Consider the following 56585-nt stretch of genomic DNA (forward strand, 5'->3'; position numbering starts at 1 on the left):
TCCCGCGATGACCGCGGCAGCGTTCTCACGAACGCCCCCAACGTTCCTGGGACATCAAGCCCTGGCAAGCCTCAGACAGCGACGGTCATAACACCGGGCCACGAATGCAGCGGAGCACAGGTCTGACTGGACAGCGAGGTCGGCGACAAGCGCTCTTGCCCGAGCCCCCTGTGATCCAGAGAGCTTCGCCAACGACTGCCCGTCGTGCAGCCCCACCTTCGAAGCCACCCATCGACCTCATCAACCCGTGCCAGCAGCGTGACAAGCTGCCCCGTCTGCAAGGCCACGCGATCTGCTGCTGCCGCGCCGCGGCACTGCATAGGGAAGCTCAGCTGGCCTGTCAGAACTGCGCGTGCGGGCAACTAGCCGTCTACTTGTCCCAAGAAGTCGCCTACAAGCCGCGCAAACGCCGCGGCATGCTCGATCTGAGTCCAGTGCCCGCAGAGTCCGAACAGATGCAAGCGGGCCTGCGGGATGAGTTCAAACAGCTTCTGGCTGGTGGCGACGGGAATTACCCGATCTTCTCGGCCATGGATCAGCAGCGTCGGATGAGGCAGCCGCCGGATGTCCTCCTCACGGCTGGCCATGGCATCCACCCATCGCTGCCTGGGCGCGGGAAACATGCTTGAGAACGCCTCCTGGAAACCGGGGCGGACGCTCGCCTGAAAGCGCAGTCGCGCCAGCTCGTCATTGACAAGGTTTCGGTCGTAGGCAAACACGTCGAGCAGATGGCGCATGTTTTCCAGAGAAGGCGTATAGCCCCACACTGCATCAAGCCCTGGCGTGATCTGGAACGGCACACCGACGCTGCCCATCAGCACGAGACGTCTGACCCGCTGCGGGGCGCGAATCGCCAGCGCCAGGGCCAGTGCGCCTCCGAAGGAGTTGCCAATCAGGTCAGTCTGCTCGATGCCCAGGGCATCCAGCACCGACAGCGCGTGGTTCACCCAGGACTCCATCGAATAGCGGATACCTGCCGGTCGATCCGTGTAGCCGAAACCGACCATGTCCGGCGCGATGACGCGGAAGCGCTTGGCCAACTCGGGCATGGTCAGCCGCCAATTGGCCCAGGCAGTCACGCCCGGACCGGAGCCGTGGATCAGAAACACCGGCTCGCCTTGACCGATGTCGTGGACGTTGGTGCCTATGCCCGCGGCATCGATTTGCCGGCCAAGCTCAGGATTGGGAGATGCGCCATGCATGGGTGGTATCTCGTGGACGCCGAAGGAAGGCGATGAAGGCCGTCCCAGCTCGGGCCGGCCTGCTCGCGCGGCGCGTGGGGCTCAGTTTCCGCCGCGCAGGTTCTGCACCTGGAACAGCTTGGGCGGGTTCTGCTTGGCGTCGACCTGACCCTTGAACTGGCCGGTCGTGCAGTGCTTGGACTGGACGTCGACCATGGAGAACGAATCGTCGATCGCGATGCCCGTGCCCTTGTTGATCGGCAGATGCGCGTCCGGGTGCGACTTGCCGATGGTCCAGCTCTTCCACAGCTCACCCTTGCGGTCGTAGATCAGCGTGCGGTTGATGTTGTAGACCTGCGCGTCGATGTGGAAGACGCGCTTGCTGATCGGATGCGCCGGGTTGACGGGCTCGGCCTCGAGCACGAAGACCTTGCGCAGCTGCCACGTGATGTTCGGGAAGCAGCCACCCTGCCCGCCGAAGTCCACGAACTTGTAGCCGTCCGCCTCCTTGAACTCGTCGGTCAACGCGAGCTCGTTGTGGTTGTAGTAGGGCATCAAGATGTTCTTGCTGCCCTTGTACGTCCACTTCATGTCGGACACACGGCCGTTGTAGCCCTCGAAGTCCTCGATCATCAGATCGGCACCGAGGAAGGCGTCGGTCGCCTGCCCGGTGGCCAGCCGCCGCACGCGTCGCTGGAAGCCCAGGTAGAGGTAGGCGTCGTCGAATTTCAGGTCGTCGTCATAGCGCTGGATCAACAGCTGCGTGTTCTTCAGATCCTGCGGCTCCTGCACCTGCACGTAGATGCCACGGAACAGCGCCGACGGGTTGGGGGTCACCTCGGGTACCGGCGCATCCTGCACACGGTGGCGGAAGTTCAGGAAGTGGAAGTCGAACTTGATCGTGCGCTCGACCTGGCCGCTCGTCATGTTGCGGTACTTCCAATAGAACGGGTCGATGGCGGCGTTGTCGCCCCAGTTGATGCCGTACTTGAAGTTCCACGCGATCTTCTCGCCCGCGCGCGGGTCGTCCAGGCGGGGCTCCTCGGGGAAGGGGCGGCCCGCCTCGAAACCGCTAATCTCGCCGTTCTTCGCACCGAGCTTGGACTTGTTCAACCCCTTGCGGGTCGCCTCGACATAGGCCTTGTTGAGCGAGAACTGCGTGGTCGGCCCGACCTTGATCTCGGTCCAGCCACTCTTGATGGCCATGTACATGCCGGCATCCAGCGCGTCCTTGAACTGCTCGACGTTGGCCTTGTTGATGACCGTGCCGACGTGCAGGCCCGGGAAGCTCGGCATGCCGTTCTTGTAGGGGTTGAACGAGGCGTCCACGTCGGCCTCGGTCGCGGCCGAAGCCACGGCAGCCAGGCCTGTGGCGGCAAGGAGTAGGGTCAGTTGCTTCATCTGGGTCTCCTGGATCAGAACTGGTAGCGTGCGGTGAAATAGAGCTCGTTCTCCTTCCACGCTGCCCCGATGGGGCCGGCACGGAAGCGTCCGAGCGGCTCGAGGCCACTGAGGCCGCGCGAGTACGCGGTCATCGGGTTCGCGTCCCCGTAGGGGGCCGTGAACGGCGCCCAGGGATTGCACGAGCGGCAGTCGTCGAACTTCCAGCGCTCGTCGTTGCTGCGCGTCTTGAAGTTGCCGCCGAAGCTGAGCTTGAGCTTGTCGCTGACTAGCCAGTCAATCTGCGGCGATGTGACGAGGGCGCGGGCGCGCACGTCGTAGGCCGTGATCAGCTGCGGGCTGATGCGGTCGCTGGCGAGGAAGGCCTTGATCAGCAGGGTGCCGATGACGTTGTCCTTCCAGTCGGGCATGCCGACGGTGCCCAGCGGTCCCTGGCGCAGCTCGTGGTCGAAGATGTGCTGGTAGAACAGCTGCGCCGAGATCAGCGTCGTTCGATTGGGGTTGATGAAGGGGATGAAGGTCGGCCGGTCGATGCCGATCACCGAGCGCCAAACCTTGTTGCGGGAGTACAGCTCCGGCCGCGCCGTGTTGGCGAACTCCTCACCCTGGGTCAGAGCCCCCTCGACGCGCACCGCCGCCTTGGCAGCCTCCCATTGCACATCCAGCGAACCGCCGACCAGGTTGACGCGCGGGTAGGCGACGTCGAACGCGATCAGGAAGGGGCAATGGCCGGTCCCGTCGTTGCAGGGCTGGCCCGTGAAGCCGTTCTGCGCCGCCTTGCCACCATGCAGCGAGGGCAGCTGCGAGCGGTAGCTCAGCGCGTTCAGCGAGAACGAGACGCCCTCTTGCGTCACGCCCTCGTACTTGACCCCGACCTGGGTGTTCTGCAGGTTCCACTTGGGCAGGTCGACATTGCGGATACCGATCTGCCCCGGACCGAAGTCGGTGGACAGCAGCACACCCGGGCCGACATTGGCGAAGTTGGACACGGTGCCACCGTTGTCCCAGAGGTTCTTCATGCCGCGGAAGAAGCAGCCTGCATCCAGGATCGTGTTCGCCGTGCCGCACTGCCCGAGGTTGTTGGGGCGGAACTTGTCGACGTTCCAGATCAGCTGCAGGTTGCGGTCCTGCATGCTCTCGCTGGCCCCCATGCGCCACTCCGCCTGCGCGATCCACATCGGTATGCGGATGTCCTGCAGCTCGTCGTAGATGTTGTTGCGCGAGTAGTCGACCGGGTTGACGACGTCCAGCACGCGAAACAGGTCGGTGCGCCCCCAAACAACCTGCTGGCGACCGAGTTTCAGGAAGAGCTGCTGGGTGCCGTCCAGGTCGACGGACTTGGTGACATAGGCCTCGCGCAGCGCGTCCCAGCGATCGTTGAATTCGGAGAACTCGAGCTGCCGGCGCGTCTTGTCGCCATAGCCGCCGAAGTCGACGCAACCGCGACTGTCGGTTTCGCAAGGCCGCACCGGCACCGCGAACTCAACGCCGCCGTTGGACGTGGCGTGCCAACGATCGCCCAGCAGGCGCAGGCCCGAGTTCGGGTTGTAGTGCGCGGCCGCCGGATTGGTCGCGTTGAAGCCAAAGGTATTGGCGGTCAGGCCGAGGCTGTCGACGACGGCCTTGTTGACGACGCCGCCACCATGGGGAAGCGGCGGCGGCCCCCCGGTCGAATCGAGATTGACGGCGCCACCGGCCTGGCGGCCGAACTGGTCACCGTTGAGGCGGTAGACGCCGTCGTAGCTGCCGCGCAGGATGGAATGGAAGGCCCAACCGGCGTCGAGCCGCTTGCTGGCCTCGATCTGCAGCGTGTTGCGGAACTTGGACAGGCCGACGGAATCGCCGGTCGCGTCCTTGCCGCGCACGCGGGTGTCGTTCTCGTAATAGACGTCGACCTTCCAGTCGCGGCTGCTGACGCTTTTGACGAAGTTGTCGCTCTCGCCAGGGCCTTCGGCCTTCGACGAGTCGACCGAGGTGGCCGAGGAGGCCGAGGAGGCCGAGGGCGTGGTCTGCGCATCAACCTGGGCCATGAAGCCACAGGTCGACAACGCGATCACGTGCAGCGGCCAGCGCCGCCGGGGTGTGGAACTCATGAATGTCTCCGTTGTTGTGATGGGCTGGATGCCCTGACGAGTCCTGCCTGAGCGCTCGCTCAGGCGACTGCCTCGGCCGGCCGCTCCATGGCGCCCGGCAACTCCTGACCCACCTCGGTGTCGCGGCCACCCTCGACGACGAAACGGGGTTTGAAGACGACGCACCACGCCGGCACGATCAGGATCGCGGCGATGGCGTTCACGACCAGCATGAAAGACAGCAGGGCCGCGGCGTCGGACTGGAAGCGCAGATCGCTGAGGAAGACCCACAGGATCACGCCCGCGGTCAGCGTCAGCGCCGTGAAGCTGACGGCGTAGCCCGTCGTGCTGACCGCGTTGATCGCGGCCTGCCGCACGTCGCGGACATGCGGCATCTCCTCGCGGATGCGGTCCATGAAATAGACCGCGTAGTCGATTCCCACACCGACGCCGACCATGATCACCGGCACCGTGTTGACGCTGATGCTGATGCCCTTCCAGCCCATGTAGGCGTAGGACAGCACGGTCGAGAACAGCATCGGCAGCACCATCAGCCAGCCGGCGTGCACCGACTGGTAATAGGCCATCACGACGACGAAGGCCAGCACCATGACCAGCGGCACGAGCAGCAGGTGGTCGGTGTGCAGAGCCTCGTTGGCCGCGGCGCTCACGCCGATGATGCCGCCAGCCGGCTCGAACTTCAGGTCCGGCACGCCGGCCGTCACGCGCCGTGCGGCATCGTGGGCCAGGGCCAGCGCGCGGTTGATGGTCTCGGCTTGGCGGTCCTTGTAATAGAACACCAGGTCGGCCTCGTTCTCGTCGGCGTTGACGAACTCCTTCAGCGCCCCGGGGATGGGGCTGGACGCGAGGTAGGCGAACATCAACCCGCCGACTTCATCGGCGGAATCGGGGATCTGCGCCCAGCGCGGGTCGTCGTTGTGCGTCAACCGGTTCACGACCCGGACCACCGTCGGCAGGGCCTTAGTGCCGCCGAGGTTGGGGTCGGCCAGCATCTCGGCCTGGAAGGCCTCGATGGCCCGCAGCACGTCGGGTCGCTTGATGCCACCCTTTTCGGCGGTGCCGGCGACGATGTGCAACTCCTCCGAGCCGGGGAACAGCCGGTTGATGGCTTCGGTCGACAGGTTGTAGGCGTGGTCACGGTGCAGGATGGGCGAGCCCGGCTCGGTCTCCCCCGTCTTCACACCAGCCGCCAGCTTGCCGCCCGCCAGCATCAGCAGGCCGGCGACGCACAGGATGGCGGTCGCGCCGCGCACGGTGCCGCCGCTGCGCGCCATGGCGGCGCCCAGGAAGGCACGCACCGCCTGGTTCTTGTTCGTCATCGCGCGCGGCTCGGGCAGCACCGTCAGCGCCAGGGGCACCATGAAGTGCACGGTGAAGATCACCGAGAAGGCCCAAAAGCCCGCCGAGATGCCCAGCTTCCTGTTGAAGGGCGCGGCACCGAGCACCATCACGCCGATGCCGATGGCGTCCACCGCGATGGCCAGCGATCCCGGCCGGAACAAGGCCTCCAGCGCATTGCGTGCCGCGCGCCGGCCGCTGTGTGTGATGGCCAGTTCCTCGTAGTAGCGCGCCACCAGCTGCACCCCGTGTGACATCGCGCGCGCTGCGATCAGGAAGGGGATGGGCATGGACAGCGGCTCCAGGTTGAAGCCCAGCCAGGACATGAATCCCAGCCCCCAGATCGACGACAGCGCAATGCCAAGCAGCGGCAGGAAGACACCGTAGAAGCGCCGGAAGTAGGCGATCAGCAGGGCCGCCAGCAGCGCCAGCGTGTAGAACAGGATGGCGACGATCTGGTTCAGGTAGGTGTAGACATAGCCCGTCAGCACCGGATTGCCGGTCAGGTAGATCTTGTGACCGGGCGTCGCCAGCTCGGCCTGCAGCGCCTGCAGGGCGCCGAAGGTCTTGGCGTAGTCGATCTCTCCTTCGTTGAGCTGAGCCTTGATGAGTACCGCCTTCAGGTCGGGCGAGACGAGCAGGCCGTAGACCTGCGGGTTGGCCATCACCTTCCGGCGCAGCTGCTCCAGCTCTTCGACGCTGTGGTGCGGCTGCCGCGCGTCGTAGTAGGGCTCGGAGGCGAAGCTGCCCTCCTCCGTGAGGTGGACATGGCGTGCCGTGCGGTGCGTCAGGCTGCCGACGAGGTTATGGTTCACGCTGGGCAGGTTGTCCACGCCCTGCGTCGCTCGGTGCAGCAGGGCCAGCGTCCTGTCGTTGAAGACCGTGCCCTGCTCGACCTCGATCGCCATCACGATCTGGTTGGCGCCGCCGAAGTTCTCCTTCACGCGGTTGTAGGTCTGGATGTAGGGGTGATGCTGTGGCAGCAGATCGCTGAAGTCCGTGTAGATGCGCAGCCCCGGCAGCCGGGTGGCAAAGCCCAGCGTGACCGCCAGGATCAAGCCCAGCACGATCTTCGGGTTGGCGAAGATCCATTCCTCGGCACGCACGAGAGCGCGCAGCAGTTGTCGTGCAGCCGTTTTCATCGGACCTCCGCCGCATCGGTTGTCGTCTGCGCGACCTGGGCCGGCAGGTGGATGACGTTCAGCGCTCCCGCGGCCCCGGCGACCACCATCGAGCGGCCGTCGAGCGCGGTACCCGCGGACAGATAGGCCGGGATGGCCTGCCCATGCTCAAAGGCCTGCCACTGCTCGCCCTTCAGCTTCACCATGCGGCCGCCCGCGCCCAGGCCGTAGAGCTCATCCGCCACGCGCAGCAGCGCATACATCGGCACGCCGGACTGGTTGGGCTGGTTGGTCCATGTCCGGCCGCCATCGCGCGTGCGCTTGATGGCGCCCGCCAGGCCCGAGACCCAGCCGTTGCTGGCGTCGGTGAACAGCGCGGCGTAGGGATAGAAGTCGCCCTGGATCTTGGGCTGCGGCTGCCAGCTCGCCCCGCCGTCCGCGCTGGTCACCACGGCCCCGAATTCGCCAGTGATGACCGCGCGGCGTTCGTCGATGAACTGCACGGTGGTCAGGATGGCGTCGTCGCCAAGATCGCGGGCCTGCCAGCTGCCGCCCCTGTCGGCGCTCCACAGGATGCTGGTGCGCGCGCCCACGGCCCACAGCCGGTTGAGCGGATCGCAGGTCAGCGCCAGCAGGTCGGTGCGGGTCGGCACCTGGCGCATCGCCCATACGCCGCCCTCGGCGGGCAACACCCAGACCTTCTTGTAGAAGTCCAGCGCCGCAAAGCTGCCGTCCGGGCAGGCCGCCACGGCCAGCACCGACGACGGCTGGGGCAGCACGTGCCGTACCCAGTTCGTGCCGCCGTCGGCCGACGTCAGGATGACGCCGCCGGCCGCACCGGCCACGACGCGGCTGCCGTGGTTCGCCACCGTCTGGAAGGTGTCGTAACGCTGCACGGGTTTGCCCCGCTCGGCCTGCACGCCGGCCCAGTCGGGCGCCGGGATGCAGCCGGTCAGCATGGTCAGTGAGGCACACAGCCACGCGACGCGCGTGGCCTGCCCCCTCGTCGGTCTCGATTCCATCGTTGTCCCCTCAGCACGGACGGCACCTGCCGGCCCGAGGTGGCTGATCTCGCCACGCTTGTTCAATTCGTCAACCTGCGGGCAGCAGCTGATGCGCCCACCCTGAAAAGCGCAAAGCCCATGCCAAGGCCGCCAAGTGCTTGATTCGTATCGCTTCGGTCGCAGGTCCCGCTCCGCACCCCGGGGACTCCCGCATACCGAGCTGAGCATTTGCTGCACTGCCGCTTGATCAAATGCTCAATTCGGCGGCGGCCCGCCCGCGCCGGGCGGGGCCCAGGAAGCAGAAGGCCCGCCGGCTGCTCGAGGCAGCGGGCGGGCCGATGGTCGGTCGTTCGGGAGGTTGATCGGTCGGTCGATCAGGCGCAGTCGAATGCGGTCGAATGCGATCGAGCGTGGCTAGCGACCGAGATCTTTGGCGCTGACGCCAGCGATTCCCCAGTTCTCCTTGGGCACCTCGGTGATCCAGACTCGCACGTTTTCCTTGGGTGCGCCTACAGCCTCGGTCAGCGCCTGGGTGACCTTTTCGATCACGGCGCGCTTCTGCTCCGTCGTGCGGCCTTCGATGAGATAGATCTGCGCAAATGGCATGGCGGTCTCCGTGGGGCTCAGACGAAGCGCAGGCTGGTCGAGCCCAGGCCCTGCACGCTGAGCGTGATCGAGTCGCCGGCCTCGACGGACACGGCCTCGGTGATGCCACCGGACAGGATCAGGCAGCCGGCCGGAATCTCCTGGCCGCGGCGTCCCAGGTGGTTCGCCAGGGCCGCGATCGCCGCGGCCGGATGGCCGAGCACCGCCGCACCGGCACCGAAGGCCACCGGCTGCCCGTTCTTGCTCAGCACGATGCCGGTGGTGCGCAGATCGACATCGGCGACCGGCCGGGCACGGCCGCCAATGACGAAGCGTGCCGCCGACGTGTTGTCGGCGATGACGCTTTTCAGGTCGAACTTGAAGTCGCGGTAGCGGCTGTCGATGACCTCGATGCCGGGCATGACGAAGTCGGTCGCGGCCAGCACCGCGCCGATGTGGCAGCCCGGCCCCTTCAGCGCCGTCTTCGTGACGAAGGCAATCTCGGGCTCGACCTTGGGATGGATCAGCCCCGACACCGCGCATTCGCCGCCGTCGGCGATCGCGTAGTCGTCGGTCATGAAGCCGAACACCGGCGTGTCGACGCCCATCTGCTTCATCTTGGCAAAGGAGGTCAGGCCGGCCTTCAACCCCACGACACGCAGGCCACGCGCCAGCTTGCGGCGGCGGATCTCGTCCTGGATGGCGTAGGCGTCGTCCCAGTCCATGCCCGGGTGCTCGTCGGTGATCTTGGGCGTGTCGCGGGCCTCGAGCTGGCAGGCCTCGAGGTGGGCCGCCAGGTCGGCGATGGTGGCGGTGTCGAGCTTCATGCAGCCGCCTTCTGCATCTGGGCGCTGCGCTCGCGCGCCAGCGTCATCGCCGTGTCTTCGATCATGTCCTCCTGGCCGCCCACCATGCCGCGCCGGCCGAGCTCCACGAGGATGTCGCGCGCCGGCACGCCGTACTTGGCCTCGGCGCGCTTGGCGAACAGCAGGAAGCTGGAATAGACGCCGGCATAGCCCAGCGTCAGCGAGTCGCGGTCGACACGGATGACGTGGTCCATGATGGGCAAGACGAGATCCTCGGCGACGTCCTGGATCTTGAACACGTCCACGCCGGTTTCCATGCCCATGCGCGCGCAGACGGCGATGAAGACCTCCATCGGCGTGTTGCCGGCGCCGGCGCCCAGGCCGGCCGCCGCGGCGTCGATGCGCGTCGCGCCGGCCGCCACCGCAGCCAGCGAGTTGGCCACGCCCATGGCGAGGTTGTGGTGGCCATGGAAGCCGATCTCGGTCTCGGGCCGCAGCGTCTCGCGCACGGCACGCAGCCGCACCGTCACGTCGTCGGGCAGCATGTGCCCGGCCGAGTCGGTCACGTAGACGCAGTTGGCGCCATAGCCTTCCATCAGCCGGGCCTGCTGGACCAGCTTCTCCGGGCTGGCCATATGGGCCATCATCAAAAAGCCCACCGTGTCCATGTCGAGCTTGCGCGCCATCTTGATGTGCTGCTCGGAGACATCGGCCTCGGTGCAGTGGGTGGCGACTCGGATGGTGTGCACGCCGAGGTCCTTGGCCATGTGCAGGTGCTCGACGGTGCCGATGCCCGGCAGCAGCAGGGCCGAGACCTTGGCCTGCTTCATCAGCGGAATGACGGCGCCAAGGTACTCCTCGTCGCTGTGCGCCGGAAAGCCATAGTTGACCGAGCTGCCGCCCAGGCCGTCGCCGTGGGTGACCTCGATCAGCGGTACACCGGCGGCATCCAGGCCGCTGGCGATGCGCCGCATCTGGTCCAGCGTCATCTGGTGGCGCTTGGGGTGCATGCCGTCACGCAGCGTCATGTCGTGGACGGTGATCTTCTTGCCTTGCAGATTCATGGGGGTCTCCAATGCTTAGGGGCACTCAGGCCGGCACGGCATGGCGGGCCGATGCGCCGGCCAGCATGTCCTCGGCGAACATCTCGGCGGTGCGGGCTGCGGCGGCGGTCATGATGTCGAGGTTGCCGGCGTACTTGGGCAGGTAGTCGCCCAGGCCCTCCACTTCCAGGAAGAGGGAGACGCGCTTGCCGTCGAAGACGGGGCCGTTGACCAGCTTGTAGCCGGGCACGTACTTCTGCACCTCGGCGATCATGGCGTGCACGGAGGCGGTGATGCGGGCCTGGTCGGGCTCCTCGTCGGTCAAGCAGTGCACCGTGTCGCGCATGATCAGCGGCGGCTCGGCCGGGTTGATGATGATGATGGCCTTGCCCCGGCGGGCACCGCCCACCTTCTCGACGGCGCCGGCCGTGGTCTTGGTGAACTCGTCGATGTTCTTGCGCGTGCCCGGTCCGGCGGAGCGGCTGGACACGGTGGCGACGATCTCGCCATAGGCCACGGCCTGCACACGCGACACGGCGGCCACCATCGGGATGGTGGCCTGGCCGCCGCAGGTGACCATATTGACGTTCATCTCGCCGCGGCCGATGTGCTCCTTCAGGTTCACCGGCGGCACGCAGTAGGGGCCGATGGCGGCGGGCGTCAGGTCGATCATCATGACGCCCAGTGCGTTCAGCTTGGCGCTGTTCTCGGCATGCACATAGGCGCTGGTCGCGTCGAACGCGATCTGGACGCCGTCAGCCTCCACATGGGGCAATAGGCCGTCCACGCCATCGGACGTCGTCTTCAGGCCGAGCTCGCGGGCTCGCTTGAGGCCATCCGACTCCGGGTCGATGCCCACCATCCACACCGGCTCCAGCACAGGGCTGCGCATCAGCTTGGCGAGCAGGTCGGTGCCGATGTTGCCGGGCCCGATGAGGGCGCATTTGATCTTCTTCATGGGGTATTCCTATCACTGCGAAGGTTGCAAGCCGGGCGTTCCTCAGTGGAAACGCACCGAGCAGCCGCCGAGGCCGCCGACCGTCATGCGGAAGTGGTCGCCGGCCTGGGTCGGCACCATGGCGCCGAGGGCGCCCGACAGCACGACCTCGCCGGCCTTCAGGCCGATCCCGAGGCGCCCCAGCGTGTTGGCCAGCCAGGCGATGGCGTTGACCGGCGAGCCCAGGGCGGCGGCGCCGGCGCCGGTGACGACCACCTCGCCGTTCTTCTCCAGCACCATGCCGCACAGCGACAGGTCGATGCGGCGCGGGTCGACGGCGCGGTCACCGAGCACGAAGACGCCGCAGGAGGCGTTGTCGGCGACCGTGTCCTGGATCTTGATCTTCCAGTCGCGGATGCGCGAGTCGACGATCTCGAAGCAGGGCATGACGCATTCCGTCGCCGCCAGCACGTCGGCGTTGCTCAGGCCCGGGCCCATCAGGTCGCGCTTCATGATGAAGGCGATCTCGCCCTCGGCCTTGGGCTGGATCAGCGTGCTCATCGCGATCGACTCGCCGTCCGCGACGATCATGCCGTCCAGCATGTAGCCGAAGTCGGGCTGGTAGACGCCCAGCATGTTCATGACGGCGCGCGAGGTCACGCCGATCTTCTTGCCGACGACACGCTCGCCGTCCTGCAACCGGCGCGCGATCATGCGCTGCTGGACCCGATAGGCGGCGTCAATGTCGATCTCGGGGTGGCGGCTGGTCAGCGGCTCGACGACACGGCGCTCGCGCAGCGCGGTGTAGAGCTCGTCGCCGAGGCCTTGGATGAGGCTGTCGTTCATAGCTTGATGCAGATGTTGCGGAGCTCGGTGTAGAACTCGAGCGAATGGACGCCGCCCTCGCGGCCGATGCCGGAGGCCTTGGCGCCGCCGAAGGCGGTGCGCAGATCGCGCAGGAACCAGCTGTTGACCCAGCAGATGCCGACCTCGACCTGACGGGCCACGCGGTGGGCGGTGCCGAGGTCGCGGGTCCAGACCGTGGTGGCCAGGCCGTAGTCGGTGGCATTGGCCAACCGGATAACCTCGTCCTCGGTGTCGAAGGGCGCGATATGGCAGCAGGGACCGAAGATCTCCTCGCGCACGACGGCGGCGCTCTCGGGCAGGCCGGTCCAGATGGTCGGCTGCACCCAGTGGCCTTCGGCCAGGGCGCCGGCCATCGTCGGCACGCCGCCGCCGGTGACGACGGTGGCGCCCTCCTCGACCGCCTTGCGGTAATAACCCAGCACCTTGTCGCGGTGCTCGGCCGAGATCAGCGGGCCCAGGCCGACGCCGGGCTCTTCCGAGGGGCCGATCTTCAGCGCCTCGGCCTTGGCCTTCAGCGCGGCGACGAACTTGTCGAAGATGGGCCGTTGCACATAGACCCGCTCCGTGCCCAGGCAAACCTGGCCGCAGTTCTCGAAGGCGCTGCGGGTGATGCCGGCCACGGCCTTGTCGAAGTCGGCGTCCGCGAAGACGATGCCGGCGTTCTTGCCGCCGAGCTCGAAGCTGACCGGCCGCACGCCCTTGGCCGCCGCGGCCATGATCGCCTCGCCGGTGCGCGTCTCGCCGGTGAAGGTGATGGCGTCGACATCCGAGTGGCGGGTCAGCGCCTCGCCGGCCGAGCCGGGACCGAAACCATGCACGACGTTGTAGACGCCGTGTGGGATGCCGACCTTCTGCATGACCTCGCCGAGCAGCGTGGCCGTGGCCGGCGTTTCCTCGGAGGGCTTGACGACGACCGTGTTGCCACAGGCCAGCGCCGGGCCGACCTTCCAGGTCATCAGCAGCAGCGGAAGGTTCCAGGGGCAGATCACGCCGACGACGCCGACCGGGCTGCGTACCGCGTAGTTCAGCGCCTGGCCGCCGTCGGGCGTCGTCATCTCGAAGCTCTCGGCCGGCACGTTCTTGATCATGTCGGCAAAGACCTTGAAGTTGGCTGCGCCGCGCGGGATGTCGATGTGCGAGGCCAGCGCATAAGGCTTGCCGGTGTCGGCCATCTCGGCCTGCAGGAAGTCGTCGAAGCGGAGGTTGATCTCGTCCGCCACGGCGTAGAGCAACTCGACGCGCTTCGCGACGGACATCCGGCCCCACTCACCCTGTAGCGCGGCACGGGCCGCGCGGACGGCCGCGTCGACCTCAGCCTTGCCGGCCTCGTGCACCTGGCCGATGACACGGTTGTCCACCGGCGCGCGCTTGTCGAAGGTCTTGCCCGTGGCAACGAAGTCGCCGTCGATGAAGTTCAGGAACTGTTTCATGATGGTGGCCTCAGGTCACGACGCCCAGGAAGCTCTCGTTGAGCTTGCGGTCGTGATAGAAGATCGCGCGCCCGAGCTCGTCGTCAGTCCAGGTCAGCGTCGGCCGGTCCGGGTAGTGGATGTAGCCGCCGGAGAAGACCTCGTTGCGGTTGCCGCTGGGGTCGAAGAAATAGATGGTCTCGCCGCGCGTGATGCCGTGGCGGGTCGGGCCGATGTCCAGCGACACGCGCTTGCGCGTGATGATGTCGGCCGCCTTCAGCACCTCGCCCCAGTTGTCGAGGATGAAGGAGGCGTGGTGGAACTTGTTCTTCTCCGGGCTGCGGATGAAGGCCACGTCGTGAGGCTTGTTGGAGCAGGTCAAGAAGGCGGCGATCTGCAGCCTGTCGGGCCCGGCGACCACCTGCTCGGAGAGACGGAAGCCCAGCACGTCCATGAAGAGCTTGACCGTGCCGTCGAGGTCGTCGCCGTAGAGCAGGCAATGGTCGAAGCGCGTCGGCGACATGCCCTTGAGGCCGTCCGGGTAGATCTCGGGGTTCTCCAGCGGCATGCCGTTGCCGACCTTGTCCTTGTCGGCGAACAGCTCAACGACATGACCGGTCGGCACCGTGAAGCGGAAGCGCTCGCCGGTCTTCAGCATCTCGCCAGCCTCGACCCACTTCATGTCGGTGGCCAGGCCGCTGGCCTTGACGTCTTCGGCCAGCTTCTTCAACGTGGCCGGCGAGTCGACGCGAAAGCCCATGAAATCCATGCCGGCGGTATCGGCCTCGCGCAGCACGACGCTGTGGTGGTCGTGCTCGTCCCAGGCCTTGAAGTAGACGCGGCCCTGCGGGTCTCGCGCCACCTCCCAGAGGCCGAGCACGTCGCCGTAGTGGCGGACGGCCGCCTCCAGGTCGAGCACGCGAAGTTGTACGTGGCCGGGTCTCAAAACGCCTGTCAGTGCCATGGTGTGTCTCCTGTGGGTTTATCGGTTGGGGTCAGGGTCGGAAGGGCTGCCCTTGGCGAGGGCAGCCTGCAGGAATCCGGTTTCGGGGCGGCCGCGCTCGATGCAGCGCGCCAGCTTGTCGACCGCGCTCAGGCGCAGGTCGCTGCAGGGGTAGGCGCGGCAGGCCAGGACTAGGCCGGCGGCCTCGTCCTCGGCGCTGATGTGGCAGCGGCTCATCTTGTCGGTACGCACCTGGCCGGTCTCGATGCGCACCTTGCAGACGCCGCAGCCACCGCCGCGACAGCCGACGGGAATGCCGCGACGGGCCAGCGCCTCCATGCCGGCCAGCAGCGTGGCGCTGTCGGCGCATGCATAGCGCTCCTCGGTATTGGCGATGTCGACCTGGTAGGGCATGGCCGGGCTCGCCTCAGAGGCTGCGGAACAGCGGGCTGCGCGGCGCCGCGCTGGCGGCATCCGACGCGGTGAAGAACTTCTCGATGTAGATGTCGCGCTCGAACAGCCGGCCCTGCATCAAGGTTTTCAGGCTGGCCTCGATCATGGGCGGCGGTCCGCACAGATAGGCCTTGTGGCCGCGGAAGTCGCTGGCGAACTGGGCCTTCAGCGCTTCGTGGGCGTAGCCACGTGCGCCGCGCCAGTCGCTGCCCTCGGGCAGGTCCGACAGCACGGGCACATAGGCGAAATTGGGACGCTGATCGGCCAGGCTTTCGAAGAGCTCGCGGAAATAGAGCTCCTCGACGTTGCGCGCCCCCTGCACCAGCGTGATGGGCAGGCGGCAGCCCTCGGCCAGCAGGTCCAGGATCATGGACTTGAGACTGGACAGGCCCGAGCCGCCGGCGACGAAGATCAGCGGCAGCTGGGCCGACTTGCGCACGAAGAAGCGGCCGCTCGGCGCGGTGAAGTTCAGCGTCTGGCCGACCTGGAGCTCGTCGTGCAGCCAGCCGGTCGCACGGCCGCCCGGCACGCGGCGGATATGCAGTTCGACGAGTTCCTCGCCCGGCGCGCTGGCCACCGAGAAGGCACGCGCGCCGTCGACGCCGGGCACCTGCAGCATCAGGTATTGCCCGGCCTGGAAGGGCAGCTCGCGATCCGGCCGCAGCCAGAGGCCACGGATGGTCGGCGTCAGCATGCGCGCCTCGACCAGCTCGGCCCGGTAGTCCGCCAGCGGCAGGAACTGCGCGTCGGGGTCTTCGTCGATCTCGGCCTCGATGACGAGGTCGGTGCGGGCCATGGCGCAGCAGGCCAGGATGCGTCCCTCGTCGCGCTCGAAGTCCATCAGCGCGAAGCTGGACGCATCGCCATGCTCAAACTCGCCCTCGAGCACTTGGACCTTGCAGGTGCCGCAGACGCCGTGGCCGCAGGCATGGGGCAGCCAGACGCCGGCGCGCAGGCAGGCGTCCAGCACCGTCTGGCCCTCGCGCGCCGGCACGGCCTGGCCCAGCGGCTCGATGGTGATGTGCGTGCTCATGTCAGCCCCTGCGGTGTTCAGCTGCGCGAGCCCTGGATGCCATGCAGACCCGGCGTGCGAAAACGCAGGATCGCCTTGTGCACCAGGCCGTTGTCCGCGAGGGACTTGGCCGGATCGGGCTTGAAGGGCTTGCCGGAATCGGTCCACAGGGCCTGACCCCAATCGATCCGGGCGAAGTCCGGGTGGCTGCCGTAGACGCCGGGCAGCACGTCGCTGAGCAGCGCGCCGAAGGGCATGGCGGGCGGCAGCGGCAGGGCCACCGGGGCGCAGAACAGCAGATGCTCGTCCCAGCAGATGTAGAGCAGGCGGTTGCCGTGGAACTTGTCCTCGGTGTCCTGCACGGGGCCGGCATAGCCGGGCTTGAGGGCGACGACGGCCATAGGCGTCTCCTGAAAATCCAGTGTTGAAAGAGGCGCGGCTCAGGCCGCCTTGACGTCGGGCTGCGCCAGAGACTGGCCCGTCCAGCGTTCCCAGTTGGCGCGGTCCGGCGAGCTGTCGAAGTCGCCGCTGTCGGCGCCCGGGGCCAGGTGGTAGTACTCCAGCACCTTGGCCAGCGGGTTGAAGCCAGGCACGGTGGGATCGGTGCCCTCCGGGAAGCAGTTGCCCTGGTAGATCTGGTGCACCGGCAGCCAGCTCTGCACATACTTCTCGGGCTCATGCTCGAAGATGTCCTTGCAGCCGTCCGAGCAGAAGTGGTACTTCATGCCGTGGTAGCTGGTCTCGCGCAGGCTGATGCGCGTCGGGTCGTCGACCTCGGTGAAGACGCAGGGGACCTGGCAGGTCTGGCACAGCATGGGCAGGGTGTTGTTGCGCCACATTGCGCCGTTGCGGCGCTCATGCTCGGCCAGCCACTCGAAGCGCGGGCGGTAGAGCTGGTCGAAGCTCTCTGGATACTTCTGGCTCAGCCAGTCGAGCTCGTCGGGGCGCGGCACCCAGGTGTTGAAGTCCGCGGCATGGCCGTAGTTGTTGAAGGTGGCCCAGGCGATGTGGGAGAGGTGGGGCTTCTCGGCCTGGGCGACCTCGTGGTACTTCGGCATGCGGATGCCGTAGCGACTCAGGTCCTCGAACAGCGCCCCGCCGTTCTTCTCGAAATACATCTCCCAGGCCTCGGACCAGCTCATCACGCGCTTGGGCAGCATGTAGTCCATCATCATGGCCACCAGCGTCAGCAGGCGGTAGCCGCGCCAGAACCACTTGTCGATCCAGCGCTGGATGATGGGCACGTTGTCCGGGTCCTGCTCGAGCATGAACTTGACGACCTCCAGGCCCAGCGTCATGTGGCGCGACTCGTCGCTCTGCGCCGAAAAGCCGAAGGTCACCGTCGCCATGTCGCCGTTGAAGGCGGCGCCGCTCATGAAGGGCATGAACAGCAGATTGGTCAGCACGTACTCGAAGGAGAAGGAGATCGCAGTGATGAACTCGAAGGGCCCGGCCGTCATCGCGTCCTCGAAGTAGGACTTGGGCACCGACAGGTACCAGACGCGGTCGTGCATGTACTGCGGGTCGTGCAGTCCGTTGAAGTAGCGATTGAAATGGCTGATCGTGTGGAACTGCGTCTGCGCATGACGGAGTTCGTCGATGGACTGCATCTGGGCCGCCACGCGCGCACCGACGCCGCGGAAGGCGCGTCCGGCCATCGCGTAGCCGCGGTGGGCCGCGTACTCAAGCGGCGACACACCGGTGAGGAACAGCTTGAGCGTGTTCAGGTAGCGCGGGTCGCTGATGTTGAACTGGCCCTGGTTCTGCTGGAACGCGTCGATGATGGCGTAGAGCTTCTTCTCCTTCTCGCCCTGGAACTTCCAGTAGGCGTCCATCGTCAGGCGGAAGGGGTCCTCCCATTTGTCCCAGTCATGAATCTTGATGCCTTCGAACTTGTCGTAGGGGAAGACGTCGTCCATCGCCTGGTAGCTGGTCTCCCAGCCCAGGCCGCGGGTCATCATGGCGTAGCGCTCCTTGATGCCGAGGCGCTTGGCGGTCTTGGTGGCTGTCTGATTCATCGTGGGTCTCCGTGGATTTGTTGTGTGGGCGCTCGCAAGTCCGGGCTCAGCCGCGCCGGCCCCACTGCAGCGAGAACTCGTCGTCGGTCTCGTCGATGTTTCCGGATAGCGAGATCAGGCTCAGGTGGAGCTCCTGCACGTCCCAGCGGCGACCGAGGCGCTCCTCGACCGAGTCGCGGCGGATGACGAGGCGCCCGGGCGCGTCGACCTTGACCATGGCCGGGTACTCCTGGACGCTGGCCTCGGGGTTGTCGGCCACAATGGCATCGACGATGCAGCGCGACACGTCGTTGCTCAGCAGCGAGATAAAGACAGGCGCGCGCGAGGCGGCCGGGATGGCGGTGGAAGTGTTCATCGGGAGGCTCCGGCTTCAGGCCTGCAGGCCCATGCGTTGGATGCGGGTGTCGAACTCGGCGCGTACGGCGGCCAGCGCCGCAGGGGCCTGGTCGCCCAAGGCCAGGCGGGCCAGCGGGTCCAGCGCCCGCTGCACCTCGTCACGCCAGCCGGCGATCCAGCTGACCAGCCTGTCCTTGTTCGCGGGCGACTCGTCGGCCGCGGTCTTGACGGTCGCATCCACCCAGCGCGCCGTCTCGGCATACCAGTCGCCCATGAATTCGGTCAGCATGGCCAGCGCATTGCCCGTCCGGGGGCTGAGGGCGTCGACGTAGTGGCGGTAGATCAGCGGGTAGAGCAGCCCGTCAAACACGAGGTTCTGCGCGACGAAGAGCTCGAACCAGTCGCGCGTGACGAAGAGGTTCTCCATGACGCGGCGCACGCCCTGCCAGGCCGGCTCGGCCAGCCAAGCCTGCCGGCCCGCGTCGAGCGCGGCACCTTGGTTGAGGTCGAGCAGCAGGCCGATACGCGACAGGTACTGCGCGATACCCAGGCGGTCCATGGCGGCGAAGTTGCAGGCCTGGGTCACCGCCGTGCCATAGCCATAGCCGCAGCAGTAGGTGTTGTTCATATTGCCGCCCCACTCGTAGTGGCGCAGCGGCACCAACACCTGCGTCAGCGACTCGCGCGTCGCCTCGTCCACATTGCCCAGCAGGTTGCGCTTCTCGGCAAACTCGAACTGCTTGTCGGTGCCCTCCTGCTGCTTGGCGCGCGCCATGGTGTAGACGCCGTAGTAGAAGTGGCGCGGGTCTTTGAAGACATACCAATCGGCCATGACAATGGCCGTGCGGCGCGGGTCGTAGACATGGCGGTCCGGTTCCCACAGCGGCCGGTAGTGCCAGTTGGTCGTCGGCTGCATGTCGAAGGTGGCCTCCTGGTAGCGCGAGGCTGCCTTGTCGGCGCCCAATCGGCGCGCGATATGCGAGAAGGTCTGGCGAATTGGCTGGATATCGGTGGTCTTGATGTCGACTTGCACTTGGGTCTCCTGCTGTCGTTATGGGCGCTCCGGGGCGCGTCAGTGGTCCAGGCCCGGCTCTCCGTAGCGCCACTTCATGCGCTCGTAGTCGAGTCGGGCGCCCTCGTCCGCGCTGAGATGGGTGACGCCGTGTAGGGCGCAGAACTGGCTGAACTGCTCGAAGCTCAGCACCAGCTCGACGGCCAGCTCAGGGTCGCCGATGGCGAACTCGAACTCCACGAAGCGAGCGCCGGCTGTGCCGGTCACGCGCACGAAGCAGGGCTGACCGGTCAGCACGGCTGCCGAGGCGGAACGCTGGGATGCGGGGCGCGGGCTCACTTGTTCAATCCATCAGGTTGCAGACGATGGGGCTGTCGTCCACCCTGAAGAACGCAACGGCCATGCCAGGCCAGCTAAGTGATTGATTTTCCTGAGGCAAGCGGCGGGGCACCGCGGTATCCGGGGGATGTCCCGGATGCCCAACTCGTCACTTGCTGCAGTGCAGCTTGATCAATTGATGAAGCAGGCGATGCCGGCGGCGCTCCCGCGCCCCGGGCACCGACCTCAGGCGGCCGGCAGGCCTTCCTTCTTGAGCCGATAGGCCAGTTGGGGGCGCGTGATGCCCAGCAGGCGAGCGGCCTGCGAAAGATTGCCCTTGGCCCGCTGCATGGCCAACTGCATCAACCGCTGCTCGAGCGAGGCCATGTCGATCTTCTGCTGCAACACCTGATCGCACAGGCCATCAAGTTCGGTCCCCGACGCGCTGGCCACGTGGCCCAGGGCGTTGAGCTGCTGTTCGGGCACCTGGGCCGCGCCGTGGCTCCACAGATGTGCGGATTCGATGGCTCCGCCATCGGGGGCCAGCAGCACAGCACGCTCGATAGCGTTCTCGAGCTCACGGATATTGCCGGGCCAGGGCTGGCTCAGCACCTCGCGCATCGCGCGGTCCGTCAGGCCGCTGAAGCGCTTGCCGTAGAGCTCGCCGTACTTCTCGAGGAAGCGGTTGACGAGCGGCGGGATGTCGGCCACGCGCTCGCGCAGCGGCGGTATCGTGATCGGGAAGGTGCTGAGGCGGTAGAACAGGTCGCTGCGGAACTTGCCGGCCTGCATCGCCTGCTGCAGGTCCACGTTGGTGGCCGCGACGATACGGACGTTCAACTTGACCGGCTGCTCGGCGCCCAGGCGCTCGATCTCGCCGGTTTGCAGCACGCGCAACAGCTTGACCTGGGTCGCCAGCGGCAGGTCGCCGGTCTCGTCGAGAAAGAGCGTCCCGTTGTGGGCCCGCTCGAAGCGCCCTGCCCTGGCCATGTGGGCCCCGGTGTAGGCGCCCTTCTCGACTCCGAACAACTCGGCCTCGATGAGGTCGGCCGGGATGGCGGCACAGTTGACGGCGATGAAGGGGCCACCGGCGCGCGGGCCGTTGTCATGCAGCCAGCGGGCAAAGACCTCCTTGCCGACGCCGGTCTCGCCGAGCAGCAGAACCGTGATCGCGCTCGGCGCGCCGCGCTTCAGCAGCTCGAAGGCCGCGCGGAAGCCCGGGGACACGCCGACAAGATTAGTGTCGTGCTCGCGGCGCGGCTGCACGGTGCGCAGGTGCTCAAGCCCTATGCTGTAGTCGATCAGTCGCTCGCCGATGCGGCGTGGTCTGAAGTAGTCCACATACTCGTCGTCATGCCAGTCCTCAGCCGGCTGACCGACGATGCGGCAATGGCTGTCGCCCATGCTGTGGCACTCGGTCTCCCTGAAGACGATCAGGCGTCCGACGAAGGCACTTGTATAGCCCGAGGCGTAGCCGATCTGCTGCCAGCACTGCGGGTCATCGCCATAGCCCAGGTCGCTGACATGGGCGTCGCACTCCCAGGAGTTGGTCCAGAGAAACTCGCCGAAGAAATGCTTGGTCTTGAGGTCCAGCTCCGTGTGGACCTTCTCGACACGCACGGCACCCTCGATCGAGTGCAGCTGCGGACCGAGCATGAAGGCCTTCTCGCAGGGCATGCCGGCGCGCATCTCCTTGACGGCGAGTTCACCGTCGCGCTGCCCCGAGGCAAAGCCCATGCGGACCAAAAGACCACGGGCCCGATCAACGCCCAGCGAGTCGAACAACTCCCGGCGCAATTCGGCCAGAGCTCGCGTATGCAGCAGCATCATGCGGTGCTCGTTCAGCCAGATGTGGCCCGAGGCCGCATTGAAGCGGAGCATGGACAGGAGTTCACCCACGTCTTGTCCCCATCGTTATTTGTGCAATAGCGGTCTGCGCCACTCGCCCCAATGCTACAGGACGACCTCTTCGGCCGCCCGCGCCTGGCATTCAAGCGGGAGCCTCGTCCGATACGCGCGACCACTCCCCATGCGGCCCAGCTTCCTTGCACGAGCGCCCTGCGGGGTTCGTTGCGGGGCTTCAGTCACTGGGACCTGTGGACCGTCAGGGGCTTAGCGTCGACATCGACGTTCAGTTGAATAGCGCACTATTCAGGCGGCCTGCAAACTAGCGACGTGCGGCCGCAGACATCCCAACACGGCAAACAGACGCGCCCCAAGTGCATCAAACGCTCGCACCTGCGCCGCTTCCCGGCGATCACGAACATAGGTCCTACGCACCCGGCTTTCGATCTTGTGATTCAAACACTCGTCGATCACGTCGCCACTGACGTCTAGGCCGGCCATCATCGTCCCGGCGGTGCGACACAGCTCCGGCCCACGCTTGCGCGACCTCGTCACCTCAGCCGCTCGACAACGCGCTGAAAACCACCGTCTTTAAAGTTGCCCGGCGATACGTAACCGCTCAGCGGGCTTGCGCATTCGATGAATTCCGAGCCAGCCAAGGCCGGCTCCCACCAAGCCTTGCATCGAAGCACGACGAGCAGGGCTCCCCGACGCCCTGCAGCACTAACTTCGCTCAGGATGCGATTCGACGAAGGCAGCTTCGTAACCGCAGACCTGGGGAACTTGACACTAGCCCAGGGATCCAGCTGCACCATCGCTACACGCTGAGCAACATACTGAGCCCCAAACTTATCGACCAATAGCCGTAAACGCTGACGCGTCCAGTGGTAGCCGCCTGCCGGGGCGTCCGGATGCAGGGAGGCCAGCGGCCATCCGTCGCGCCCCCATTCGTCACAGCCGTCGGGGCAAACTGTCAGATCAGGCGAATAGGCCGGGTTGGCCAGGAGCAGCACAACTGGAGCTGTCGCTAGATTTGACGTTGGCACCGCGGCTCCGGTGCGCGTGTGCAAAACATGCAGTGGATTTCGATCAACGTTGAAACGCGCGATTGCATCAGCGTCAATTTCCCTCGCCTCAGCGGCGGTCAAGGCTGGGTGCACGGACATCCCTTCACGGCTCAGCGATTGCAGAAACGAGTGGCCATAGCATTGGAGTTAGTCCGGTCTATCGAACGGCAGTCGGGCTGCTTTGGTCACCGGCGCTTCAAGCAGGTCGGTTGTTGCTGCCACAAAGGACGGCTTCATACCGTCACCATGAAGACGGCGCTCGGCCGCGAATGACGGCACCCGTAGCGGATTCAAACGGTCGGCTGCGCAGCAGTCTTTTCAGCCAGCCAGACGATCTGCAGCTTCTTGCATTCCGCTGAAGATGGCATTGGCGAGTTGAGCATCAAACGCCTGGGGCAACTGTGCGCACACCGTGGCGATGACTTCAGGCACTTGGTCGACCGTCTCGGCGATCAGACGCGCGGCATCGCGGCCATCCAGCGTCAGGATGCCGTGGCGTGCTCCCAGAGCGATCCAGTGCCGACGCAGGATGTCCCTCATCTTCCAATGAGCGCTCTTCGAGCGCACAGCCATGGCCATCTTGGCTCTGAACGTTGACATCCTGGCTGGCCCCTCCCCGAGCACCGGGTAGGCTGACAGCACGTCATACAGCGGCGTCAGTTGGTATCGCCCACCGGGGCGCAGGAACAGGCTGAAGTTCTTGGCGTGGCCGTCGGTGGCGCACAGCATCCAGAAGATCAGCTGCGCCTTGAAGAAGTTGCGCCGGTCCTCCTCGCGAGTCATTGAGCCGTCAAGGACGTCGAGGATGCGATCCATGCCCGGCCCGCCGTCCACCTCGTACTTCGCATCCGGCGCCACGCCGGTGGCCTGGCACATGTCTTCCTGCGGCAGGCGGACAAGGCGTTGGTCGCCGGACGGATGCGTCCACCAGGTGCGGTCAAAACGCTCCACGACCAACACCTTGACGTCTTCGAACTGCAGCGGATGGCAGGTCGCCACAGGCAGCCCGAACTCGCGCAGGATCAGCGAGCACAGCCACTCGTTCTCGACCGAGCCGCGCATGTCGAGATTCATGCCGCCGATGAGGCCCAGCGGCAGCTTAAAGATGTGCGTCGTCGGTGTACCACCGCGCGGTAGGCACCACTGCCCTTCGTGCAGCAGCAGCGCCGTCTTCTCCTGCGCGCCGGCGATGGAGATGCGGAAGTCGTCGTCATCCCGCCAGCCCAGCGCATTCGACGTCGTCGTGCCACGCAGGATCTGGGCGACCTGGGCTTCGCTCAGCACCTCGGCCTGCAGGGACGACGTGCCGGCCGAGATTGCATCCTCCGGCAGGATCTCCAGCGCGCCCACGCAGTCTCGGCCGATCTCGGCCAGCAGCTCGAATGCACCTATCGAGCCGGTGTTGAATCGGCGCGCCAGTCGTTCGCGGATCTCCTTGCTGTCCGGGAGCAGGTTCTCGAAGTAGGCGCGGACCTTGGCTCCACGGTGCGGCGCGTTGCCCGGCGTGAAGGGCAGCGAAAGCGAGAGCGACCTCCCCTGCCCTGACTGCGTCCAAGCCAGGTCGTACTGCAGCACATCGGGTGCGTTGGGGGCCAGGCTCCAGGTGCCAACCCGCGCACCGTTCATCCAGAGGCCCTGCGCGCGGGTGTGGGAGCGGCGACCCATTGGGGTTACCAGGCCGGCTTGTCGGTAGACGAGCTGGAGGCGGTGGAAGCTAGCGGCGGCTTGCCAAGCGCAACTTCCACACCAAGGATGTTGAACAACCTCAGCAGGCGTGCAGCCCCCACCTTGTCGGCATTCCTCTCCATCGCGGAATAGGTCTGCTGCGAGACGCCCAGCCGCAAAGCCACCTCTTCCTGCGTCAGGCCGGCTTCCTTGCGGAAGGCCTGCAACAGGGATGACAGCTGATCGGGCGTACGGACGATAAACTGGGGCATACAAGTTCTAGGCTGTAAATCTAATTTACAGCTTTTGACGTGTATGTTCAGTCTACATATCGCAGGCAGTAAATTCAATGCACAGCTTACAAGCTGTGAGCTTCCTGCACCCAAGCCCGCGGGAGGCACAAGGCGCGCTACTCGAGCTTTTGCAAAGCAGCAAGCGCCTGCCGTCTCTGCGGCTTAGATGCTCGATGGAAAGCCAAGATCATCTGCGCCATCTCGTCAGCATCGCAGTAGAGAAACGCAACCGGGACCTGAAGCACGTCTGCCAAGCGCATTGCAATCTGGAAGTCCGGGGCGTGAACGCCTTGCTCGTAGCGGTTGATTCTGGTTGACGCCACGAACTCGTCCAGCCCAGCTTCGATACCCAACTGCTTCTGGCTCATCCCAAGCGCGAGCCTCGCCTCTTTGAGGCGCTTGCGCCAGACATCCGATGAGCCCTCATTTGTCGCAGACATGTTGCTACGAGAGTCGTAGCTTTCGTAGAATTCGACTACTACGACTTTCGTAGCTGTCGTGTGTTCTCCAGGCCTAGACCTCAAGAGGGTCCAGCTTGGATTTCGCAGTGACCCGCCTGGAGTGACCTATGTCCTACTTCTTCTGGGATTCCGCCGACTGGTTCAGCAGCACCCTCTGCTGCCGCTACACGGTTGTGCAGTTCGGCAAGCTTCAGCTTCCGATGCGGATCGACGGGGTGCCCACCACCGCTGGTTGGCACTGGGCGCTCGGCCTCTTCACGGATGGTCAGTTCCAGGTGTTCGGCGCCTGGCGCGATGACGGCCCTGAGACGCCTCAGCGCATCGCCTTGGACCTCCATGACCGCGGGTTGGAGCGGGTTCAGGCACTGGCCGCGGACGACGGCCTTGTGGCCGCCATGAGAGTCCGGCACCCCAAGCTCTGCGAGCGCACCGTAGCCGAACTTGTCGAGTCCGGCGCCGTCAGCTATCGCATGCGGCAGGCCATCCGCTGGACCGACACCGCCACGCAGCGCCTTCAGGAACGAATGTCGCGCGCCGCGAAGAAGTACGGACCGTTCGCCGATCACGCAGCAGCAGCCGACTTCCTCGCGCAGGCCTTCCAGCGCGCAGACCGGGATTTGCTGGCGGACTACTGGGAGCGTGCCAAGCCAGCGCCGTATGGCGCCGGCGCTGCGCCCCGTGTCCTGGTCCGAGCGGTCTGACTGCCATGTCAGCCCGCCTTATGAAGAACTGGCAGGAGGTCTTCGCGAGAGTCCGCGGCGTGTTGCGGCGCCGTGGACGCACCGAACAGGAAGCGGAGGACTTGACGCAGGAGGCGTGGCTACGGATGGTTTGCTACGAGGATGAGCGTCAGCCCGTCGACCAGCCGGAGGGGTTCCTGATGCGCACGGCGCTGAACCTGTCCTACGACGCGTATCGGTCGAACGTGAGCCGCGGAGAGCACGTCGAACTGGAGCATGCGGTATTGCTCGACACCGCGCCATCGACCGAAGCGGTCGTGCTGGCCCGGGAGCGCACGGCTCGCCTGGAGGTGTGCCTGGGCCGTCTGCCCGCAAAAACCCGGGACGTCTTCCTTGCCAGCCGCCTCGAAGGTTTGCCCTACACCGAGATTGCCAAGCTCTACGGCCTCAGCGTCTCCACGGTGCACCACCACATTGCCCAGGCCACCTTGCGGCTCACGACATGGATGGAAGGCTGGTAGGTGCGACCGCCTGAAGCTCCCGCCGAGGGAGCACGAAGCGAGCCGCTCGTCACCCAGGCCATCGCGGCGGAAGCTGCGGTCTGGCTGGCCCGCCTGCATGGCCCCTATCGATCCCGCGCGATGCAGCGTGAATGCCTGGCCTGGCAGGCCCGGTCTGCCGCGCACCGCCTGGCCTTCGAGCGCTGCACGGACACGTGGCAGGAGGTGGCCGGCGTGAGCCGGGCGCGGATTCAAGCGGCCGTCAGCGAACCGCGTCGCACCGACATACGCACCGGCTGGCCTGGCGGCATGGCACTGGCATTCGCGACGCTGTGTCTCGCAGCCGGGTTTGCCGTGGTCCTTTGGCCGGGCGGCACCTACAGCACCGGCGTGGGCGAACAGCGGTTGGTCGTGCTGGACGACGGCAGCCGCATGACGCTGAACACATCGACCGAGGTTCGCGTCCGGCTGACGGAGGCGCAGCGGGCCGTGACGGTCAGGCAGGGCGAGGCGCTGTTCGAGGTGGCGAAAGACGCCAGCCGGCCGTTCGTCGTGAGCGTGGCCGACGCCCAGGTGGTCGCCACCGGAACGGCCTTCCTGGTTCGATCCACGCCGCCACAGCAGGCGACGCGTGACGCCTTCGGCGTGACGCTGTTGGAAGGGCAAGTGGTCGTGCAGCGAGCTGAGGGCGTCGCGCAGAGCGCGCTCAGCACCCCCGTGGTCATGGCACCAGGCGATCGCTTGCGTGTGGGCCAGTCGCCCGGCACTGCGCGCCAGGCACCCGCGCAAGCGCGCGTGGACCGCCCCAAGCTCGACCAACTCCTGGCCTGGAAACGTGGCGCTGCCATCCTCGACAACACCCCGTTGCCCGAGGCCATCGCCGACCTGAACCGCTACAGCAAGGTGCAGATCACCCTCGCTGATCCAGAGGCGATGAGGGCGCTGCGCATCAGCGGATCGTTCCGCACGGGTGACAACAAGGCCTTCGCGCAGGCTGTGGCGAGACTGTTTGGTTTGGTTGTCAAATCGCGTGACGGTGGGTTTGAGCTGAGCGCCAGTTCATCGGGCGCCGCCTCCGTACTCAGTGGAGTTGAAACGGATCGTTAGCCCGGTGGGACGGCACGAGACGTCGCTGTTCGTCCTGGGACCGCCTAGGACGTTTTGACGCACTAGGCGCACCGCTGCTTTGGGCTATTCACGTCACCTGCAGACGGGCCTCGCCCGTCTCAAGTGGCGCGAGCAGCAGGTTCAGCTCCGTCGTGCTGAACTTGGTCAGAGCGGCGCCTTCGTCGCGCCCAAGCAGCCCATCGGCCAACGCCTTCTTGCGCGCCTGCAGCTCCAGCATGCGCTCCTCGATGCTGCCCTCGGCCACGAGCTGGTAGACGAAGACCGGCTGGTGCTGGCCAATGCGGTGGGCGCGTGCGCTGGCCTGGGCCTGCACGGCCGGGTTCCACCAGGGGTCGACGTGGATGACCGTGTCGGCCGCCGTCAGGTTCAGGCCCACGCCGCCGGCCTTCAGGCTGGCCAGCAGGATGGGCACCTCCTGCGCCTGGAAGCGCCGCACCACGTCGCCGCGGGCCGAGGCCGCCGTCTGCCCCGTCAGCCGCAGGTGCGGCAGGCCGAGTTCGGCCAGCAGCGCGGCGATCAGGTCCAGCATCTCGGTGAACTGCGAGAACACAAGCAGCCGCCGGCCCTCGGCGACGAGGTCGGGCAGGTGCTCGCGCAGCCATTCGAGCTTGGCGCGCTCCACGCCCGGCGGCGTCTGCACGCCCTTGAGCAGCAGCGGGTCGCAACAGACCTGGCGCAGCTTCAGCATCGCGTCCAGCACGCTGATGAGGCTGGTGGGCGTGAAGCCGTCGCGCACCAGGATACGCCTGACCATGTGGTCGGCCGCGACGCGCACGCTCTCGTAGAGCTGCTTCTGCTGGCCGACCAGCGGCACGCGCCTGACCAGCTCGGTCAGCGGCGGCAGCTCGGTGGCCACCTCGGTCTTCAGGCGGCGCAGGATGAAGGGCCGCACGCGGGCCGCCAGCAGGCGCGCGCGGGGGCCGTCGCGGTTGACCTCGATGGGCTTGCGCCAGTGGCGCGCGAAGTTGCGCGAGTCGCCCAGCAGGCCGGGCATCAGCAGGTCGAACAGCGACCACAGCTCGCCGAGGTGGTTCTCCAGCGGCGTGCCGGTCAGGGCCAGGCGATGGCGGGCATCGAGCCGGCGCAGCGCGCGGGCGGCGCGGGCATGCGCGTTCTTGACGGCCTGGGCTTCGTCGAGGATCAGCAGATGCCAGGGCTGGGCAGACAGCGCACGCAGGTCGCGCCAGACCAGGGAATAGGTGGTCAGCACGACGTCGGCGTCAGCGAAGCGAGCCCCGGCCGCGCGGTCGGCGCCATGCCAGGTCTGCACCCTCAAGCCCGGCGCGATGCGGGCGGCCTCCTGCTGCCAGTTGAACAGCAGCGAGGTCGGCAGGATGACGAGCGCGGGCCGGTCCAGTCGGCCGGCCTGCTTCTCGACCCAGAGGTGGGCCAGCGCCTGAGCCGTCTTGCCCAGGCCCATGTCGTCGGCCAGGACACCCGCGAGCCCCTGCTCGCGCAGGTATTGCAGCCAGGCCAGGCCGTGCAGCTGGTAGGGGCGCAGCGCCAGGCCCAGGCCGGGCGGCTGCGGCAGGGCCCCGGGCGCGCCGGCCGCGAGCAGGCGCCGGCCCAGCGCCTCCAGGCCGGCGTCGCCGTGGATCTGCCAGCGGCCGGGGGCTTCGTCCTCGATGCAGCGGATGCGTTCCGCATCCCATTCATTGAGGCGCAGCGGCAGGCCCTTGTCCAGCTCGGCCGGCTTGAGCAGGTCCAGCAACGCCAGCATCATGGCCTTCAGCGGCGCGGCCGGTGCATGGAAGCGCCGGCCGCCCGGCGCGCGCAGCGACACGATGGCGTCGTCCTCGATGGCACCTATGGCGACGGCGTCCAGCCAGCGCTTGTCGCGGCGCAGCAGGTTGGCGATCAGCGGCGCGAGGTCGAGCCGCTTGCCCTCCACTTCCATGCCGAGGCTGACCAGCCAGGCGCCTTGGCGACGCTCCAGGCCCAGGCCCTGCACGCGGCGGCTGGGCCTGGGCGCCTCGGGTGCTTCTTCGGCCAGCTCGAGCTGCCAGCCGCTGACGAACTGGCTGTGGTGGGCGAAGCCCGGCTCGGTGTTGACCTGCCAGCCCTGGGCCAGCAGCTCCGGCACGCTGTCGGCATGGAAGTCACCGAAGAACTCTTCCTGCACCAGGGTCCACAACGAGGCGCCCAGCGGCTGCGGCGCACCGCGCCACTGCAGCAGGGCCGGGTCCAGCGGCACGAGGCCCAGCTTCTGCAGCGTCTGCTCGGCCTCGGTATCCCGCTGCGCCAGCATCGCCACCGTCACCTGCTCGCCGCGCGGGCCGAGGGGGCCGCGCGGGCGCAGGCCGAGCAGGCCGTCGCCGCGCGTCAGCGTGCGCAGCGTGAGTTGGGGCGGTGCGGTGGGCATCCCGACAGTCTCGCAGCCCGCGAGGCCGTCGCGAGGCAGGCCCGGCTCAGCTCGGGCGCAGGGCTGCGCTCAACTGGTCCGACACCTCCGCCCAGTCCGAATCCTGGCCGACCGCGTCGCGCAGGAACTGCGCCTGCGCGGCGGTCCAGAACGGCGCGTCCTCCAGCCTCACGCCGCCTGGCAGAGGTGTGTGAGAAGCGATGAAGCGCCCGATCGAGGCCGGGTCATTGGCCAGGCCCAGCTGGGCGAAGAGTTCGCTGAAACGGTGGAATCCGGCATCCATCAAATCCAAGCCTCATGCAGAAGGATGTGCGGCGGGGCCGCAAGGCGCCCGCCCCTATTCGGATCGATCGTACGAGAACTGGATGCCCGCGGTGCCGCCAGTCTCGATGAACAGGCTGATGAAGGCCGGCACGGTCTCCTTGCGCTGCCAATCGCGCTGCAGCTCGCAGAACAGCTGCGGGACGCTGATCATCCGGCCCCCGGCCTGCTCGATGCGGCGCAGCGCCATCTCGTGGGCCGTGACCGAGGTCCCGCCGACGGCGTCGGCGACCACATAGACCTCGTAGCCCGCGGCCAGCGCATCGAGCGCCGGGAAGGTCAGGCAGGCCTCGGTCCAGAGCGCCGTCATGATCAGCTTCCTGCGGCCGGTGGCCTCGACCGCCTGGCGGAACTCGACGTCCTCCCAGGAATTGATGCTGGTGCGGTCATAGGTCGGGAAGTCGCCCAGCACCTTGTGCAACTGCGCAATGGGCGGCTTGTTGAGCCCGGTCTTCACGTTGACCGTCGAATGCACGATAGGCAGGCCGTAGGCCACCGCCGCCTTCGCGGCGCCGACGATGTTGTTGACGAGCAGCTGCCTGTCCATCGATGCGATGGAGTTCACCTGCACCGGTTGGTAGTCGATGATGATGAAGGCGGCGTTCTTCGGGGTGAGCAGCGCGTCTCGGGCCGGATCGCGTATCGCTTCGCTTGCCATGGGATCTCCTCGTGGGTGATCTGGCATGCGGACGCCGGCATGCCTCGGTGGCTCGCGGCTGGAGCCGAGGGCCATCCTAGGCAGGCCGGCAGCGCCTCACAACGCCAAACCCGGGACGAAGGCATGGACATGCCTGCGCCGCGGGCCGGGCAGCGCGGCCCGGTCTCAGTCGCCCTCGCCGCCCAGCGGCTTGAGCTGCCGCCCGGCCGGCAGCGCGCGCAGGTATTTGAAGGTGCCGGTGGCGTGGGCGCAGAGCTTGTCGCTGGCGCCGAAGACCGAGCCCTCGCAGAAGGCCATCGTCGTCGAGCGGTGCAGCAGCCGACCCACCGCGCGCAGCTCACCCTCGCCGGGGCGCATGAAGCTGGTCTTCATCTCCACGGTCACCACGCCGGGCCCGAGGTCGGGCAGGTGCCGGTTCACGCTGCGCGCCGCGTGCGCCATCGCCACGTCCAGCAGCGTCATCACGACGCCGCCATGAGCCACGCGCCAGGAGTTCAGGTGCTGCTCGGCGATGGCGAGCCGCAGCTCGGCCTCGCCGTCGCTGACCGAATGCAGCTCGAAGCCCAGCTGCTGGACAAAGGGGATGTGGACCGGGAATTCCATGGGCCGTCAGTTTCCATGAACGGCGCTGACGCCGCCGTCGATGGCCAGGATCTGCCCCGTGATGTGCTTGCCGGCCTTGGACGCGAACAGCAGGGCCGCGCCCTTCAGGTCGTCGTCGTCGCCGAGGCGGTTCAGCGGCGCATGGGCGGCCATCTTGTCGGCGCCCACGGAAGCCAGCAGGCCCTGGGTCATTTTGCTCGGGAAGAAGCCCGGCGCCAGCGCGTTGACGGTGATGCCATAGGCGCCCCACTCGCCGGCCAGTGCGCGCGTGAAGTTCACGGCCGCGCCCTTGCTGGTGTTGTAGGCGATGGTCTTCATCGCACCCGAGTTGCCCGACAGGCCGGCGATGGAGGCCACGTTGATGATGCGACCTGACTTGCGCGGGATCATGCTGGCCTTGGCCACCGCCTGAGCAAACACGAAGAGGCTGCGGATGTTCAGGTTCATGACCTTGTCCCAGGCCTCGATGGGATGCTCCTCGGCCGGGGCGCCCCAGCTGGCGCCGGCGTTGTTGACGAGGATGTCGATCTGGCCCAGGCGCTCCATCGTCTCGGTGACGACGCGCTGCACGTCCTCGTCCTTGGCCGCATCGGCGGCGATCCAGCGTGCATCGATGCCACGCGCCTGCAGGTGGGCAGCGGCCTCCTCCAGGTCGGCCGCCTTGCGCGAGGTCAGCATGATCTTGGCGCCGGCTTCGCCGAGTGCCTCGGCGATCTGCAGGCCCAGGCCGCGCGAGCCGCCTGTGACGAGGGCCACCTGGCCCGTGAGGTCGAAAAGGTCTTGGACTTTGGTGCTCATCGTGTGTCTCCGGTTCAGAAGTATTCGGGCTTGATCTCGCGGCACAGCAGCTCGCGCCGTGCGACGACGTCCAGCCAGGCGCCGATCTTGGGCAGTTCGTAGGCGAAGAAGTAGCGGGCCGCGGCGCGCTTGCCGTGGGCGAAGTCGCTGTCACCGCCCACGGTCAGCGCCACGTCCAGCCAGATCCAGGCCAGCACCGTGTGGCCGAAGGCCTGCATGTAGGGCGTCGCGTTGGCCAGCGCCTCCTCGGGCTCGCCGGTGCTCCATGCCTTCTTCGTCGCGCCGCCGACCTGGGCGAGGGCCGCGGCCAGCTGGTTGGCCTCGGGCGCCCAGCCGGTCTGCATCGCGCGGGCTATCGTCTGCTGCATGCGCGCGGCCAGCGCCGCGAGCGAAGCCCCGCCCTGCTGCACGACCTTGCGGCCCAGCAGGTCCAGCGCCTGGATGCCATGCGTGCCCTCGTGGATCATGTTCAGGCGCTGATCGCGCCAGTACTGCTCCACCGGGAAGTCGCGCGTATAGCCGTAGCCGCCCAGCACCTGGATGGCCAGCGAATTGCCTTCCAGGCACCACTCGCTGGGCCAGCTTTTGGCGATCGGGATCAACACGTCCAGCAGGGCCTGCGCCTCGGCCTTGGCGTCGCCCGTGTTCAGCTCGTCGACCAGGCGGGCGCAATACAGCTCCAGCGCCAGGGCACCCTCCGCGTAGCTCTTCTGCGCCAGCAGCATGCGGCGCACGTCGGCATGCTCGATGATGGGCCGCTGCGGGCTGGCAGAGTCCTTGCCGGCCGCCGTCATCGGCCGGCCCTGCGGGCGCTGCTTGGCGTATTCCAGGCTGGCTTCAAACCCGGCATAGCCCAGCATCGTCGCGCCCAGGCCCACCCCGATGCGCATCTCGTTCATCATGAAGAACATGCAGCGCAAGCCCTCACCGGGCTTGCCGACGAGGTAGCCGACCGCACCGGCCCGGCCGCCCGGCATATGGCGGCCCTCCCCGAAATTCAGCAGGCAGTTGGTCGTGCCGCGGTGGCCCAGCTTGTGGTTCAGCCCCGCCAGCGCGATGTCGTTGCGCTCGCCGGTCAGTTGGCCATCAATTCCTACCATCTGCTTGGGCACGATGAAGAGGGAGATGCCCTTGGTGCCGGGCACTGGCTTGCCATCCGGCCCCGGAATCTTGGCCAGCACCAGGTGGACGATGTTCTCGCGCAGCTCATGCTCGCCACCCGAGATCCACATCTTGTTGCCGCGCAGGCGGTAGCGCGCGCCCAGCGGGTCGTTCTCGTCTTCCAGTTCGGCACGCGTCATCACGTCGGACAGCGATGAACCCGCCTGCGGCTCGGACAGGCACATCGTGCCGAACCATTGGCCGGCGAGCAGCGTCTTCGCGAAGACCTCGCGCTGACGTTCGCTGCCATGCTCCATCAGCAGGTTGGCGTTGCAGGTCGTCAGCACGGCGTAGGACCCGGCATGGACGTTGGCCATGCTGACGAAGGCGTGGGCCGCCGTCTCGACGAGGCAGGGCAGCTGCATGCCACCCACGTCGTAGTCCTGTGCCGCGGCCAGCATGCCGGAGTCGACCAGCGCATTGACGGCATCCAGCGTCGCCGCGGGCAGGTGCACGCGCTCGCCATCGAAGCGCGGCTCCTCGATGTCCATCAGCCGGTAGAAAGGTGCGAGCTTCTCGCGGGCGATGCGCTCACTGGTATCGAGCACGGCGCCGAAGGTCTCGCGCGAGTGGTCGGCAAAGCGCTCGCGGGCCGTCAGGTCGGCCGCGCGCAGCCAGTCGTAGAGCAGGAATTCCAGGGTTTCGCGCATTGCTGCTATTCCTGTTTCGTGACGGCCATGGTGCCGCTGGCCTTGGCCACGAGCCTGCGCTCGCCGCCCGTCGCCACCGCGTACACCTCGGCCTCGGTGAAAGAGACTTGTCGGCCGGGTTTGACGACCCAAGCCTCGCATTCCAGCCGCTCACCGCTGGCGCCGCGCAGCAGGCTGGTCTTGAATTCGGCGGTCAACACCCAGTGGCCGTCGGCGGCACAGGTCTGGGCCGCAGCGCCCATCGTGTGGTCGGCCAGCGCAGCGATGACGCCGGCATGCACGACGCCGGTGTGCTGGCAGTGCCGCTTCTCGATGGTGATCCGCGTCCATACCCGGCCGGGATCGACAGCCGTGGGCTCCACGCCCAGGTCGGCCATGAAGGGCGCCGAGCGGAAGAAACCGCGCAGCGTGTCGAGGTCGACCTGCATCTCACTCGCCCTGCGAGAGCTTGACGATGGTGCCCTGGGCCACGGCGCAGAGCTTCTCGACGCCATCCTGCACCGCGAACACGTCGCAGCGGCAGACGGCCTGCGTGCGGCCGGCATTGACAGCCTCGGCACGCGCGATCAGCAGCTCGCCGACGGCGGGGCGCAGGTAGTTGATCTTGTACTCGCTGGTCAGCGCGTCGGACGCGAAGGCCGTGCCGCCGGCGAAGGTCAGCGCGTTGTCGGCCAGATAGCTGAGCACGCCGCCATGTGCGAACCCGTGCTGCTGCTGCAGCTCGGGCCTGAGCGCCAGCCGCAGCTCGACGCGGCCCGGCGCCACCGCGCCGATCTCCACGCCGAGCAGGCGGCTGAAGGGCTGCGAAGCGAGGATGTCCGCGCCGCGCCTGAGGAAAGCCTCTTGGCTCACAGCACCTCGAACACGCCGGCCGCGCCCATGCCGCCGCCGATGCACATCGTCACGCAGACGCGCTTGGCGCCGCGGCGCCGGCCTTCGATGAGGGCATGGCCTGTCAGGCGCTGGCCCGACACACCGTAAGGGTGGCCAACGGCGATGGCGCCGCCGTTGACGTTGAGCCGGTCCATCGGGATACCCAGCGTGTCGGCGCAGTACAGCACCTGCACGGCGAAGGCTTCGTTCAGCTCCCAGAGATCGATGTCGGCAACCGTCAGGCCCAGCTTCTTCAGCACCTTGGGCACGGCGAACACGGGGCCGATGCCCATCTCGTCTGGCTCGCAACCGGCCACCGCAAAGCCCAGGAAGCGGCCCAGGGGCTTGAGGTTGTGCGTGGACGCGTACTGCTCGCTGACCAGCGCGCAGGCGCCAGCGCCGTCGCTGAACTGGCTGGCATTGCCGGCAGTCACCAGCCCGCCGGGCACGGCCGAGCGCAGGTCCTTGATGCCTTCGTAGGTCGTGCCCTCGCGCAGGCCCTCGTCGGCGCTGACGGTCACTTCCTTGCTCATCAGGCCCATGACCTTGTCGGCCACGCCCATGGTTGTGGTGACGGAGATCATCTCGTCATTGAACTTGCCGGCGGCCTGCGCCGCGCAGGCCTTCTGCTGGCTGCCGGCGCCATAGTGGTCCATGCGCTCACGCGAGATGTTGTAGCGCTTGGCCACGTTCTCGGCGGTCTGCAGCATGTTCCAGTAGATCTCGGGCTTGAGCTTCATCAGCGCCGGGTCGACGATCATGTGCTTGTTGGCCTCTTGCTGCACGCAGGAGATGCTCTCGACACCGCCGGCGATGTAGACATCGCCCTCGCCCGCGATGATGCGTTGCGCCGCCATCGCGATGGTCTGCAAGCCGCTGGAGCAGAAGCGGTTGATGGTGACGCCGCTCACCGTGATGGGCAGGCCGGCGCGCAGCGCGATCTGGCGGGCGATGTTGCTACCAGTGGCGCCCTCCGGCGTGGCGCAACCCATCAGCACGTCCTCGATGGCGCCGGCCTCGATGCCGGCCCGCTCGACGGCGGCCTTGACGGCATGGCCGCCCAGCGTCGCGCCATGGGTCATGTTGAAAGCGCCCTTCCAGCTCTTGGCAAGCGGGGTGCGGGCGGTGGAGACGATCAGTGCGTTGCTCATGTCTTGATCCTTGTTCGGTAGGCCGGGGGCTTAAGTGAAGGACTTGCCTTCAGCCACCAGTCGGGCCAGCAGCGGCGCCGGCGTCCAGAACGCGCCGTCGTCCATCGGGTTCTTCGCAAAGCGCTTCATCGCCTGCACGACGTTGAAGAGGCCCAGCGTGTCGGCGTAGCACATCGGGCCGCCGCGCCAGATCGGGAAGCCGTAGCCGGTGAGATAGACCATGTCCACGTCCGAGGCGCGCTGGGCGATGCCCTCCTCCAGCAGGTGGGCGGCCTCGTTGACGAGGGCGAACACCAGGCGGTGCACGATCTCCTCATCGCTGATGTCGCGCGTCTTCGCGCCGATGGCCTCGCGGTGCTTCTTCAGCATCTCGTCGACGATCGGCGACGGAATGGCGTCGCGCTTGCCGGGCTGGTAGTCGTACCAGCCGGCACCGGTCTTCTGGCCGAAACGGCCCAGCTCGCACAGGCGGTCGGCGCTGGCCGAATACTTCATGCCGGGCTTCTCGACATAGCGGCGCTTGCGGATGGCCCAGCCGATGTCGTTGCCGGCCAGGTCGCCCATACGGAAGGGGCCCATCGCGAAGCCGAACTTCTCGACCGCCTTGTCCACCTGCTGCGGGCTGCAGCCCTCGTCCAGCAGGAAGCCGGCCTGGCGGCTGTACTGCTCGATCATGCGGTTGCCGATGAAACCGTCGCAGACGCCGGACACGACGGCCGTCTTCTTGATCTTCTTGGCCGTCGCCATCACCGTGGCCAGCACGTCCTTGGCGGTGGCCTTGCCGCGCACCACCTCCAGCAGCTTCATCACATTGGCCGGGCTGAAGAAGTGCATGCCCACCACGTCCTGCGGACGCCTGGTGAAGGCCGCGATCTTGTCGACGTCCAGCGTGGAGGTGTTGGACGCCAGGATGGCGCCGGGCTTGGCGACCTCGTCCAGTTGCTTGAAGACGGCCTCCTTGACGCCGATCTCCTCGAACACCGCCTCGATGATGAGGTCGCAGTCCTTCAGGTCAGCGTAGTTCAGCGTCGGGCTCAAGAGCGCCATGCGCTGGGCGTACTTGTCTTCCTTCAGCTTGCCCTTCTTGACCTGGGCCTCGTAGTTCTTCCTGATGGTCGCGACGCCGCGGTCCAGAGCTTCCTGCTTGGTCTCCAGGATGGTGACGGGAAGACCAGCGTTCAGGAAGTTCATCGAGATGCCGCCGCCCATCGTGCCGGCGCCGATGACGCCGACCTTGGCGATGGTGCGCAGCGGCGTGTCCTCGGGCACGTCGGCGATCTTGCTGGCCACGCGCTCAGCGAAGAACAGATGGCGCAGCGCCTTGGACTCGGGCGTCACCATCAGCGCCGCGAAGCCCTCACGCTCGGCGCGCATGCCGTCGTCAAACTTCAGCTTGACCGCACCGGCCACCGCCTCCAGGCAGCGCAGCGGCGCCGGGAAGTTCTTCGACATACCACCCACCATGTTGCGGGCGAACTGGAAGTAGGCGTCGGCATTCGGGTGGCGGGCCTTGAGGTCGCGCACCTTGGGCAGCGGGCGCTTCTCGGAGATCTCTTCGGCGAACTTGACGGCCGCGCCCACCACGTCGGCATCGACGACCTTGTCGAACAGCTTCTGGCCCGGGACCATGGCCAGCATCTGCGCCTCGACGGGCTCGCCGCTGACAATCATGTTCAGCGCGGGCTCCACGCCGAGGGCGCGGGGCAGGCGCTGCGTGCCGCCGGCGCCGGGCAGCAGGCCCAGCTTCACCTCGGGCAACGCGACCTTGGTGCCGGTCTGCGCGACACGGTAATGGCAGCCCAGCGACAGCTCCAGGCCGCCACCCATGCAGACGCTGTGGATGGCCGCGACGATGGGCTTGCTGCAGTTCTCGACCAGCGAGATCAAGCTCAGCAGATTGGGCTCGGCCAGCGCCTTGGGGCTGCCGAACTCCTTGATGTCGGCACCGCCCGAGAAGGCCTTGCCGGCACCGGTGATGACCAAGGCGGCGATGGCCGGATCGGCCTCCGCGCGCTCCACGCCGGCCGCGACGGCCGAGCGAGTGGCAAGACCCAGACCGTTGACCGGAGGGTTGTCGAGCGTGATCACGGCAATGCTGCCGCGGACTTCGTAATGGGCTGTCATGGGCACGACCTCGGTTGACGGGCCATGCCGCGTCTCCTGCAGCCGGCCCAGAAATAGAACGACCGTTCGATTCTAGGCAGCGGTCCGGGCGCAGTCTTGTCCCGGCAGTGACAAGGCTGTTTCAGCGCCTCACTCGGGGTTGCGACGCAGCACCACGGTGTCCTTGAAGGCCTGCGGCCTTTCCTTGGCCGCCTGCGGGTTCAGCTTGGACTCGGCATACAGCCGCGCCGCTTCGGCCGGGTCCTGCACGGGTTCGGGCGCGGGCGCCGGCCGCGGCGCGGGGCGCACCGCCAAGCGCAGCTCATGGCATTCGCGCTGCAACTGCTCGATCTGCTTGCGCGCCTGCGTGACCTGCTGCGAAATCTGCTGGCGCGCCTGCTCGACATGCAGCAGGCGCTGATGCTCCTGCTTCATGCGGCGCGACAGCCAGGCGAACACCGCGCCCGCCCCCAGCACCAGGCCCAGCACCAGGCTGCCCAGCATTTGAATCGTTTGGCTGTTGTCCATGGCTTCTCCCCTGGCTTCCTTATCCCTGCAAATGTATAGGCCAGGGGCCGCGGCGCGTCGACCCCATCCGCGAGGCCAAGGGTTTCCCACGAGTCGCCGCAGGGCGCGGCGCTTGGGCGGCCCGCCCTGCCTGCTGCGCGTGCTGTCACTGCTGCTGGTCTGGCACACCCGCCGCCTGCCGCTGGACCCCCGCTTCAGGCCCGACACGCCAGGCCGCCACAATGCGGCCCGCCATGCCAAGCTTCATCGTCAACCTCTGCACCGCACCCGAGCGCCGCGCGATGTGGCGCCTGCTGCTCGCCGCCCTGCTCGTCGTCATCACCTGGCTCGCGCTGATCCCGGCGCCGCCCAAGATGATCACCACGGGCTGGGACAAGTCCAACCATGCCCTCGCCTTCGCGTCGCTGGCCTTCGCCAGCGCCTGGGCCATCTGGCCGCGGCCGCGGCAGTGGCCCTTCCTGTTCATCGCCGTGCTGGCCTATGGCGGTGCCATCGAGATCGCGCAGAGCTATCTGCCGCCACGGGAGGGCGACTGGTTCGACCTGCTGGCCGACGGCGTCGGCGTCTCGCTGGGCCTGCTGCTGGCCTGGCCCATCTCGGCCAGCACCCAACGCCGGCGCTGAGGCAGGCAGCGCGCAAGTTCCCTTGCAGGCCGTGAGGTCATCCCCGGGGAACTGACACACCGTTGGCAGCAGTTTGCGCTACGGTTGGCCCCCATGTTGACCGACTTGCTCCGCACCACACGTGCCCGCACGCTGGCCCTGGCCGCACCGCTGTCGAACGAGGACGCGCAGCTGCAGTCCATGCCCGACGCCAGTCCGGCCAAATGGCATCTGGCCCACACGAGCTGGTTCTTCGAGGCCCTGGTGCTGCAGCCCCATCTGCCGGGCTACTGCGTCTTCGACGAGCGCTGGCCCCGGCTGTTCAACTCCTATTACGAGAGCCTGGGCCCGCGTCATGCGCGCCCGCAGCGCGGCCTGCTGAGCCGGCCCTCGCTCGACGAGGTGAAGGGCTACCGCCGGCATGTCGACGCGGCCCTGGCCGACCTGCTGCCGTTCGCGTCCGACGCGGCCCGCGCGCTGATCGAGCTGGGCTGCCACCACGAGCAGCAGCACCAGGAACTGCTGCTGACCGACATCCTGCATGCCTTTTCGTGCAACCCTTTGCTACCGGCGTATCAGCCGCAGCGGCCCGAGCCGGCCCGAGCGCCGGCCCAGGCCTGGTTGAAGCACCCGGGCGGCGTCATCGACATCGGCCACACGGGCGCAGGCTTCGCCTTCGACAACGAAGGCCCGCGCCACCGCGTGCTGCTCGAAGCCTTCGAGATCAGCAACCGCCTCGTTACCTGCGGTGAGTACGCCGACTTCGTCGCTGCCGGCGGCTACCGCGAGCCGCTGCTGTGGCTGTCGGACGGCTGGGCCACCGTGCAGGCCCAGGGCTGGCAGCGGCCCTTGTACTGGCAGCAGGACGGCAGCGTCTTCGGCCTGCATGGCGTGCAGGCGCTGGACCCCGATGCCCCGGTCACGCAGCTGAGCTTCTACGAGGCCTGCGCCTTCGCCGAATGGGCGGGTGCGCGGCTGCCGACCGAATTCGAGTGGGAGGCCGCGTCGATATTGCCGGGCTTCGAGCAGGCCGCAGACCCGGCCTGGGGGGCCTGGCAATGGACGCGCTCGGACTATGCCCCCTATCCCGGCTTCAAGCCGGCGGCCGGCGCCGTGGGGGAGTACAACGGCAAATTCATGGTCGGCCAGCAGGTGCTGCGCGGCGGCAGCCTCGCGACACCGGCCGGCCATGCGCGACCGAGCTACCGCAATTTCTTCCCGCCGGCCGCGCGCTGGCAGTTCAGTGGACTGAGGCTCGCACGATGAAACCAGGAGTCGAATGGGGCCAGCCCCGCACCTGCACGGACAACGAGCAGTTCGGCGCCGACCTGCACGCCGCGCTGGTCCGCACGCCCAAGGCCATCTCGCCCAAATACTTCTACGACGAGGCCGGCTCGCGCCTGTTCGAGCAGATCTGCGAGCTGCCCGAGTACTACCCGACGCGCACCGAGCTGGCCCTGCTCGAGGCCCATGCGGCCGACATGGCCGAGCAGTTCGGGCCGGGCGTGCAACTCGTCGAATACGGCGCCGGCGCGCTGCGCAAGGTGCGCCTGCTGCTGGACGCGCTGCCGCGCGACGGCGCGCAGTTCGTCCCCGTGGACATCTCCGGCCCGCACCTGCTGGCCGCCTGCGATGCGCTCGCGGCCGACTACCCCGGCCTCGCCATCCAGCCGCTGGTGGCGGACTTCACGCAGGCCCACACGCTGCCACCCTGTCCCGACGGCAGCCGCCGCGTCGGCTTCTTCCCCGGCTCCAGCATCGGCAACTTCACGCCCGCCGAGGCCGAGGCCTTCCTGCGCCTGGCCGCGGCCGAACTGGCCGGCGGCGGCCTGCTGATCGGCATCGACCTGGAGAAAGACCACGACGTGCTGCACGCCGCCTATAACGACGCGGCCGGCGTCACCGCGGCCTTCAACCTCAACGTGCTGGAGCGCGCCCGCAAGGAGCTGGGCGCCGAGTTCCCGCAGGGCGGCTTCGAGCACCTGGCCTTCTACAACCCCGCTTACCGGCGCATCGAGATGCATCTGCGCGCGACGCGGCCGCTGGAGTTGCGGGTCGGCGGCGAAGCCTATGCCTTCCGCGAGGGCGAGACGCTGCACACCGAGCATTCGCACAAGTACACGGTGTCGGGTTTCCAGGCCATGGCCGAGCGGGCGGGGTTCAGGCCGGGCAAGGTCTGGATGGATGCGAACCGGTGGTTTGCGGTGCTGTGGCTGGAGGCGGCGGGCGGTTGAGGCTACGGGTGCAACGCGCGAATGGCGTAGGGCGGGTCGCGCCCCACCCTACTCGGCTGGGTTAGAGGTCATTCAGATCGCTAGCCGTTCCCGCACGCCGTTCGACGCCATATCGGCGCCCCGCCCGCGCATGACGATCTCGCCACGCTGCATCAGCAGATACTGATCCGCCAGCTCAGCAGCGAAGTCGTAGAACTGCTCGACGAGCACGACAGACAGGCCCTTGTCGTGAGCGAGATGCCGGATGACGCGGCCGATGTCCTGGATGACGTTGGGCTGTATGCCCTCGGTGGGCTCGTCCAGCAGCAGCACCTTCGGCCCCGGCGCGAGCGCGCGGGCGATCGCGAGCTGCTGCTGCTGGCCGCCGGACAGGTCGCCGCCGCGACGGCCGCGCATCTTGTCGAGCACGGGGAAAAGCTCGAACAGCTCCCGGGGCAAGGGCGTGCCGGCGGGCTGGCTGCTCAGGCCCATCTGCAGGTTCTCGATGACCGACAGCCGCCCGAAGATCTCGCGGCCCTGCGGCACATAGCCCAAGCCGGCGCGCACACGCTGGTGGGTGCGCAGCTTGCCGATGTTTTCGCCGGCCAGCGCGATGCTGCCGGACGTGACGGGCACGACGCCCATCAGGCCCTTCAGCAGCGTCGTCTTGCCGACGCCGTTGCGGCCCAGCACGACGGTGATCTCGCCGGGCTTCAGCCCAAAGCTCAGGCCGCGCAGGATGTGCGAACCGCCGTAGTGCTGGTGCAGGCTCTCGACGGTCAGGATGTCATCGGCCAAGGTACACCTCGATCACCTTCTCATCCGATTGAACCTGCGCCATCGTGCCTTCGGCCAGCGTCTGCCCTTCATGCAGGACCGTGACCATGCGGTGCGCGCCCGCCAGCGTGCCGACGAAGGCCATGTCGTGCTCGACGACGACGAGGGAGTGCTTGCCCTCCAGGCTCAGGAACAGCTCGGCCGTGCGTTCGGTTTCCTCGTCCGTCATGCCGGCCACGGGCTCATCCAGCAGCAGGAGTTTCGGGTCTTGCGCCAGCAACATGCCGATCTCCAGCCACTGCTTCTGGCCGTGGCTGAGCAGGCCGGCGACGCGGTCGCTGTCGTCGGCCAGATGGACGGTCTTCAGCAGCTCGCCCAGGCGGTCGCGCTGCTCGCCGCTCAGTCTGGCCCGCATCGCGAAGCGGGCGCGGCGGTCGCCGGCCAGGGCCAGCTCGAGGTTCTCGGCCACCGTCAGCGCCTCGAAGACCGTGGGCTTCTGGAACTTGCGGCCTATGCCCGCGCGGGCGATCTCGGCCTCGTTCATCAGGCGCAGGTCGAGGTTGCTGCCGAAGAAGATGCGGCCACTGTCGGGCCGGGTCTTGCCGGTGATGCAGTCCATCGTCGTCGTCTTGCCGGCACCGTTGGGGCCGATGACGCAGCGCAGCTCGCCCACGCCAACGGTGAAGCTCAGGCCGCCCAGCGCCTGAAAACCGTCGAAGGCGACCCTGAGGTCTTCGACATACAGGGCCACGCCCTGGTTGAAGACCGGCTCGCCGGCCGTCGCGATGCGAGTCAGCGCGCGGGCATGGGCCTCGGCGCCGGCTTCAAGAAGCTCCGGCGTCATTTCTTGAACCTCCGCGCCAGCCCCATCAAGCCCTGAGGCAGGAACAACGTCACCGCGATGAAGAGCCCGCCGAGGATGTAGAGCCAGCCCTCGGGCCACCAGGCCGTGAAGACGGACTTGCTGCCGTTGACGAAAAAGGCGCCCAGCACCGGGCCGATCAGCGTGCCGCGCCCGCCCACGGCGGCCCAGATGGCCATCTCGATGCTGGCCGCCGGGCTCATCTCGCCGGGGTTGATGATGCCCACCTGCGGCACGTAGAGGGCGCCGGCCAGCGCGCACATCAGCGCGGAGATGACATAGGCGCTGAGCTTGAAGGCGACGGGGTCGTAGCCCAGAAAGCGCACGCGGCCCTCGGCATCGCGGATGGCCTGCAGGATGCGGCCCCAGCGGCTTTGCGTCAGCGCCCGAGCGACGAGGTAGCAGACGATCAGCGCCACGCCGCTGGCCACGCACAGCGCCACCTTCATGCCCGGCGTGTTCAGGGAGTAGCCCGCGATGCGCTTGAAGTCGGTGAAGCCGTTGTTGCCGCCGAAGCCCGTCTCGTTGCGGAAGAACAGCAGCATGGCCGCCACGGTGAGGGCCTGCGTGATGATGGAGAAGTAGACGCCCTGGATGCGCGAGCGGAAGGCGAACCAGCCGAACACGGCGGCAATCAGCCCGGGCACGGCCAGCGCCAGCACGAGCTGGGCCGCGAGCGAGTCGCTGAGCGCCCAATGCCAGGGCAGCTCCTTCCAGTTCAGGAAGACCATGAAGTCCGGCAGGTCCGACTGGTACTGGCCCTCGCGGCCGATCTGGCGCATCAGATACATGCCCATGCCATAGCCGCCGAGCGCGAAGTACAGGCCGTGCCCCAGCGACAGGATGCCGCCGAAGCCCCAGATCAGGTCCAGGGCCAGCGCGCAGATGGCAAAGCACAGGAACTTGCCGAGCAGGCCCACGTAGAACTCGCTCAGATGCAATGCATGGCCTGGCGGGAAGGCCAGGTGCAGAAGCGGCACGAGCAGCAGCAGCACCGCCACAACGATGAGTGCAGCACGCTTCATTCGACGCTCCGGCCCCTGAGGGCGAACAGGCCTTGCGGCTTCTTCTGGATGACGAGCACAAGCAGCATCAGCAGCGCGATCTTGGCCAGCACGGCGCCCTGCCAGCCCTCCAGCAGCTTGGACAGCACGCCCAGGCCCAGGCCCGCGTAGACGGTGCCGGCCAGCTGGCCGACGCCGCCAAGCACGACCACCATGAAGGCATCGACGATATAGCTCTGGCCCAGGTCGGGGCCGACGTTGCCGATCTGGCTCAACGCGCAGCCCGCGAGGCCCGCGATGCCGGAACCGAGTGCGAAGGCCAGGGTGTCGACCCTGGCCGTGTTGACGCCCACGCAGGCCGCCATGCGGCGGTTCTGCGTGACGCCGCGCACCATCAGCCCAAGGCGCGTCCTGGCCAGCAGCAGCGCCATGCCGCCGAGCACAAGGCCCGCGAAGGCGAGGATGGCGAGGCGGTTGTAGGGCAGCGTCAGGTTGGGCAGGAGCGCCCAGCCGCCGGACAGCCAGGCCGGGTTCTCCACCGCCACGTTCTGCGCGCCGAACAGGCTGCGCACGGCCTGCATCAGCACGAGGGAGATGCCCCAGGTGGCCAGCAGCGTCTCCAGCGGCCGGCCATAGAGCCAGCGGATCACGCTGCGCTCCATCGCCGCGCCCACCAGGGCCGCCGCGATGAAACTGGCCGGCAGCGCCAGCCACAGGTAGTAGTCGAAGGCGGCCGGCGCCCAGGCGCGGAAGGCCTGCTGCACGCTGTAGGTGGCATAGGCGCCCACCATCAGCAGCTCGCCGTGAGCCATGTTGATGACGCCCATCAGGCCATAGGTGATGGCCAGGCCCAGGGCCACGAGCAGCAGCACCGATCCCAGGCTGAGCCCGGAGAACAGCAGCTGGGCGCGCTCGCCCCAGGCCAGGCGCGAGGCGATGGCGTCGGTGGCCGCCTGCATGGCCGCCCGGGCGCCGGGGTCGGTCTCGGCCGCCAGCTTTTCCAGCAGCAGCGCGCGGGTCGCGGGGTCGGCACTGCCGGCCAGCTCGGCCGCCGCGGCACGGCGCTGGCCCGGGTCGGTGGACGACAGCTTGGCGCCGGCCACGAGCGCCCCCAGCTGCGCACGCAGCCCGGCATCGCTCTCGGCCGCCAGCGCCTTCTCGAACAGCGCGAGTTTGGACGTGTCGGCATCGTCGCGCAGCGTCGCCAGCGCCTTGGCACGCGTGTCGCTGTCCTTGGACAGCAGATCCAGCCCGGCCAGCGCCGCATCGATCTCACGGCGCATGCGGTTGTTCAGCATCGGCTCCTCGGCATCCGCCGGCGCCGCAGCGCCCTCGGCGATGACGAGGGCCTGCCCGCCCTTCACCCTCACGCGGCCATCCTGCAGCGCATGCAGGAAAGGCCCGAGCGACTCATCCCCCGCCGCCAGCGCTTGCTGCAGCGCCGCGACGCGGTCGTCACCCTCCCCCGCCGCGATGCGCGAGGCCAGCTCGGGCGACAAAGCCCAGGCCGAGCAGCCCAGCAACGCGAGCAAGCAACCCAAAAGAAGTCGTTTGATCATGAAGACCCGCGCGAACAAAACCAGCGCCGCACGAAGTGCGCGCGCCCCTCAAGCAGCCGCCGTGGAACTGGCTTTGGCTCCGGCATCACATCGCTGCGCGATCTGAGCCTTCACCGGAGCGCAAGCGCTCTGCCAGGCCACTGGCGGCGCCCCCTGGGGGGTGGCGCCTTGGCGCCTCGGGGGGGGGGTTATCTCGTGGGTTCGTCCTTCTTGCCCTTGTTCTCGGGGATGTAGGGGCTCCACGGCTGGGCCTTGACCGGGCCGGGCGTCTTCCACACCACGTTGAACTGGCCGTCCGCCTTCACCTCGCCGATGAAGACCGACTTGTGCAGATGGTGGTTCTTGGCGTCCATCGTGGACGTGATGCCCGACGGCGCCGTGAAGGTCTGGCCGGCCATCGCGGCGATGACCTTGTCGGTGTCGGTGCTGCCGGCCTTCTTCACGGCCTGGGCCCACATATTGATGCCGATGTAGGTGGCCTCCATCGGGTCGTTGGTCAGTGGCTTGTCCTTGTGGCCCGGCAGCCCATGGGCCTTGGCGTAGTCGCTCCACTTCTTGATGAAGGCGTCGTTGGCCGGGTTCTTGATGGACATGAAGTAATTCCACGCCGCCAGGTGGCCGACCAGCGGCTTGGCATCCACGCCGCGCAGTTCTTCCTCACCCACGGAGAAGGCCACCACCGGCACGTCGGTCGCCTTCAGGCCCTGGTTGCCGAGCTCCTTGTAGAAGGGCACGTTGGAGTCGCCGTTGATGGTGGACACGACGGCCGTCTTCTTGCCCTCGGCAGAGAACTTCTTGATCTTGGCGATGATGCTTTGATAGTCGGAGTGCCCGAAGGGGGTGTACTCCTCCATGATGTCCTCGTCCTTGACGCCCTTGCTGTGCAGGAAGGCGCGCAGGATCTTGTTGGTTGTGCGCGGGTAGACGTAGTCGGTGCCCAGCAGCACGAAGCGCTTCGCACCGCCGCCGTCCTTGCTCATCAGGTACTCCACCGCGGGGATGGCCTGCTGGTTGGGCGCGGCACCCGTGTAGAACACGTTCTTGCTCAGTTCCTCGCCCTCGTACTGCACCGGGTAGAACAGCAGCGAGTTGGTCTGCTCGAACACCGGCAGCACGCTCTTGCGGCTGACCGAGGTCCAGCAGCCGAACACGACGGCGACCTTGTCCTGGCTGATCAGCTGCTTGGCCTTCTCGGCGAACAGCGGCCAGTTGGAGGCCGGGTCCACGACGACAGGCTCCAGCTTCTTGCCGAGGAGGCCGCCCTTGGCGTTGATCTCGTCGATGGCCATCAGCACCGTGTCCTTGAGCACGGTCTCGGAGATGGCCATCGTGCCCGACAGCGAATGCAGCACGCCGACCTTGATGGTGTCGGCGGCAAAGGCGGCGGGGGCGAACAGGCTGGCGGCAGCGGCCAGCGCGAGAGCGGAACGGCGAAGCATCGGTATTCCTCCGGGTTGGGTGTAGAGGGGTCGGGTAGCCGAGTCCGCAGAGCGCAAGCCCCGTGCCAGCCCATGCACTTCGTCACGCCCGGCCGCGCCCCGCCGAGGCGCACGCTTACGGCCCATGACAGCCCTGTCGCGGTGCAGGGCGCCCCTTTGGTGTACCGCAGCAATCGGTCTTTGCACGAAAAACGGGCCGGCCACGCCCCGCTTTGTGGCCGGCATAAGCCCCAATCGCCGCGCGGCGGCCGGACCGGGACAATCGCGCGCCTCTGCGGCAGTCGGCAGCCCCCTTGAGTCACACAAGCTTACGCAACTCGTACAAAACGCAAGACGGGGCGCGCCGTGCCGCCCCCAAGATGCGCTGCATGCTGGCGTTGGCGGTGTTGCCCTGGTGTTGCGCAGCCCTCGCGGCCAGCGCGCCCCTGCCTGCGCCGGTGGACGGCGCGGGCGAGTTGAACGTGCTGCACTGGTGGACTTCCGCCAGCGAACGCGCCGCGGCCAACCATGTGGCCGCGCGCATGGCCGAGAACGGCCTGAAATGGGTGGACGGCGCTGTGGCCGGCGGCGGTGGCGGCCCCGCCATCAAGGTGCTGAACGAGCGCATCCTGCGCCGCATGGCGCCCAAGGTGGCGCAGCTCAACGGCCAGTCCATGACCGAATGGGCCGACATGGGCCTGCTGCTTGAGCTGGACGGCGTGGCGGCCAAGCGCAACTGGTCCAAGGTGATGTTCCCGCAGGTCATGGCGCAGGTGACGGTGCACGGCCATGTCGTCGCCGCGCCGCTGGGCATCCAGCGCATCAACAACCTCTACCTGAACAAGGCGGTGTTCAAGCGCCTGGGGCTGGAACTGCCCAACGACTGGGACGGCCTGGAGCGCGCCGCCGTGAAGCTGCGCGCCGCCGGCATCACGCCGGTGGCCTTCAGCGACGAGCCGTGGCAGGTGGTCACGGTCTTCGAAGCCATGCTACTCAGCGAGGCCGGCCCCGCGCTGTACCGGCGCATGCTGGAGCAGCGCGACCTGTCTGCCTTTGACGACCCGGCCCTGGCACGCGCGCTGCAGCGCCTGCGCAACTGGCGCAACCTGGCCCAGCCCGTGGGCGCCACCACCGCGCCGGGCGAGCGCCCGTGGACCGATGTCGTGGCCGACTTCGCCAACGAACGCGCCGCCATGCTCATCACGGGCGACTGGGCCCGCGGCGAGCTGGGCGCGATGGGGCTGGAGGGCGAGCGCGACTTCAGCTGCAAGGCCGTGCCGGGCACTGCACAGGCGCACCTGTACAGCATCGACACGCTGGCCATGCTGGCCGGCAACGGCGGCTCCCAGGCCGACCAGGAAAAGATGGCCGAGCTGCTCGGCAGCGCCACGCTGCAGCTGGGCTACAACCGCATCAAGGGCTCCATCCCCGTGCGCCGCGACGTGCCGGTGGACGAGCTGGACCCCTGCGCCCAGGCGTCCTTCCACCTCTTCGCCAACCCGAACACGCCGCGCGTACCCAGCCTCGTGCACCGCATGGCCTTCGGCGAGGTTGGCAAGAACGCCATCATCGAAACCGTCCACCGCTTCGCGCTGGACCCGACCCAGACGCCCGCCGCCGCCCAGCGCAAGCTGCAGGGCCTGCTGCGCGCGCTGGCGCCCAAGACGAAAGCTGTTCCATGACCCCGCGCAAAATCCTGATCGTCGACGACGACCAGAAAATCCGCAGCCTGCTGAAGACCTATCTCGAGAAGAACCAGTACGACGTGCTACTGGCCCACGACGGCGCCAGCTTCATGGCCGAGTTCGAACGCCACCGCGACGAGATCAGCCTGTGCATCCTCGACGTGATGCTGCCCGACACCGAGGGCTTCACGCTGTGCCAGTCGGTGCGCCGCCGCTCCGAGGTGCCCGTCATCATGCTGACCGCCAGCGCCGACGAGACCGACCGCATCGTCGGCCTGGAGCTGGGCGCCGACGACTACCTCGGCAAGCCCTTCAACCCGCGCGAGCTGCTGGCGCGCATCAAGGCCATCACCCGTCGCGCCGGCCAGGACAAGCCCCGCGAGCCGCGCTACTACGACTTCAACGGCTTCACGCTGGACCTGCTGGAGCGCAGCCTCATCGACCCCGACGGCACGGCCACCGCGCTGTCGGGCATGGACTTCCAGCTGCTGAAGCTGCTGGTGGAACACCCCGGCGAGGTGCTGGACCGCAGCCGCCTGGCCGAGGTCACGCGCGGGCGCGACCTGGGGCCGCTGGACCGGTCGCTGGACGTGCAGGTCAGCCGCCTGCGCCAGCGCCTGCAGGACGACGGCAAGCAGCCGGCCCTGATCAAGACCGTGCGTGGCTCGGGCTATGTGTTCTCGACAACGGTGACCTCGCGGCATGGCCCCTGACCTGGCCGACGACGCGAGCTCGCCCGCGCCGCTGCGCGGCTGGCCCAAGCGCTTCGCGAGCTTCCTGTTCGACAGCCTGCAGGGCCGCTTCGTGCTGGCCATGCTGGGCGGCCTCGCCCTCGTGCAGCTGGCGGTCAACCTCGTCTGGTACAGCCAGATCGAGCAGCGCGTGCGGCGCCAGACGGAGCTGGCCGCCCACCACGTCGCCAGCGGCGCCATCGGCGCGGTGCGCGCGCTGCGCGAGCTTCCGGCCGCCTACCGGCCCCTGCTCATCGAGCAGCTGCGCACGATGGGCGGCACGCGCTTCCTCGTCTTCTTCAACAACGCTGAGGTGGCCGTCGCCCAGCTGCCTGGCCAGCCCATGGCGCGGATGCTGGAGCAGCAGGTCACGCAGGAGCTGACGGCCCAGCTACCCAAGGACACGCGGCTGCGCGTGGCCCTGGCCTCGCCCATCGCGCTGGGCGTGTCGCCCGGCGGCGCGCTGCTGGGCGACCTGCCCGAGAGCTGGGTCGAGCCCTCGCTGATCACCGCCGAGCGGCCCGCGCCCTTCCTCGTCATCCAGGCCGAGACCGAACCGGGCCAGTGGCTCTACCTCGGCAGCACCCTGCCCGACCCCTATTTCCTCGAACAGCTGGAGTTCTTCACCTGGCAGCGCCTGACCCCGCAACTGCTGGCACTGGGCCTGGCCGTGGGGCTGACGCTGATCGCCGTGCGCGCCATCACGCGCCCGCTCGCCGGCCTGAGCCAGGCGGCCGCACGCGTGGGCCGGCGCGTAGCGCCGAAGCCGCTGCGCGTCAGCGGCACCCAGGAGGTGCGCCAGGCCATCGAAGCCTTCAACGACATGCAGGAGCGCATCCGCCGCTACATCGGCGACCGCGAGCGGCTGTTCGCCTCCATCTCGCACGACCTGCGCACGCCTATCACGCGTCTGCGGCTGCGCAGCGAGCTGCTGGACGACCCCGCCGTGCAGGACGAGTTCCACGAGGACCTCGACGAACTGGACATGATGGTCAAGACGGCCCTGCAGATCGTGAAGGACACCGACATCCACGAGAACCGCGCGCCGCTGCGCATCGACCTCGTGCTGCAGAAGATGGTGCGCGACGCGCGCATGGGCGGCCACAAGGTCGAGCTGGAGTGCGAGGCGCTGACCGTCTTCGGCAAGCCGCTGGCGCTCAAGCGCGCCATCGGCAACCTACTCGACAACGCGATGTTCTACGGGGAAGGCCAGCAGCAGCCGGTGGAGGTGGGCATTGCGCCCGGCGAGGACGGCATGGTGCTGGTGACCGTGCGCGACCACGGCCCCGGCGTGCCCGAGGCCGCGCTGGCCAGGCTGGGCCAGCCCTACATGCGGCTGGAACACGGCGCCGCGATGCGCAAGGAGGGCCTGGGCCTGGGCCTGTCCATCGTCCGCGAAATCGTCGGCGACCACGGCGGCACGCTGCGCTTTCGCAACCACCCCGAAGGCGGCTTCGAAGTGCGCCTGGCTCTACCGGCGGGCTGACTGTGAGCCCCTCGCCCAAGGAATACCTTGGCCGGTCCCCCTAGGGGACGGCGATGCTAGCGGCATCGAGCCGCAAGCACGTCGCCAGCGCGGGCCGGCTAGGGAGCGGCCCGGCGCTCGGCCCGCCAAGTGCACGACCCAAATGACCACTTGATATGACCGCACCGAAACACATCGCCATCATCGGCGGCGGCACCGCCGGCTGGATGACGGCCAACCTGCTGCGCCACCGCTGGGCCCGGCTCGGTATCGACGTCACGCTGATCGAATCGGCCGAGATCGGCACGGTCGGCGTCGGCGAGGGCTCGACGCCCTATCTGCGCCGCTTCTTCGCGACGTTGGGGCTGGCCGAGCGCGACTGGATGCCGGCCTGCGACGCCACCTACAAATGCGGCATCCGCTTTCCCGGCTGGAGCCGCGTGGCGGGCTACGAGAGCTACGTCCATCCCTTCTTCAACGAGGCCGACCGGGAGCTCGGCAATCAGTTCTTCACCAATGCCTGCCTGCGCCGCCGCGGCCAGGCGGCCGACGCCAACCCACAGGACTTCTTCCTCGCCGCCGAGCTGGCCCGCCAGCGCCGCGCGCCCCTCTACGCAGGCGAAGGGCCGGGCACCGACTACGCCTACCACTTCGACGCCGGCAGGCTCGGCGCCTTCCTGCGCGGGCACGCCCTCGGCCTGGGGGTGCGCCACATCGTCGACACGGTCGCGCGCGTCGAGCGGCACGAGGGCGGCGACATCGCCGCCGTGCAGTTGAAAGGCGGCACGCGCATCGCCGCCGAGCTGTTCGTGGACTGCAGCGGCTTCAAGGGCCTGCTCATCAACGAGACGCTGGGCCAGGCCTTCCTGCCCTATCGCGACAACCTGTTCAACGACCGCGCCATCGCGATCCCGACCGCGCTGGTGGAGGGCGAAGACCTTCCCTCCGAAACCGTGTCCACCGCGCTGCGCCACGGCTGGGCCTGGCAGATCCCGTTGACCACGCGCTACGGCAACGGCTATGTCTACAGCTCGGACTTCATCGGAGACGACGAGGCCGAGCGCGAGCTGCGCGCGCACCTCGGCGCCGCGGCCGAGGGCGCGAGCGCGCGGCGGCTGCGCATGCGCGTGGGCCGCGCCGACAAGCACTGGTCGCGCAACTGCGTGGCCGTCGGGCTCTCGCAAGGCTTCATCGAGCCGCTGGAGGCGACGGCCCTGATGCTGATCCAGTTCAGCGTCGAGGGCTTCATAGACGCGCTCGAAGGCAACGGCTTCGAGCCCGGCCGGCGGGACGCCTACAACCGCCGCGTCAACGAGATGTTCGAGGGCGTGCGCGACTATGTCGTCGCCCACTACCAGCTCAACACGCGCAGCGACACCGACTACTGGCGGGCCAACCGCGCCAACCGCCACATCTCCGACCGGCTCGCCAGCCTGCTGGACGTGTGGGATGGCGGCGGCGACTTCGAGGCCGAGCTGGAGCGCCACGGCTCGGCGTTGATGTATCTGCGGCCGTCCTGGTATGCGCTGTTAGCGGGAATGGGGCGCTTTCCGGCGGAGCTGCGGCCGGCGCCGCAATCAGTCACGGCTAGCCAGGCCAGGGCACGCCTGCACCAGATGGCAAGGGCATTCAGCTCGCACCGCAGCCAGTTGATGGGCGGGTGAGGCGGTCGGGAAAGACGCCTCTCGTTCAGCCGCGTCGGCAACAAACTGACCTGCTGGGCATTGGGTGTACCGAGCGTCGCTTTAGGCCGGTCAGAGTCATTCGCCGCTCGCCAGCTGAATGTCAGCGGCAGCGTTCAGCGGTCGTTCGACGCATGCCGGCGTCGACGACTGCTTCACCTTCGAGACCGGGTACTCGCCGGCTGGTGGGTACAGCTTGGCCCCGAATGACCGGTCGCGGCTCGGGCGAACTGGAACTCACGACCCTGAGCGGACCTAGAAACTGCGGAATTCGGCGCCTGCCTGCAGTCGGTCGGTCTCGACGTTCGATCTTGGGAGTACCTCTTGCGGCATCACCGCTCCCAAGGCACAACGACTCCGCCCGGAGCCGGCGGCCTCAGGGCGCCTGACATGTGTTCCGATGCGCCGTCCTTGTCAGCAGCCCTAGGCCCCAGCCTACGTATCGGCCAATCGATTTCACCCTGCAGACTCTTCGGGCGAGAGAGACTCGTCAGGTGACAAGTACAACTTGACCCGGCTGGTCGTCCAGGTGGCGACACCCGTGCCGAAGAAGTCGGCGTCTTCGGTCCAAACGGGGCAATCCAACATCAATGCACAGGCCAGCGCTGGCCAGTCGTCGGCATCGCGTTCCCCTATGCGTGCGAGGGCGCGTTGCTCAAATGACCGGTACATCTCTGAGTCCAGCGGGCGTACCACGGCCTCAAGTGCGTCGAGCGTGGCGAGGGCAGCCACGCCGTCGACACCTCGCTTCTCCAACAATCCGGGGAGGTATTTGCGCGCTTCGTCGAAGGCGGTGTCCGGAGCAAAAAAGCTCACGTCAGCTAGAGACTCCACGATCAGCTCGCGCACACGCTGCCCCAGAACAGCGCGGATCAAGATGTTGGCATCGAGGACGATGGCGCGCTGCCTCATCGCCTGATCACGCAAGCTTCGAACGAACGTCAGTCTTGCTCTGCTGCTTTGTGCCTGCCTTACGCGCAGCCTTGAACTCCGATGCAACCTCGCCGACGTCGACCGCCCTGGCAGCCAAGAGGCGATCCAGCTCGGCTGCTGCCTTCTTCAGCGCGACGACATCGGCTTCGGACTGGCCGTGTGTCGGGATGAAGTAGCCCACCGTTTGGCCATGCCGGGTGACCGCGACAGGTGTGTCTGACGCGATGAACTCGGCAAGCCCCGCGCGAAACTCACGAATGCCGACCCTTGCGCTTTCCATGTTGAACTCCATGAGCATCTTGCGTGCTGGGCATTGTGGATCAATGTGTACACAAAAGCAAGAGGAGGGATGGAACCTGGCTGGCGGGACGGCCAAGCGACGTGAGCCGTCTCGTAGCCGCCTGTCGTGAGCGGCCGCAGATGGCCGAGGGCAGCCCTAGCACTCAGACGATAACAGCCGTTGCTGAAGCTTCGAGAGCAGTTCCGGCTCGCGGAGCGTCAGGCCGCATACGCAGTTGGCTGGGTCGCGTACCGCAGGGCCAACAGCATCGAACGCCGGACAGTCCGGGTCATGCTCCGCATAGGAGTCCAAGAACGTTCGGATTTCAGTGACCAGGGGATCTTCGATTGCACTCATAGCCACAGGCTACCTGGGGTTCCCGAAAGCCGCCATCGACGACCGGCGGCTCGTGGCCGGGTGCGAACGGATGGCGTCGGCACCGTCAGCGGTCATCAATGTTGGGGATGAAATCGACCTGAGGCAATCGGCCGCCGTGCGGCTCCCGCTGACTGACCGGTTTGTATGAAGCCGGCGAACTGGCAATCCCGGCCACAACCTGCCGTTCGCCGGCGGCTGCTTTGCGGCCGTCAAATCACTGTGGCCATGAACCGCCAGGCGGATCATCGTCCGCTTGCTTACGGCGACATTGCTGACCGAATCACTGGAGAATCTGTGGTCGGTACTCTAGAACAACTGTCGCGACCGGTCGCTAGGCCTTCCCGTGCGCTTTGAGCCAGGCGTCGAACTCGAGCGGACGCAATCCGAATCGGATTGCGCTGTCAGGATTCGTTGCAGCGATCTCGTCAGCAACCATGTATTGAAAGCGCTCACGATCTTCGGCTGGGACGTCCTCAGGCACGTGCAGTGCGATGGACTCCACATCCGCCGGCAGATCAGCTTGCACCACACCCTTGATGGTTGCTCCGATCTGGCGACGGTAGCGATTGCGGAACGGGTCGGGCGGCCGGAGCGATTGCTTGGCGGCCGTGTACTGCTGGCACGATCGCTCGTACGCAAAAAGGAACACGTCGCGAAGCAAGTCGACGCGGTTCAGCTCGTACACCCCGAGCGCCGCATCGACATACGCGTTGACCGGTACGTCAATGAACGAAAGCGGGCACAGGTTGGCCTGTATGAGCGGAATGTTGGCTGCCAAGCGTGAGACGCGCTTGTTCACGTCCATGAACGGCTGCAGGTACGGCAACTGCACCATCAGGAACAGCGCCTGTTCGAAGGGATCGAGGATGGCTGCCGCCTTCTCGATGAGCATCCCGAATTCGGCTTCGATCGCTAGGCCGGAGGCTAGCGGCTTGTAAACGCTTCCCGCGATCTCCACGCCGCGATCGCGCAACCTTCCGACGTCGGCGTCGTTGCGCATCAGGCCATCGGAGAGGAGCGCATGCAAGCTCTTGATCGCGCTTGGATTGACCGTAGTGCAAGACGCATCGTGCACAAGGAATTCGATCGCCTCCTTGTGGTTCAGGATCATCTGGGTCTCGATCGCTGCCTTGCCCTCCGCGGCTTGGCCTTTCTCGAGCAGCTGCATCGTGTCTAGACGACTGTAGGTGTTGCCTTCTAGATGCGACGACGCGTAGGACAGGTCGATCAGCAGACGATCGAGAATGTCGTTTGCGAACGTGCCAGCAGCCGGCACGGTGTCCGCGGGGGGGCTTCCCATTGCCAGCAGCCCCTGGCGCAGCTCTTGACTCAAGTAGTACGTGACGTTGGGCTCGTAGTTGTCAAGGAGTCCTTCCTCATGGCCGACCGGCTTGCGCAAATGTGCCGGCAGCCGCACTGCGTCGCGGATGCTTGCCCCGGCCTCGGATACGCGGATGTATGGCTCGGTGACTTGCAATCCCAAGCGCTGGGTTCCAGGACGGGAGCCTGGTGCGAGCTTCAGTGCATAGCGCGCGCCACGCTTTTCGCCGTGGCGTTCGACCAGCTGATGCGCGGTGAGCTCGTTCAGCCAGCGCTGCAACGTTCGGCGTGCAGGCGGAGGAATCAGTAGCCGCTCAATGCCGTCGATCGCCACAGCCGGCAGAGGTGGCGCCGGGATCACGGCAAGAAGGCGCTGCTGCCGTGGGTCGGCTAGCACGGCTTCTTGCGAACGCTGGAGAGGGGTGGGAGAGATCGGCATTGAAGTCGCGAGAGTTTCTTGCGCCAGTTAGCGCCATCCTGAGCGCCATCGATTGGTGGCGTAGATATCAATTATGCGCCAAATAGCGCCATTTTGAACGCCTGGCAGCGGTGTCAGCGCACGCGCACCACTTGTCCCGTTAGGCGATTCCCAGCAGCCCATACGTCAGCTTTCCGGTAAGCACGCGCGGCTTGTTTCTATTTCCGCTATGGGTCGGGTGCGGAGATTCACGGCGCCAAACAGTGGCCGTTCGGGTCGCCGTCGGTCAGACCACGGCGCCGGCGTCACCTGCCACGCCGAAACCTGCCGTGGCCGCCGCCATCAATATCGCGCAGCAATGACCGTGGTGTGTCCGACACCGTGAGCCTGGCTGCCGGGACCGGCAGACGGCTCCCGCTGCAAATCAACCGGCCCCAAGAGCCGCGACGCGGCCTGAACTCATTGCATGGCGGCGCTGAATTCCGCACCCATCGTGCGGCGCACGCGGCATGCCATTGGAATGCCATGGCCGGC

General features: G+C 67.3%; 52 protein-coding genes. 10 read left to right on the forward strand and 42 right to left on the reverse strand.

Annotated elements, in window-relative coordinates:
* Positions 1-362 precede the first annotated feature (362 nt).
* The 23 genes from EV671_RS18910 to EV671_RS19020 all read right to left on the reverse strand — a co-directional run bounded on the left by EV671_RS18910 (position 363) and on the right by EV671_RS19020 (position 25187).
* A complete protein-coding gene (locus EV671_RS18910; protein ID WP_132574612.1) occupies positions 363-1202 on the reverse strand; it encodes an alpha/beta fold hydrolase in 840 nt (279 codons plus the stop codon).
* An 81-nt stretch (positions 1203-1283) separates the two neighbouring features.
* Positions 1284-2582, reverse strand: coding sequence for a DUF1329 domain-containing protein (locus tag EV671_RS18915; RefSeq protein ID WP_132574614.1), 1299 nt, complete (start codon positions 2580-2582; stop codon positions 1284-1286).
* Between the two features lie 14 nt (positions 2583-2596).
* Positions 2597-4675: a DUF1302 family protein gene (locus EV671_RS18920; RefSeq protein WP_243655802.1), complete on the reverse strand. Its 2079-nt coding sequence runs from the start codon at positions 4673-4675 to the stop codon at positions 2597-2599.
* A gap of 59 nt (positions 4676-4734) precedes the next feature.
* Positions 4735-7155: an efflux RND transporter permease subunit gene (locus EV671_RS18925; protein WP_132574616.1), complete on the reverse strand. Its 2421-nt coding sequence runs from the start codon at positions 7153-7155 to the stop codon at positions 4735-4737.
* Positions 7152-8156: a WD40/YVTN/BNR-like repeat-containing protein gene (locus EV671_RS18930; RefSeq protein WP_243655803.1), complete on the reverse strand. Its 1005-nt coding sequence runs from the start codon at positions 8154-8156 to the stop codon at positions 7152-7154. Before EV671_RS18930 ends, EV671_RS18925 begins: the two co-directional genes overlap by 4 nt.
* 396 nt (positions 8157-8552) lie before the next feature.
* Positions 8553-8744, reverse strand: coding sequence for a 2-hydroxymuconate tautomerase (locus EV671_RS18935; RefSeq protein ID WP_132574618.1), 192 nt, complete (start codon positions 8742-8744; stop codon positions 8553-8555).
* Between the two features lie 17 nt (positions 8745-8761).
* Positions 8762-9550, reverse strand: coding sequence for a 2-oxo-3-hexenedioate decarboxylase (gene dmpH / locus EV671_RS18940; protein WP_132574620.1), 789 nt, complete (start codon positions 9548-9550; stop codon positions 8762-8764).
* Positions 9547-10593 carry a 4-hydroxy-2-oxovalerate aldolase gene (gene dmpG, locus EV671_RS18945; RefSeq protein WP_132574622.1) on the reverse strand — a complete coding sequence of 349 codons (1047 nt, stop codon included), beginning with the start codon at positions 10591-10593 and terminating at the stop codon, positions 9547-9549. The genes dmpH and dmpG overlap by 4 nt, the downstream gene beginning before the upstream one ends.
* 25 nt (positions 10594-10618) lie before the next feature.
* Positions 10619-11530 (reverse strand): acetaldehyde dehydrogenase (acetylating), encoded by a 912-nt coding sequence (locus tag EV671_RS18950; RefSeq protein WP_132574624.1) that lies wholly within the window; start codon positions 11528-11530, stop codon positions 10619-10621.
* A gap of 42 nt (positions 11531-11572) precedes the next feature.
* Positions 11573-12355, reverse strand: a complete 783-nt coding sequence (dmpE, locus tag EV671_RS18955) for a 2-oxopent-4-enoate hydratase (RefSeq protein WP_132574626.1) — start codon at positions 12353-12355, stop codon at positions 11573-11575.
* Positions 12352-13806, reverse strand: a complete 1455-nt coding sequence (locus tag EV671_RS18960; protein ID WP_132574628.1) for a 2-hydroxymuconic semialdehyde dehydrogenase — start codon at positions 13804-13806, stop codon at positions 12352-12354. Before EV671_RS18960 ends, dmpE begins: the two co-directional genes overlap by 4 nt.
* A 10-nt stretch (positions 13807-13816) precedes the next feature.
* Complete coding sequence (locus EV671_RS18965) at positions 13817-14749, reverse strand: catechol 2,3-dioxygenase (RefSeq protein WP_132574630.1); 933 nt, start codon at positions 14747-14749, stop codon at positions 13817-13819.
* 18 nt (positions 14750-14767) lie between these two features.
* Complete coding sequence (locus EV671_RS18970) at positions 14768-15142, reverse strand: 2Fe-2S iron-sulfur cluster-binding protein (protein WP_132574632.1); 375 nt, start codon at positions 15140-15142, stop codon at positions 14768-14770.
* 13 nt (positions 15143-15155) lie between these two features.
* Positions 15156-16214: an NADH:ubiquinone reductase (Na(+)-transporting) subunit F gene (locus tag EV671_RS18975; protein ID WP_132574634.1), complete on the reverse strand. Its 1059-nt coding sequence runs from the start codon at positions 16212-16214 to the stop codon at positions 15156-15158.
* Positions 16215-16231: 17 nt separating this feature from the next.
* Positions 16232-16594: a phenol hydroxylase subunit P4 gene (locus EV671_RS18980; RefSeq protein ID WP_132574636.1), complete on the reverse strand. Its 363-nt coding sequence runs from the start codon at positions 16592-16594 to the stop codon at positions 16232-16234.
* A 39-nt stretch (positions 16595-16633) separates the two neighbouring features.
* Positions 16634-18211 (reverse strand): aromatic/alkene/methane monooxygenase hydroxylase/oxygenase subunit alpha, encoded by a 1578-nt coding sequence (locus EV671_RS18985; protein ID WP_132574638.1) that lies wholly within the window; start codon positions 18209-18211, stop codon positions 16634-16636.
* Between the two features lie 46 nt (positions 18212-18257).
* Entirely contained in the window at positions 18258-18566 is a 309-nt protein-coding gene (locus EV671_RS18990) for an MmoB/DmpM family protein (protein ID WP_132574640.1), read from the reverse strand.
* A 15-nt stretch (positions 18567-18581) separates the two neighbouring features.
* A complete protein-coding gene (locus tag EV671_RS18995; protein WP_132574642.1) occupies positions 18582-19580 on the reverse strand; it encodes an aromatic/alkene monooxygenase hydroxylase subunit beta in 999 nt (332 codons plus the stop codon).
* Positions 19581-19619: 39 nt separating this feature from the next.
* A complete protein-coding gene (locus EV671_RS19000; protein ID WP_207911203.1) occupies positions 19620-19898 on the reverse strand; it encodes a phenol hydroxylase subunit in 279 nt (92 codons plus the stop codon).
* A gap of 225 nt (positions 19899-20123) precedes the next feature.
* On the reverse strand, positions 20124-21758 hold the full coding sequence (locus tag EV671_RS19005) for a sigma 54-interacting transcriptional regulator (protein ID WP_165917645.1): 1635 nt from the start codon (positions 21756-21758) through the stop codon (positions 20124-20126).
* A 1349-nt stretch (positions 21759-23107) separates the two neighbouring features.
* On the reverse strand, positions 23108-24454 hold the full coding sequence (locus tag EV671_RS19010) for a type II toxin-antitoxin system HipA family toxin (RefSeq protein WP_165917642.1): 1347 nt from the start codon (positions 24452-24454) through the stop codon (positions 23108-23110).
* 5 nt (positions 24455-24459) lie between these two features.
* Complete coding sequence (locus tag EV671_RS19015; protein ID WP_132574646.1) at positions 24460-24726, reverse strand: helix-turn-helix domain-containing protein; 267 nt, start codon at positions 24724-24726, stop codon at positions 24460-24462.
* A gap of 137 nt (positions 24727-24863) precedes the next feature.
* A complete protein-coding gene (locus EV671_RS19020) occupies positions 24864-25187 on the reverse strand; it encodes a helix-turn-helix domain-containing protein (RefSeq protein ID WP_132574648.1) in 324 nt (107 codons plus the stop codon).
* A gap of 128 nt (positions 25188-25315) precedes the next feature.
* Between EV671_RS19020 and EV671_RS19025 the strand changes: the two genes are divergently transcribed.
* From EV671_RS19025 to EV671_RS19035, 3 genes are read left to right on the forward strand one after another with little or no spacing between them, the layout of a single operon-like run.
* Positions 25316-25909 (forward strand): hypothetical protein, encoded by a 594-nt coding sequence (locus EV671_RS19025; RefSeq protein WP_132574650.1) that lies wholly within the window; start codon positions 25316-25318, stop codon positions 25907-25909.
* 5 nt (positions 25910-25914) lie between these two features.
* Complete coding sequence (locus EV671_RS19030) at positions 25915-26409, forward strand: RNA polymerase sigma factor (protein ID WP_132574652.1); 495 nt, start codon at positions 25915-25917, stop codon at positions 26407-26409.
* Positions 26410-27495 (forward strand): FecR family protein, encoded by a 1086-nt coding sequence (locus tag EV671_RS19035; RefSeq protein ID WP_243655804.1) that lies wholly within the window; start codon positions 26410-26412, stop codon positions 27493-27495.
* A gap of 88 nt (positions 27496-27583) precedes the next feature.
* Here the strand turns inward: EV671_RS19035 and EV671_RS19040 are convergent, their stop codons facing one another.
* The 11 genes from EV671_RS19040 to EV671_RS19090 all read right to left on the reverse strand — a co-directional run bounded on the left by EV671_RS19040 (position 27584) and on the right by EV671_RS19090 (position 38724).
* Entirely contained in the window at positions 27584-29878 is a 2295-nt protein-coding gene (locus EV671_RS19040; protein ID WP_132574654.1) for a DEAD/DEAH box helicase, read from the reverse strand.
* A gap of 46 nt (positions 29879-29924) precedes the next feature.
* On the reverse strand, positions 29925-30161 hold the full coding sequence (locus tag EV671_RS19045) for a DUF2789 domain-containing protein (protein ID WP_132574656.1): 237 nt from the start codon (positions 30159-30161) through the stop codon (positions 29925-29927).
* A 54-nt stretch (positions 30162-30215) separates the two neighbouring features.
* Positions 30216-30857 (reverse strand): hydrolase, encoded by a 642-nt coding sequence (locus tag EV671_RS19050; protein WP_132574658.1) that lies wholly within the window; start codon positions 30855-30857, stop codon positions 30216-30218.
* A gap of 165 nt (positions 30858-31022) precedes the next feature.
* Entirely contained in the window at positions 31023-31460 is a 438-nt protein-coding gene (locus EV671_RS19055; RefSeq protein WP_132574660.1) for a PaaI family thioesterase, read from the reverse strand.
* A gap of 6 nt (positions 31461-31466) precedes the next feature.
* The gene (locus tag EV671_RS19060; RefSeq protein ID WP_132574661.1) at positions 31467-32258 is read right to left on the reverse strand and encodes an SDR family oxidoreductase; all 792 of its coding nucleotides are present in this window, start codon (positions 32256-32258) and stop codon (positions 31467-31469) included.
* 14 nt (positions 32259-32272) lie between these two features.
* The gene (locus EV671_RS19065) at positions 32273-34069 is read right to left on the reverse strand and encodes an acyl-CoA dehydrogenase (protein ID WP_132574663.1); all 1797 of its coding nucleotides are present in this window, start codon (positions 34067-34069) and stop codon (positions 32273-32275) included.
* A gap of 5 nt (positions 34070-34074) precedes the next feature.
* Positions 34075-34497: a PaaI family thioesterase gene (locus tag EV671_RS19070; protein ID WP_132574665.1), complete on the reverse strand. Its 423-nt coding sequence runs from the start codon at positions 34495-34497 to the stop codon at positions 34075-34077.
* A 1-nt stretch (position 34498) separates the two neighbouring features.
* On the reverse strand, positions 34499-34921 hold the full coding sequence (locus EV671_RS19075; protein WP_132574667.1) for a PaaI family thioesterase: 423 nt from the start codon (positions 34919-34921) through the stop codon (positions 34499-34501).
* Positions 34918-36093 carry an acetyl-CoA C-acyltransferase gene (locus EV671_RS19080; RefSeq protein ID WP_132574669.1) on the reverse strand — a complete coding sequence of 392 codons (1176 nt, stop codon included), beginning with the start codon at positions 36091-36093 and terminating at the stop codon, positions 34918-34920. Before EV671_RS19080 ends, EV671_RS19075 begins: the two co-directional genes overlap by 4 nt.
* A 30-nt stretch (positions 36094-36123) precedes the next feature.
* Positions 36124-38217, reverse strand: a complete 2094-nt coding sequence (locus EV671_RS19085; protein WP_132574671.1) for a 3-hydroxyacyl-CoA dehydrogenase NAD-binding domain-containing protein — start codon at positions 38215-38217, stop codon at positions 36124-36126.
* 129 nt (positions 38218-38346) lie between these two features.
* Entirely contained in the window at positions 38347-38724 is a 378-nt protein-coding gene (locus EV671_RS19090; RefSeq protein ID WP_132574673.1) for a hypothetical protein, read from the reverse strand.
* Between the two features lie 233 nt (positions 38725-38957).
* Here EV671_RS19090 and EV671_RS19095 point away from each other — a divergent pair, with 233 nt between their 5' ends.
* The 3 genes from EV671_RS19095 to egtD all read left to right on the forward strand — a co-directional run bounded on the left by EV671_RS19095 (position 38958) and on the right by egtD (position 41560).
* Complete coding sequence (locus EV671_RS19095; protein WP_243655805.1) at positions 38958-39347, forward strand: VanZ family protein; 390 nt, start codon at positions 38958-38960, stop codon at positions 39345-39347.
* A gap of 93 nt (positions 39348-39440) precedes the next feature.
* On the forward strand, positions 39441-40592 hold the full coding sequence (gene egtB, locus EV671_RS19100; RefSeq protein ID WP_132574675.1) for an ergothioneine biosynthesis protein EgtB: 1152 nt from the start codon (positions 39441-39443) through the stop codon (positions 40590-40592).
* On the forward strand, positions 40589-41560 hold the full coding sequence (gene egtD, locus EV671_RS19105; protein WP_132574677.1) for an L-histidine N(alpha)-methyltransferase: 972 nt from the start codon (positions 40589-40591) through the stop codon (positions 41558-41560). The genes egtB and egtD overlap by 4 nt, the downstream gene beginning before the upstream one ends.
* Positions 41561-41632: 72 nt before the next feature.
* On the opposite strand, the gene urtE is transcribed toward egtD, so the two are convergent.
* From urtE to urtA, 5 genes are all read right to left on the reverse strand, one after another.
* Positions 41633-42325 carry an urea ABC transporter ATP-binding subunit UrtE gene (gene urtE / locus EV671_RS19110; RefSeq protein ID WP_132574735.1) on the reverse strand — a complete coding sequence of 231 codons (693 nt, stop codon included), beginning with the start codon at positions 42323-42325 and terminating at the stop codon, positions 41633-41635.
* A gap of 1 nt (position 42326) precedes the next feature.
* Positions 42327-43160 carry an urea ABC transporter ATP-binding protein UrtD gene (gene urtD / locus EV671_RS19115; protein ID WP_132574679.1) on the reverse strand — a complete coding sequence of 278 codons (834 nt, stop codon included), beginning with the start codon at positions 43158-43160 and terminating at the stop codon, positions 42327-42329.
* The gene (gene urtC, locus EV671_RS19120) at positions 43157-44203 is read right to left on the reverse strand and encodes an urea ABC transporter permease subunit UrtC (protein ID WP_132574681.1); all 1047 of its coding nucleotides are present in this window, start codon (positions 44201-44203) and stop codon (positions 43157-43159) included. Before urtC ends, urtD begins: the two co-directional genes overlap by 4 nt.
* Positions 44200-45741 (reverse strand): urea ABC transporter permease subunit UrtB, encoded by a 1542-nt coding sequence (gene urtB, locus EV671_RS19125; RefSeq protein WP_132574683.1) that lies wholly within the window; start codon positions 45739-45741, stop codon positions 44200-44202. Before urtB ends, urtC begins: the two co-directional genes overlap by 4 nt.
* A gap of 188 nt (positions 45742-45929) precedes the next feature.
* A complete protein-coding gene (gene urtA, locus EV671_RS19130; protein WP_132574685.1) occupies positions 45930-47180 on the reverse strand; it encodes an urea ABC transporter substrate-binding protein in 1251 nt (416 codons plus the stop codon).
* A gap of 359 nt (positions 47181-47539) precedes the next feature.
* Between urtA and EV671_RS19135 the strand changes: the two genes are divergently transcribed.
* From EV671_RS19135 to EV671_RS19150, 4 genes are all read left to right on the forward strand, one after another.
* Positions 47540-48841, forward strand: coding sequence for an ABC transporter substrate-binding protein (locus EV671_RS19135; protein WP_132574687.1), 1302 nt, complete (start codon positions 47540-47542; stop codon positions 48839-48841).
* Positions 48838-49557 (forward strand): response regulator, encoded by a 720-nt coding sequence (locus EV671_RS19140; RefSeq protein WP_132574689.1) that lies wholly within the window; start codon positions 48838-48840, stop codon positions 49555-49557. The genes EV671_RS19135 and EV671_RS19140 overlap by 4 nt, the downstream gene beginning before the upstream one ends.
* Positions 49547-51061 (forward strand): ATP-binding protein, encoded by a 1515-nt coding sequence (locus EV671_RS19145; protein ID WP_132574691.1) that lies wholly within the window; start codon positions 49547-49549, stop codon positions 51059-51061. Before EV671_RS19140 ends, EV671_RS19145 begins: the two co-directional genes overlap by 11 nt.
* A 155-nt stretch (positions 51062-51216) precedes the next feature.
* The gene (locus EV671_RS19150; protein ID WP_132574693.1) at positions 51217-52704 is read left to right on the forward strand and encodes a tryptophan halogenase family protein; all 1488 of its coding nucleotides are present in this window, start codon (positions 51217-51219) and stop codon (positions 52702-52704) included.
* A gap of 474 nt (positions 52705-53178) precedes the next feature.
* Here the strand turns inward: EV671_RS19150 and EV671_RS19155 are convergent, their stop codons facing one another.
* From EV671_RS19155 to EV671_RS19165, 3 genes are all read right to left on the reverse strand, one after another.
* Positions 53179-53634 (reverse strand): PIN domain-containing protein, encoded by a 456-nt coding sequence (locus EV671_RS19155; RefSeq protein ID WP_132574695.1) that lies wholly within the window; start codon positions 53632-53634, stop codon positions 53179-53181.
* 7 nt (positions 53635-53641) lie between these two features.
* A complete protein-coding gene (locus EV671_RS19160; RefSeq protein ID WP_243655806.1) occupies positions 53642-53947 on the reverse strand; it encodes a type II toxin-antitoxin system Phd/YefM family antitoxin in 306 nt (101 codons plus the stop codon).
* Between the two features lie 697 nt (positions 53948-54644).
* The gene (locus EV671_RS19165) at positions 54645-55967 is read right to left on the reverse strand and encodes a Fic family protein (protein WP_243655807.1); all 1323 of its coding nucleotides are present in this window, start codon (positions 55965-55967) and stop codon (positions 54645-54647) included.
* Between the last annotated feature and the right edge of the window lie 618 nt (positions 55968-56585).

It is taken from the genome of Roseateles saccharophilus, from assembly GCF_004342485.1.
In the GTDB taxonomy this organism is placed as follows: Bacteria; Pseudomonadota; Gammaproteobacteria; order Burkholderiales; family Burkholderiaceae_C; genus Pelomonas; species Pelomonas saccharophila.

Excerpts from the sequence above, each read along its gene's own strand:
- EV671_RS18910 (WP_132574612.1), bottom strand. The coding sequence starts at position 1,202 with ATGCATGGCGCATCTCCCAATCCTGAGCTTGGCCGGCAAATCGATGCC.
- EV671_RS18915 (WP_132574614.1), bottom strand. The coding sequence starts at position 2,582 with ATGAAGCAACTGACCCTACTCCTTGCCGCCACAGGCCTGGCTGCCGTG.
- EV671_RS18920 (WP_243655802.1), bottom strand. The coding sequence starts at position 4,675 with ATGAGTTCCACACCCCGGCGGCGCTGGCCGCTGCACGTGATCGCGTTG.
- EV671_RS18925 (WP_132574616.1), bottom strand. The coding sequence starts at position 7,155 with ATGAAAACGGCTGCACGACAACTGCTGCGCGCTCTCGTGCGTGCCGAG.
- EV671_RS18930 (WP_243655803.1), bottom strand. The coding sequence starts at position 8,156 with ATGGAATCGAGACCGACGAGGGGGCAGGCCACGCGCGTCGCGTGGCTG.
- EV671_RS18935 (WP_132574618.1), bottom strand. The coding sequence starts at position 8,744 with ATGCCATTTGCGCAGATCTATCTCATCGAAGGCCGCACGACGGAGCAG.
- dmpH (WP_132574620.1), bottom strand. The coding sequence starts at position 9,550 with ATGAAGCTCGACACCGCCACCATCGCCGACCTGGCGGCCCACCTCGAG.
- dmpG (WP_132574622.1), bottom strand. The coding sequence starts at position 10,593 with ATGAATCTGCAAGGCAAGAAGATCACCGTCCACGACATGACGCTGCGT.
- EV671_RS18950 (WP_132574624.1), bottom strand. The coding sequence starts at position 11,530 with ATGAAGAAGATCAAATGCGCCCTCATCGGGCCCGGCAACATCGGCACC.
- dmpE (WP_132574626.1), bottom strand. The coding sequence starts at position 12,355 with ATGAACGACAGCCTCATCCAAGGCCTCGGCGACGAGCTCTACACCGCG.
- EV671_RS18960 (WP_132574628.1), bottom strand. The coding sequence starts at position 13,806 with ATGAAACAGTTCCTGAACTTCATCGACGGCGACTTCGTTGCCACGGGC.
- EV671_RS18965 (WP_132574630.1), bottom strand. The coding sequence starts at position 14,749 with ATGGCACTGACAGGCGTTTTGAGACCCGGCCACGTACAACTTCGCGTG.
- EV671_RS18970 (WP_132574632.1), bottom strand. The coding sequence starts at position 15,142 with ATGCCCTACCAGGTCGACATCGCCAATACCGAGGAGCGCTATGCATGC.
- EV671_RS18975 (WP_132574634.1), bottom strand. The coding sequence starts at position 16,214 with ATGAGCACGCACATCACCATCGAGCCGCTGGGCCAGGCCGTGCCGGCG.
- EV671_RS18980 (WP_132574636.1), bottom strand. The coding sequence starts at position 16,594 with ATGGCCGTCGTCGCCCTCAAGCCCGGCTATGCCGGCCCCGTGCAGGAC.
- EV671_RS18985 (WP_132574638.1), bottom strand. The coding sequence starts at position 18,211 with ATGAATCAGACAGCCACCAAGACCGCCAAGCGCCTCGGCATCAAGGAG.
- EV671_RS18990 (WP_132574640.1), bottom strand. The coding sequence starts at position 18,566 with ATGAACACTTCCACCGCCATCCCGGCCGCCTCGCGCGCGCCTGTCTTT.
- EV671_RS19005 (WP_165917645.1), bottom strand. The coding sequence starts at position 21,758 with ATGCTCCGCTTCAATGCGGCCTCGGGCCACATCTGGCTGAACGAGCAC.
- EV671_RS19010 (WP_165917642.1), bottom strand. The coding sequence starts at position 24,454 with ATGGGTCGCCGCTCCCACACCCGCGCGCAGGGCCTCTGGATGAACGGT.
- EV671_RS19015 (WP_132574646.1), bottom strand. The coding sequence starts at position 24,726 with ATGCCCCAGTTTATCGTCCGTACGCCCGATCAGCTGTCATCCCTGTTG.
- EV671_RS19020 (WP_132574648.1), bottom strand. The coding sequence starts at position 25,187 with ATGTCTGCGACAAATGAGGGCTCATCGGATGTCTGGCGCAAGCGCCTC.
- EV671_RS19025 (WP_132574650.1), top strand. The coding sequence starts at position 25,316 with ATGTCCTACTTCTTCTGGGATTCCGCCGACTGGTTCAGCAGCACCCTC.
- EV671_RS19030 (WP_132574652.1), top strand. The coding sequence starts at position 25,915 with ATGTCAGCCCGCCTTATGAAGAACTGGCAGGAGGTCTTCGCGAGAGTC.
- EV671_RS19040 (WP_132574654.1), bottom strand. The coding sequence starts at position 29,878 with ATGCCCACCGCACCGCCCCAACTCACGCTGCGCACGCTGACGCGCGGC.
- EV671_RS19045 (WP_132574656.1), bottom strand. The coding sequence starts at position 30,161 with ATGGATGCCGGATTCCACCGTTTCAGCGAACTCTTCGCCCAGCTGGGC.
- EV671_RS19050 (WP_132574658.1), bottom strand. The coding sequence starts at position 30,857 with ATGGCAAGCGAAGCGATACGCGATCCGGCCCGAGACGCGCTGCTCACC.
- EV671_RS19055 (WP_132574660.1), bottom strand. The coding sequence starts at position 31,460 with ATGGAATTCCCGGTCCACATCCCCTTTGTCCAGCAGCTGGGCTTCGAG.
- EV671_RS19060 (WP_132574661.1), bottom strand. The coding sequence starts at position 32,258 with ATGAGCACCAAAGTCCAAGACCTTTTCGACCTCACGGGCCAGGTGGCC.
- EV671_RS19065 (WP_132574663.1), bottom strand. The coding sequence starts at position 34,069 with ATGCGCGAAACCCTGGAATTCCTGCTCTACGACTGGCTGCGCGCGGCC.
- EV671_RS19070 (WP_132574665.1), bottom strand. The coding sequence starts at position 34,497 with ATGCAGGTCGACCTCGACACGCTGCGCGGTTTCTTCCGCTCGGCGCCC.
- EV671_RS19080 (WP_132574669.1), bottom strand. The coding sequence starts at position 36,093 with ATGAGCAACGCACTGATCGTCTCCACCGCCCGCACCCCGCTTGCCAAG.
- EV671_RS19085 (WP_132574671.1), bottom strand. The coding sequence starts at position 38,217 with ATGACAGCCCATTACGAAGTCCGCGGCAGCATTGCCGTGATCACGCTC.
- EV671_RS19090 (WP_132574673.1), bottom strand. The coding sequence starts at position 38,724 with ATGGACAACAGCCAAACGATTCAAATGCTGGGCAGCCTGGTGCTGGGC.
- EV671_RS19095 (WP_243655805.1), top strand. The coding sequence starts at position 38,958 with ATGCCAAGCTTCATCGTCAACCTCTGCACCGCACCCGAGCGCCGCGCG.
- egtB (WP_132574675.1), top strand. The coding sequence starts at position 39,441 with ATGTTGACCGACTTGCTCCGCACCACACGTGCCCGCACGCTGGCCCTG.
- egtD (WP_132574677.1), top strand. The coding sequence starts at position 40,589 with ATGAAACCAGGAGTCGAATGGGGCCAGCCCCGCACCTGCACGGACAAC.
- urtD (WP_132574679.1), bottom strand. The coding sequence starts at position 43,160 with ATGACGCCGGAGCTTCTTGAAGCCGGCGCCGAGGCCCATGCCCGCGCG.
- urtC (WP_132574681.1), bottom strand. The coding sequence starts at position 44,203 with ATGAAGCGTGCTGCACTCATCGTTGTGGCGGTGCTGCTGCTGCTCGTG.
- urtB (WP_132574683.1), bottom strand. The coding sequence starts at position 45,741 with ATGATCAAACGACTTCTTTTGGGTTGCTTGCTCGCGTTGCTGGGCTGC.
- urtA (WP_132574685.1), bottom strand. The coding sequence starts at position 47,180 with ATGCTTCGCCGTTCCGCTCTCGCGCTGGCCGCTGCCGCCAGCCTGTTC.
- EV671_RS19135 (WP_132574687.1), top strand. The coding sequence starts at position 47,540 with ATGCGCTGCATGCTGGCGTTGGCGGTGTTGCCCTGGTGTTGCGCAGCC.
- EV671_RS19140 (WP_132574689.1), top strand. The coding sequence starts at position 48,838 with ATGACCCCGCGCAAAATCCTGATCGTCGACGACGACCAGAAAATCCGC.
- EV671_RS19145 (WP_132574691.1), top strand. The coding sequence starts at position 49,547 with ATGGCCCCTGACCTGGCCGACGACGCGAGCTCGCCCGCGCCGCTGCGC.
- EV671_RS19150 (WP_132574693.1), top strand. The coding sequence starts at position 51,217 with ATGACCGCACCGAAACACATCGCCATCATCGGCGGCGGCACCGCCGGC.
- EV671_RS19155 (WP_132574695.1), bottom strand. The coding sequence starts at position 53,634 with ATGAGGCAGCGCGCCATCGTCCTCGATGCCAACATCTTGATCCGCGCT.
- EV671_RS19160 (WP_243655806.1), bottom strand. The coding sequence starts at position 53,947 with ATGGAGTTCAACATGGAAAGCGCAAGGGTCGGCATTCGTGAGTTTCGC.